This is a genomic window from Flavisericum labens, assembly GCF_045446075.1.
Classification (GTDB): Bacteria; Bacteroidota; Bacteroidia; order Flavobacteriales; family Flavobacteriaceae; genus Flavisericum; species Flavisericum labens.
The window spans coordinates 173,014-230,684 of record NZ_JBJJBQ010000004.1; the positions used below are offsets into that span (position 1 = coordinate 173,014).

The window sequence follows — 57,671 nt, forward strand, 5'->3', positions numbered from 1 at the left end:
ATGAGAAACCACTAAAAACTTTGGATTCACAACACTTCTTGGGGTTGTTTTTGGAATGATATCATCAATTAAAACACCATTATAAATAGTCATTAATTTTGGTCTTAAAAAGCTCCCAAAATCATTTAATATCGCACGACTGGTATAATCTGAAACCCCTACAAATTGATCTGTATGTTTTGAATACAATATGCCTTTTACCATTTTCTTTAATCGTTTTTTAAAAGAATACCCATGTAATGGTCTTGGGTTGTGATCTACGGCAATAATTTTAGCCTTTTGGTGTTTTTTAATAGCTGAAAAAAAAGAGGTACACAATTCAATAAAATGGGTCACGATATGTGAATATTGGATATTTGTACTTAAAATATAATCTGTAAAAGTGGCTTCTAAGCTTTTATTCCCCGAAGGAATGATATGAAATCTGTCATAATCACCATGGTTAGATATATTAGGGAAAAACCAATCAATTTTTATACCCTTACCTGAACAAGCTTTGTTAAACGCCCAGAAAAAATAATCCATACCCCCTATGCGTTCTTCAAGAAGTTTGTAATCACAAATAACAGCAATATGTTTATTTTTAATCATGTAATTCCGCAAGTGTACTTACTATTCTTTTACTGGTACCTAATAAAGGCTTACTTATCTGCAAATCAATCATAGCCTTCCTTTGAGCCGACTTTTCGTTAGGTTCTTTTAAAGAAAAGTTTATCATTTTTATTAATTCTTGTTCATTCTTGGCTATACTAACAGCCCCGCTATTTATAAGCACTTTTAAATGACCATAATTCAGAAAACGCTGATCGTTATACAAGCCATTATCAAGATTTCCAAAAACGGTATTAATAACGGGCTTATCAAACAGCATAAAATCCAAACTCATGGTAGATAGCATATTTATACTTAAATCCCCATATTCTAAAATACTTCTTAGGTCCTTAATATCCTCTTTACTCGGCACTCTTTGCGACCAACTCTCAGCATGATTCTGCCTAGTAAGATTCCATTTAGGGTGATTCCAAATTATTTCAGGAAACTCATTTTTTAAGAATTCAAATCGTTCCGGTCCTTCCGCAGGTGATGTTCTTACTAAAAACTGGACTGGAACCGTTATTAATCTATTACGAATCGCCGTTGCAATTGTTCTAATGATAAGTGGGTCATTTTTACCAATGGATGCATCAGCACAACTATAACAAATTATTTTAGTGTTTATATTTAGATTAAAATTTTCACAAAATGATTGTTTGCTAGAGGCATATTGAGGCATTACATAAGGTTCAAATTGCGGTGTCCCCACTACTTTTATATGTTCTTTTTTAACATTTGGATAAAACATCATAAGTTCTTCTTTCATTAAATGGCTCCAAACAAAAAAATATTCGAATGGCCCTAACATCCTCCCTTTTGACGTTAAATTATCCCAACTAAAAATAAAACTGCTTACTGTTATTTTCTGCTGAATTCCAGCATACAAAAAAGGTGCTAAAAAAGGGGGTCTTTGATGTGTAAAAAAAAGATGGGACGGCCGGTCTCCTTTTAGTAATTGAATGTATTCTCTTGTTACTTTATTATTTGCAAAAGTAAAAAATTGTAGTTTTTCTATAAAAAGTATACTTCTATTAGAATGTATTAAACGCGTAATAAAATAAATAATTCTTACCAGTATGGAACGAATCTTATAATTCTTTGGATAGCCCGAAGCTAAATTATAAGCAATTCCATAATACCTTTTTTTATATTGTTGCATATGTGCAACTTCTTTCCATTTTCTAAAAAACCAAGTCAGTTTTCCTTCTTTAAAAACCGTTAATTCTTTTACTTCAACGTTTTTAGGAAATGAATTAAAGACCGCTTTAGACAATCCTGAATAAATGAAAACAGAATCAAATTCCTGTGCAGCTTCATCAATAAAATTACTCATGATAAAATTCCTGTAGCCAACACCGTCTGTTATCACTATCCCCAGTTTCTTCATTTATTCTATAAATCTATCGATTAATCCCTCTGCTTTTTCCCAATCTTCAGGTGTATCGATATTAATATTAAATTCGGAAGACGACTCACTGAAAGTAATGGTTTCCCCATATAAGGAGTTTTGTTTTAATATAACCTCTGTTTTTGTAATATATATACTGCCATCCCTATGATATGCCTCTGGCAACTCTTGTCTTCTTGGTATAATACGTTTTTCTCCAGTTGCTATTTTTAAAGTTCCTGCACTATTCAATTCAAATGCCCAATGCGGATTAAATTGATGAGGCACCTTTTGTACTGAAATTAAAGAATCACATCCACTCTCAATGAATTTGGTAATAGATGCATCTAGAAAGTCAACGGTTCTAAATGGACAAGTAACCTGTAATAAACATACCGCATCAAAAAAAACAGACTGTTTTGCATACCACTTTAAAGCATGAATAATGACATTAATGGTAGGCGTGTCGTCTTGAGCTAAAACTGATGGTCTCACAAAAGGTACATGAACACCCAAATTTTCTGCAACGTTTATTATAGATTGGTCTTCACTAGATAAGATTATTTCTGATAAATATTTTGATTGAATTGCAACCTCAGATGTATAGGCTAATAGCGGTTTTCCATTCAATAATTTAATATTCTTATTTGGAACACCTTTAGAACCACCACGAGCAGGAATAATAGCTAAAATTCGCATCTTAATACATTATGGTTTTATGAAACTTTAGCGGTAATTCACTTAATAATTTAGCGATATGGTTTCCAGATGTGCCCTTACCATAAATAGAAGATGACACAAATCTCCCTTTTTGCAACATGTTTTTAATAGCTGATTCAATAGCCTTCTGATCGTAATCAACATCCATGGTATTTCCTCCTCGTTCCCTTTTATTTTGTCGAGAGCCAATATTAACAACTGGAACGCCCAAGTAGGCACACTCCCTTATCCCAACACTAGAATTACCAATTAAGCAATCACTATTAAGTAATAATTGTAAAAAATCTGTACTCTCCATATTCTTAAAAAAATGAACATTTGGCAATTTGTGCATTTCTCTAAAAGACCTAATACCTGTTGAAGTCCCATCTGCCCCGGCATCTACATTTGGCCAAAACCAAAGTGTAGGCTTCTTTAAATTGGAAATGGCATGAAGTGTACTCTCAATATGCTTTCTTGAGTTTTCATATTCAGTTGTTACCGGATGTTGCATCACCACCAAATACCCATTAGATAAATTTGGTTTGGCACCCACACCCCCATACTGCTCATAAGGATTAAACGCAAGTGGTTTAGAATCTATTATTTCTTTGGCTAAATCTATTGAAGGACAACCTGTATTAAAAACCATGGCAGAATCCTCTCCTAGTTTTATAACGCGTTCTTTAGCCTTTTCTGAAGCAACAAAATGATAGTCTGCTAATTTAGTAATGGCATGCCGTACTTTTTCATCAATATTACCTGTTACTTCACCACCCTGAATATGTGCTAACGGAATATTCATATAGGAAGCAGCAATGGCAGTCGCCATAGTTTCAAAACGGTCGGCAACAGTGATAACAATATCTGGCTTCAAGTTTTCAAAAACAGTGGAGAGTTCTAAAATACCTATTCCGGTAGTTTTAGCAGCCGCTGTTAAATTTTCACCTTCCAATACATTAAATACTTTAGCTGCAACATCAAATCCATCTTTTTCTATATAATTTACGGCAGACCCATAACGAGGCAACAGAGCAGAAGCGGCTACTACTAGCTGTAATTCTAAATCAGGATGGTTTTTAATCGCTGTTAAAGCTGTTTTTACACGGCTATAAGAGGGGCGAGCAGTTATGACAACAGCTATTTTTCTTTTTTTACTCATACTAAATCTTCTTCATTTAAAAAATCCCATTGAGCTTTATCAACTTTAAGTTTTCTTCCAATAACTTCCCTAAAATTAGCAGCAGAAATACCTTTATTTGCTGGTTTTTTCGACTCTAAATCTGAAAAACCCAATACATGTCCTGCTTTTAATGCTTTGTTTACTCCCAAGGATTTTTCAAAAATAACCTTTAGTTCTTTAAATTTTGAATTATCGCTCTTATCAAGTGGATTTTTTATGGCTTTTTTAATATTTCGAACGGCTACTGAAAGCATCTTTATCTCGTCAATAGTAAGAGACGATGTCGCATCGGGACCAAAATCACTTCTAGAAAAAACAGCATGGAACTCTAAAATATCAGCACCCAAAGTAACGGCAGCAATAGCTGTTCCTATATTTGCTGAATGATCCGAAAACCCAACAGGAACCTCATATCTTGATTTTAACTCTTGAATCACATTTAAACCATATTGCTCTGGTTTTGTTGGGTAAGACGTGGTACATTGTAATATAGAAAATTCGACTCCTTTGGATTTTAAAAATGCTACCGTTTTATCCAGTTCCTCAAAAGAACTCATTCCTGACGACAAAATAACAGGTTTGCCAGTTTGAACAATTCTCTCAAGCAATAAAAAATTATTAACTTCACCCGATCCTATTTTATAAGTTTTTATACCAACATCCTCCAATAAATCTACCGCTGCATTACTAAACGGAGAACTCATAAACTCTAAACCAACAGCATCACAATGCTCCTTTAAACCTTTCCACTCTTTTAAGGTAAACTCCATACGTTTCCAGTAGTCATATCGGGACTTGTCTTGTTCAGAAAATTTGATTCGGAAAGGTTCAAAAATACTACTTTCAGCTTCTGCAATATGCGTTTGAAATTTAATAGCATCAATGCCAGTAACCGAAAGGGCATCAATATAACGATGCGCCGTATCTAAACTGCCGTTATGCGCTTGTGCTATTTCGGCAATTATATAGGGTGTCGAATAAATTAAAGACATTCTTGATTTTTCGTTACTCAGACAAAAATAGGTATTATTTCTGGTTTGTCATATCATATTAATCAGAGGTCTTAAAAGCCAACTTAAATATAAAAATTGAATTATCACATTATAATATTCAGAAAAATTACATATAGCCAACAACCTGTTAATCAATTACTTTTAAAACCTTTATTAACAAATAACGCATCTGTTTTTGAAGCCAAACCTTCATTTGTATATAGCACATCATAAAACCGAATCAATTCAAATCTATTTTCTAAAAGAAAGTTATAAATATCTCCAAAAGAAGATTGTCCTATATAATTTTCATTAAAAAATATTTCAACAAATACAAACTGGATTCTATTTTCTTCCATCATAGATGAAGCTCCTTTCAAGACATTCAGTTCATAACCCTCCGTATCGGTTTTAAGAAAATTAATATGTTTTATATCATTAGAATTACAAAAAGCATCTATTGTTGAAACCTCAACAGAGTAGGTCTGATTAATTACCGCTGTCCCATAAGATCTTTTCAAAACAGAATTTAATGCACTCCAAGAATATTCATTAAATTCCAAACTACCGCAAACAGAACCCATTGCCAAATTATGAAGAAATACTTTATCGTTTCTAAATTCAGATTTTAAAAATTCAAAACACTTTTTACTCGGTTCAAAAGCAAAAATAGTAGCTTCCTTATAATTATTTATTACCTTCTTGATAGTTTGTCCCAAGTTTGCGCCAACATCAAAAAAGATGGGGTTATTTATTGATATGTTTTTTTTTACGGCAATAAAAGGATTATCATTTAACAACAATATGTTGCTTTTTTTAGTGATTTTATACCCAACAGACTCAATTAATTTTTTTAATATGTTTTTCATTTTTTGAGCTCTCTATTAAAATTTTATTCCTTTAATTTTATTCATTTTCCTTAATACTTTTGCGTCAATTGGGTCTCTATATTTCAAAATATTATAGCTATTTATAATAACTTCACAAACTACTTTGAAAAACAACTTAAAACAGAGGATGTCAGTCAAAGCATATTTTTTAAAATTATGCAAATACAATTTTGTGATTTTAAACAAAGGGTTTTTATAATAAACTAGGTAATAATAAGTTGTATGCCTTAACTGTCTTTCAAATCTATAATAATTGTTCCCAGATAGTTTTCGCGCTTCCTTATCCACCCTATGGTTTACTTTAATGGCATTGGTATATAAAATATCATAACCTTTAGAAAGCACCTCTATGGATAAACAAGATTCTTCACCATAAATGTCCATCCAAACAGGAAAACCATTTGTGGCTTCATAGACACTTTTTTTAATGGCAAATCCGCAACCAATAAATTCGTTGGTTAAATATACCATGGGTTGTGAATCCACACTTTTTAACGCATCCGCATCCGATTTAAAAATTCCTTTTATCTCTTCAAAAGCTATCACTCCAACGTTGGGATACTTTTTAAAAACAGAAATGGTTTGTATAATAAAATCTGAATATAATGGGTGTGCATCATCATCTAGCCCTATAAAATAAAAACCTTTGGCCTTTTTATAAAGTGCTGCTCTGGCTGGCGATGCCCCTATACTTTTAGCAGCCCCATACCATCTTACCCATGACATTTCTGACTTTAAATCATATGAATTATCCGAACACCCATCTAAAAACACCAAAACTTCATGCTTAGTGAAGTCAAGAAAGGGCTGTAAAATTAACAAGGATTTATTCAGTTCCTGCTTTCGGTTCTTAGACACAATAAGAATAGAAATTTCCATCAGAGAATTACCTAATAATGCTTTTAACTAATTTAAATGAATTCATAAAGGTAACCGATTTCACAACATGCCACCAAATCAATATATTGAACCTACTTACTCGGCTTCGTTTCCAATAATCTCGAATACGACGTGCTAGCTTATACCTGAACATTTCTTGGTCTTCAGGTTCTAATTCTACCTTAGCTATATTATAAATTTCATTAAATGCCTGAATTATCTTTTTTGATTGCTCAACAAACTCCTTTCTCCCTAAAGATAAATCACCATAATAAAAATTATAAACTTCCATCGCACCCATTCTAATCTCAAAATCTAACCAATACTTCGCAAGTATTTTTGAACGCTCATTAAGATGGTTTTCTCTATTTTCTGATGAGCGATGATTACTACTATCTAGAATTCTGTACTTCATCAAGAATTCTGGCAAATTAACTGCTTTACCATGTTTTATGACACGAATCCATAAATCCCAGTCTTCGCAAGTTTTAATAGTATCGTCATACCTTAAACCACTATGAATTAAAAAGGCACTCCTTATTATTACCGAAGAATGTCCAAAAGTAGCTCCAAATAAAAGGTTATATTTAATATATTTTGCACTTAAAGGATAAGTCCAACCTGATATAGGCTCTTGTTCTAAATCTTTTAACCAGTACCCTTGCGTACCACAAAGTACAACATCTTCACACCTTTCTAAACAATCCAGTTGTTTTTCAAACCGTTCAGGGTAAGCCCAGTCATCTGCATCCATACGGGCAATAAATCTGTAATGTGGCAGCAAATCATCCAACCCCCTATTTAAAGTTTTGGCAATACCCAAATTGTTATCATTCTTTACATAGTTAACACGGTCATCTGTATAATTTCGGACCAGTCCAGCTGTATGGTCTGTCGAACAATCATCATACACAAACAAGTCAAAATCCACAAAAGTTTGATTTAATATAGAATCAATACTTTCCTCAATATAAAGTGCTGCATTGTATGTGGGCAATAAAACGGCTAAGGTTTTCATAAATTACTCGTTGTACAATATAGCATCTAAACTGCGCTTAAAGTTATCATCACTAAAATAGTCGCCAAATGGATGAACTGGCTTCTTAGCTTCATTCCAATCACTTATTAAATTTTTCAGTTTTTGCTTGATGTCCTCTTTGTTATTAGAATCAGCTATATATTTTTCATCTTTAATAATACCCCTTAGCTCACTCCTATTTGGTGATATTGATAAAATAGGTTTTTCAATAGATGCCAAAAAAGGTGCTTTCCCAACTAAAACATTACTGTAATAAGGTCCATTCTCCAAAATAATATTAATGTCTGCTAAATGTGTTTGTTCATAAGAAGCATTTGAGAAATTTTGAGACTTTAAAACAATAATATTATCTGTTTCAGCATATTTTTTATTTAAGTAATTGATATCCGACATTTTTTTTAGACGCAAAATAAATTCTGTATGTTCCTTTATTGAATTATTTAAATCAACTAATTCTTTATAGGCATCTAAAAGGTCTATAATATTTCTACCAAATTGTATGGCACCATGGTAACAAATGGTTATTTTTTTGCTTTTCTTAAAAACCTTCGTGTGATTAGTTAAATCAAAAACAGTTTCGTCGTATTGATGAGGCAAAGTGTGAAACTTATTCGTAGTATTATAGAGCATACCCATATCATTGGTCAATGTTCTGGCCGGCGTTATACATTTTTTTGCTTGTAACACTACTTGCTGCATTTTTTTAAATCTAAATAGCTCCAAATTATCAAGTGGCCTATCATTTCCTGCGCACCAAAAAACAGGATATGGATCATGAAAATTAATAATGGCCTTCTTTAAAACAGGCAAGTCTTTAGCGGCTATAATAGCTTCATAATCCAATCCTGCACTTCTTATAAAAATAACATCATACACCTCGTAATCAATCTTGGCTATATACTTCGCATATTGTTTTTGAATGTAACGCTTGTTTAAGGATTCGTGATATAAACGCCAATATATTTTATTAATCCATTTGATATAAAAAGGAACTCTAAAATTGATAATCTCTTCTATTATATTATTAACTGGCAAGAGTTGAAGTTGATCTTCACTGGGATGAAACTTCAAATATTCAATATCTATTACAGATTTAGGATATACCGCCCTTAACTTAGCAATAAAAGATCTAGAAACCATCCCTTCACTAGTTCCAGATATTCTTAAATCTTGTGCGATGATTAAAAATTTCATTTAAACTTCTTTTTTATGGCATATAATCGCAATCGCAAGGGAAATGTTTTATAAAAAATATCCCATTTTAAAGAATTCCAAAAACTTAAATCAATGGTCTTCATAATATTTTTATAAAGCTTAAACTCATTAAAACCTAATGACAATTGTATGAAATATCGTAAAATCGAGTCCCTTAACAAAGATTTCGAGTGTAGATTCTTTACAACCAACAAAATAGCATCATTATAAGACTTTTTACTCTTTCTATTATCTGCATAAGATACAGCTGTTGTAGCATTGGGATGTTTGCGCCCATAAAACAAACATTTGTTTATTGAAATACCTTTAAAACCTGAAGATATTATTCTAGAATATACCTCCCACTCTTCTGCATAGGTTAAATACTCTACAAACTTACAGGTTTCAAAACACTCACGATTCCAAACTATTGACCCTGTTATACAAAATAATTCATTCTTTAAAATAGGTTCTAAATCTTTTGCATCTATAGAGAAAGTAGTGTAATATTTAGAATAATCAAAATCATACTCAAAATTGCCATAAAACTTTTCTCGTTCATACCTGCAAAACGAAACATTGGGTTTTGCCAATTCCAAAACGCACAATTCAAGATTTAGCGGGTGTAAAATATCATCATCATCAAAAAACAGCAAATAATCTCCTTTAGATAATTCAATACCATAATTCCTGCTAGCCGAAGGCCCCTTTAAAGTGCGATTTGGTCTTGAAACGAGATTAAATCTATCGTCTTTTTTTAAATATTCAGCAACAGTGGTTTGTGTATTATCTGTTGATCCATCATCAATTACAATACACTCCCAATGGCTATAGGTTTGTGCCAAAATACTATCCAAAGTTTCTCCTATAAGATAACCACGGTTATAAGTAGGTATAATTATTGAGATTTTTTTATCCATTACTTAAATCATTATAAATAATTCTCCATTTATCATCAATCATTTTTTGAGAATAATTCTCATTGACAAAAATAATGGCATTATCACCCATTTTGCTAATTAAATTACGATTACTATATAACAATTCAATTTTTTGAACCAAGGTAACAACATCTTGTTCTTTACATATAAAACCCGTAACCTCATCTTTAACCGTATACTTCACCCCACCAGAATCAAATACAATGGCAGGCAAACCACAAGCTTGGGCTTCTAAGGTGGCTAAGCCCTGCGTTTCTCTTCTACCGTCGGGCAAGGCCACAGATGTTAACAAATATACATGATGCTGCCATAACGCATCTCTCACCTGTTCTTGCGATTTTTTTCCAAGCAAAAAAACCTTATCTTCTAAACCATATGTTTTTATGAGCTTTTCTAAATTATTTCTTTCTGCTCCATCTCCAATAATTGTTAAAGTTAAATCAATGCCTTTATTTATTAAATCATGAACAGCTTTAATGGCGTACGAATGCCCTTTTACTTTATCTAAACGGCCTACGCTTATTAACCTCAAAGAGGTTTCTACTTTTCTTAATGTGTCCTTGGGATAAAAATAAGATGTATTGACTGCAACTGGAATAATTTTCAGTTTTTCTTTAAGACAGCCTAATTTTAGAATTTCATTTCCTAGGTAAGGCGTATTAGCCGTTATTAAATTACCGTACTTAAATAAATCATTATAATACCCATGATTGGGAATAAAACCATTGATTGGAAAAAAGGCATCATGACCATGAAAGGTAACGACAAGTTTCGGCTTAAAAAAACCTGTTTTTTTTAATAAATCCAATGGATCTTTATTAGTTCCATATTGCACATGTACTATAGCGGCATCATTAAACCGTTTATAAAAAACCCACTGATAAAACCAAGTTAAACTAAACCTAGCGTGTAGGTTGTAAAATCGTTTAATAAATTTTAAATGCTTGATATTGCAAGCTAATAACAACACCCCCTTTAATAATCGCCAGGACGTATTTTTGGGTATATTGTAATTTTCAATAATTACTTTATTAAGTAACTTATATTCCGTTAATAAACTAGGATGTATAGTTGCATCAAAACCCAAAGAGCTTTTTACAATAATCTTTACTTCATAATTTAATTTTATCGCCGTAACAATCTGATGGACAATAAACGTTTCAGACAAAAGAGGAAATTCACGTACTTTAAAAACAATTATTTTTTGTTTACTCATGTCTTCAATATCCTTTTCCCCATTTCTTTTCTCTTTCCTTTAAGGACATAAATCATATCTTGCAATGGTAATTTAAACAACGCTTTTAATCGCCATTTTTTTGTAATACCAATAGTGGTGTTTTTAAAATATAGTGAAAACAATAAGCTTCGTTTTATACGTTTGATGACTTCTTTAAATTCTTTTTGTGGATACACTTTTTTTATACTATTCAATAAAACTAATTCTTTTAGCCATTTAAAAAACAGCACAAACTCCTTTACTTCTATAGGTTTATTCAATAAAAATAGTTTTAATAACAAAACATCATCAAAATGGTTGCTATCATATCCAAGTTTTTTAAATAATCCTAATCTAATATCAACATCATCAATAACCTGTTGTGGCTTGTGCTTTATAGATGCTTGTTTTTCGTGAACTCTATACAATAATAGCACCTCTTGAATGTTATACAACTCTCCAAGCCAGGCAACCCTAGTCCAGAACTCATAATCTTCACCACTTCTTCTGGCTTCATCATAATAATACCCCCGTAAGGCCTTTCGCCTAAACATTGACGACCCCATGCATATCGAACACGAGACCAATAATTCTGTAATAATTTCGTTATGGTTTTCTTTGAAACGAATTACATTATTAGTCCCTCCTAAATACTTTACATGACTTCCACATATTAAAATATCTGGGTTTGATTCTAAAACGTCAACTTGTTTCTCAAAACGCTCTCTTACAGAAATATCATCACCGTCCATTCTAGCTATATATGTCCCTTTAGCTAATCTAAACCCTTCATTTGTAGCTTTAGAAACCCCCTGGTTTTTATCAAAAAAAACAAGGTTAATTCTTGAATCATCAAACCCATTTAGTACTTCTCTAGTGCTGTCGGTAGAACCATCGTCAATAATTATAAGCTCAAAATCTTGAAAGGTTTGGTTTAAAACACTATTTACCGCTTCTCCAACAAATGCGTCACAGTTGTAAACTGGCATAACAACTGAAACTAATGGCAAATGGCATTCTTCCTTCAAACTAATAGTATTACAAATTAATTAACAACTTTTCTTGAAAAAGTATATCCCTTATTAAAAAACAAATTCATGAACAGAGACATAACAAAATAACAAGCTTTTTTTAAGCCAAACTCTCTATAAATAGCCCTTAAAAAACTGAAATTAAATTCCTTGGGATAATTATAAAATTTAAAATATAAATTACAACAATGCTTTATTAAGTAATCTCTCGTTCGCTTTTCCAATAACACTCTAGTATCAAGATAGGTTTGCCAATGAGCAGTAAAAATACCTTTTAACAAAGCTTGTTTATCGTTGTTCAGTTTCCCTCTTATAGAAGCTTTATGGTAACGCCTTAGAGTTAAATAGGCATCAATAAAAACAGCATTAGTAGAAATCAGGGTAAGCTTACTAAAATAATTAAACTCCTGTCCCGACTGCAATATCTCATTAAATCTTATTCTTTTTGCAATACTCGATTTTACACCCAAATCATAAGTCAACCAGTTCACTTTTTGAGTGATATAATTATGGGCATTTATATCGTCAGGAGAAAAATTATAAAATTCGTCAACCAAATCTGTATTAAAATATTTGGTTTTAGAGATAACATAATCGGCATTAGTTCTTAATAAATGGAACACTTTTAAATCTATATGGTCTGGCGTCATTTTATCGTCACTATCAAAAAAAATCAGCATACCGCCTTTACTCACCTCAAACCCATAATTTCTGCAAGCATTAGCACCTTTCGGTTTATTTACTGGACGACGATGGTATTGAATACGTTTATCATTTTGGCAATAATTTTTTAAAACCTCAGCCGTATGATCCGTACTACCATCATCAACCACAATACATTCCCAGTTGGTATATGTTTGCGCTAATACGCTATCAAGCGTTTCGCCTATAAGATGGGCACGGTTGTATGTCGGGATGATGATAGAAACCAAAGGGGTATTGGTCATAGCACTAATTTATGGTTGTGCTAATATAGGAAAATTGTTGATGAATGGTAAAGTATAAGACCTGAGATGCGGAAACAAGTTCAGCATGACAAATCCACTTAATTTTGTCATTCCGAATTTCCATGTGCAGAACTTGAATCTGTCACCCTGAATTTATTTCAGGGTCTAACTCCAACCCTAACCTAGATGCTGAAACGAGTTCAACATGACAAAGATAGGCTTCAGCACGACATAAACACTATAAGTTCTATTGAACGCATGGAACGTCAGGTTTTGTATCGAGAACCTTTAGACCAACGCCCAAAACAAACTAAAACGAAGAATATCTTTAGGTTAATATAAAATATTGTACCACACCATAAAAGTACGTCTCGATACAGCTTTGTTCGTCCCTCACAAACCCACTCGACCTGACAACAATTAAACAACACCGTCAGTTCGAGTGATCCCGATTATTTCATCGGGATTGTATCGAGAACCTTGTGATAAGAACCTTTAGACCAACGCCCAAAACAAACTAAAACGAAGAATATCGTTAGGTTAATATAAAATTTTGCACCACAACATAAAAGAACGTCTCGATACAGCTTTGTTCGTCCCTCACAAACCCACTCGACCTGACAACAATTAAACAACACTATCAGTTCGAGTGATTCCGATTATTTTATCGGGATGGTATCGAGAACCTTTACAATTCCGAATTTACTTGTGCTGAACTTGAACTTGTCACCCTAAATTTACTTGTGCTGAACTCGTTTCAGTATTTCAGAGTCTTACTCCAACCCTAAGCTAGATGCTGAAACAATCCCGATAGCCCCTATAGCTATCGGGATCGGGACAGCATGACAAATCTAATCTAAAAACTAGCTCGCCTTTTTGCTATTTAATGTTTGCCACACATCTTCCCTATCCAACATAAAATATTTACAATATGATTTAACACTTATATAGCGCGTATGAGGTAAACCAAATTCCTCCCTAATATCTTTCATGATCTTTAGGGCCACCTTATCGCTTACCTCATTTAAACGTTCAATATGTTCTCTATGTAAATATAACCGCATATCTTAATATCAGCGACTTACAAAGATAGTCCTAAATTTAAGTACTTAAAAGTGAAGTTCTTATGAGTTTTAAACAATAAAGCCGTTAAAAAAAACAGCATAAAAACCTAATTAACAACTATATACGGATTAAACATGGATTTTACGTTAATTACGTAAATGATATTGTGATACTTAAAAAATCAATAACCAACCTATACTTTTCCGACACCAACCCTATAGAAACCCTATGGAAAGCCTATGTAAAAGCCTTTAAAAGTAAAATTAGCCTCAAGTCTATTTCAAATAAAGAGCTCTAAGCACAACATGTTAAATAACAGTCCACTACAAGCATAACACAGAACAAAAAGGAAGTATTCATCATGTAAACCGCCGCTAAAATGAAGCTTTCGGAATTAATACCAACTATACATTACCAAACCAGAACCTAACCAAAAACGATGGCAAAACAAACACTAAACTTGCCCTATCGAATTAAAAGATAGTTAATGGTAACGGCTTACAGGTGCACATGTAAAAGCTAAAACCAGATAGTATCTTTTAATCGAAAAATGAAGTTTAACCGTATAGCCCAAAAAATCAAGGTGCTATACATAATACCATATAATTATGGCAAAGTATAATTCAATTTTTAAGATAGAAGGTACCATTGGAGATGTTACTTTCTACAAAGGAGAAAACGGATACTACGCTCGTAACAAAGGCGGCGTAAGCAAAAACCGTATTTTAACCGATCCCCAATTCGCGAGAACACGTGAAAACCTCTCTGAGTTTGGCAGTACAGCAACTAGCGGCAAACAAATTAGGCACGCCATTAACAGCCTCTTGGCCGATGCTAAAGACAGTAGAGTAACCTCTAGACTCACCAAGGTGTTAAGCAAGGTAAAGAATGAAGACCTTACCTCGCCTCGTGGACAACGGAATGTAGCTACGGGATTGGCTACGGCTTTTGGTAAAAATTGGCTGAAAGGCTTTAATTTTAACAAAAACGCAACCTTGGATAGCGTACTGCAAACCAATTACAGTTTAGATACCGCCACGGGCGAAATTGTAATGACCGACCTCGTACCAAGCCAACAAATAAGTGCACCCGATGGGGCAACCCATGTAAGTTTTAGTGGCGCGTTTTTAAACTTGGACTTGGTTAACGATGTTAAGGATTTGCAGATGAGTTCGGTGGTAAGCGCACCTCTAAATGGAACGGCCACAACCGTAACCCTTACACCGGCAACTCCGGCAACGGGCACGGGATTCAACTTTTATTTTTTAAAAGTAGCCTTCTTTCAGGAAATTAATGGCATGCCGTATGCACTTAACAATGGTGCTTTTAATGCCTTACAGCTTATCGAGCTGCTCTAATCCTTTTAGGTACTTGTATAAAAACGGAAGCTCTGGCTTCCGTTTTATATTTTAAATGCCCCTTAACTTAAACCGTTCACCAAACCCCAAACTGGTTACCCTGAACGCAACTTGTCACCCTGAACTGGTTTTAGGGTCTAACTCAACCCTAACCTAAATGCTGAAACTATCTACATGTTGAGATGTTGAAACAAGTTCAGCAAGACATAAACCTTGTCAGTTCGAGTGATCCCGATTATTTTATCGGGATGGTATCGAGAACCTTGTGATAAGAGCCTTTGGACCAACGCCCAAAACAAACTAAAACGAAGAATATCTTTAGGTTAATATAAAATGTTGCACCACAACATAAAAGTACGTCTCGATACAGCTTTGTTCGTCCCTCACAAACCCACTCGACGTGACAACAATTAAACAACACCGTCAGTTCGAGTGATCCCGATTATTTCATCGGGATGGTATCGAGAACCTTTACAATTCCAAATTTAGTTATGCTAAACTTGAATCTGTCACCCTGAATTGATTTCAGGGTCTTACGCCAACCCTAACCTAGATGCTGAAACAAGTTCAGCATGACAAATCCACTCAATTCTGTCATTCCGAATTCATTTCGAAATCTTTTTCAACCATATAACATTTTAAAGCGTTGGCCCATGATGGCATTTGAAAACTCCTTAACCGCATATTCTCTTGCAGACTCACTCATTTTTTGATAACTATCTGGCATTTCCAAAATATTAATGACAGCTTGAGCTAAGGCATCCGTATCCTTTTCCTCTACTAAATAGCCCGTGATTTTATCACTAATTGTATAAGGGACACCTCCACTCTTAAAAGCCACCACCGGCAAACCCATCGCCTGTGCTTCGGCGGTTACAACACCCTGGGTTTCTTGTCTTCCTGTACTATCGGCAATCGAACTCATCACAAAAATATCATGGTTTTGCATTAATGCCTTCACCTGATTTTGAGTCTGCTTACCTAGCATAATTACATGAGCTTTCAAATCTAATGTTTCAATTAAAGATTTTAAATCCTTTTCTTCTTGGCCTTCTCCCGCAATAGTATATATAACATCATATCCCGCATCAACAACTTGCTTAACAGCATAAATAGAATACTTAAACCCTTTAAAAGATACCAAGCGCCCAACAGACAACAACTTGACTTTTTTATTAAAATGAAGTTTTCTGTCTTTTTCATTATAAAAAAAATTCACGTCAACACCCATAGGAATAATATGCAATTTAGCTTCTTCCACACCTATTTTTTTCACTATTGAAGCCAAATAAGTCGTATTAACAGTAATGGAACTAGACAGTTTCAATAATTCCTTATAGCGCTTTGTTAATTTATCTTGTTCGGTCTTATTTTTAAAATGAGCATCATAGCCATGAAATGTTGTTATGACCTCAGCATTTATAACCCCAATAGATTTCATTTTTGCCAGCTCCATACCAGCTTGTGCAAATTGTACATGAAAGACATCTACATCCTTAAACTGATCAAAAAACAACATTTGAAACGGAAGTGTAGAAAACCGTTTCCTGAACTGAACATGTAATACCTGATTCCAAGCGACAAAATGAGTTAATATATAACTCAAAGCTCTAATGCGTCGCTCAAATTTATTTTTAGGGATCTTATAACCAAGCTCAGTAACATTATCCATAAGACCTTCTTGCTCCAACAATTCCTGTTGCGACGAAGCCGATATAGGCAATATACGTTGTGTTAAAATCTTTATCGCATAACCTAGCTGCTTAGCTACCAAAATTTGGTTAACCACAAAGGTTTCTGATATTACAGGAAAAGCAGGAACAACAAAACAAATGGTTTTCATACTTATAATTATTATTGGTTTTTGTTTGTTAGCCAACTTTTAATAAACGCCTTACTAGCTTTATATTTAGAAAATTGAGTAACAATATAATACACGTTTCTATAATAAAACTTTACCAATTCCTTTTGTTCAAAAGTTCCAGTTATCAATAATTTAAATTGCTTTATTGGGTTCCTAGGAATATCTCTTCTTGCCAATTTTAAATGGGTTTTGAAATTTGTTTTGTCATCACACAATAAATCTAAATAAGGCCAAAGTATAAAATTAGAATAGGCCATGGCCTTTCTTAAACGCGACAAATAGCCCAAACTTAATCTTGGTTTGGTCATAAAATGTTTAAAATGCAAGCGCTCATCAAACCATATTTTATAACCCAACAGACGTAAAGCATAACTATACTCCGTATCACCACCAGAGCTTAAACTAGTTCCTTTTCTACAGGTTAATAAATGCTGAAATCCTAAGGTTTTTAATTCTTGCCAGTGCGATTTTCTAATTACCATGCCAGCACCATACAAACATCCTTTTTTATTGGTTATATCTCCACTAACAATTCCTTGTTTAGACACAGCATAAAACCTAGAATAGGTGTCAAACCAGTCTGGTTTTTCACTTTCAAATGCGGGATTACACCATCCACCCAAAGCACCAATGTTACTATTGGATTCCATAACTTCAAATGCTGTTTGCACATAGGTATCACATAACCAATTATCATCATCGCAAACTAGTAAATATTCATAATTTGCTTTTTTATACCCCAAATCTTGAGCATAAGACTTCCCTGGAACGGGTTGTGAAAAAGACCTATATAAAATATTTTTCGGGCCATTTTTTCGCCACCATGAGTCTGCAAACTCTTTAGTGCCATCAACAGAAGCGTTGTCTACCACAATAAGCTCACAAGGTATGTTATGTTTTTGAAAAGTCAAGTGTTTTAAGGTAGTCTTTAATCGGGATTCCCCATTATAAGTACAAAGTATTATTGAAACACCTTTTATCATTTTATTTTCCTGTTATCAGAATTCGAAACACCTTTTTCAAAAGATAGGCAGACCTTTTTAATCGACTCTGTTTTTTTGGCTTTATTGGTTCTTTTTGATCTATTGGTTTTCCATAATTATAGGCTATATTTTTTAATTGATGATAGCCTGAATCTTCCAAAGAAGTTTTATAATTATTAAAAACAGGAACTATATCTGCTCTATTTTTTAAATTAAAATTTTCATTATAACTAGCTATTATTGGTTCATTGCCCATTTTATAATGGCTGTAATGAAAAAATCTTAAGGGAGTAGTTTCATCATTAATATAAAAGTTCCCTTTTTTTTCTATAACTTCTCGTTCATGTAAATTCCAATTCGCCACGTTGTAACCAAGGTGCCTTAAAATGTAAACTTTGTCCAGAAAAGCGGGGGCGTATCCCAACCAAATCTGGTCGTAAAAATATCCTTTCTGCAAGTCATGATAGCCAAATGATTTTACACGTTTATCCCACCAATTAACAAAAGCTAACGTTTCTGGTGTACAATTCATGGCTAAAAACCCAAGATTATATATACCAGTGCGCATTAAATCTTTATCTAATGGATGGCCTACTTCTCCTGTTGGACTACAAATATGTGGTGTTAAAATAACATCGTAGGTGTTAAGTTTTTCAAAAACCTCTTTAAACTTAGAAAATACTTTAATGTCTGGATCTATATATAAAACAGAATCAAACCCTTTAGAGAAAAAATGTGAAAACAATTCTGGTTTTACAGCGGTACATAGTTCTGCTATGCCATATTTTTCTTTTAGTTTATCAATTAAATCTGGAAACAATTCATGTATCCAAATTACTTCATTTGCTCCTAGCTTATTATATTCAACATTTTTATTTGGCTTATCTAAAATAGCAATCACAAATACCGAATCTGGATGATATTTTTTATATGAACTTGCCAATACATTAGTATGAGCTAAATAATTATTGGCACAAATGGTAAAAGTTAAAGACATTAATTATAATTTATTTAAAATTCGTTTAGTGAATTTTTTAAACTTTAAGTAAAAAGATTTTTTTGAAATCGATTTTTGTTCTATGACAAGTGTTTTAATGCTGTTTTTCAATTTAGTGTTCTTGCTATCTAATGAATTTATAAAACTATTTACATAAAAGACGTCTTCAGGCTTTTTACATATTTTTAAATAAAATCCACAAGAGCGTAAACAATAATTTTCAATTATTAGCCTTACGTCTTCATTAAAAAAATCAGAATTTAGCATCGGCGCGAATTGTCCTATGGTCATTTTATATTTTTCTAATATACTTTTTTTTGAAAAAATTCCATTTTCATGAACTCTATAACAAAACGTATTTATATCCAAATATTTTATTAATCCAAAAGTAGATGTTCGCATATGTAATGGCCAATCACCTATTGTAACTTTATACAAATATTCCGGAATTCCTTTTTCCTTTATCCAGTTTTTAAAAACAACCCCTGCTGTATGTAAATAATTTCCATTGGCCAAGTCTGTAATACTCGTAATAGAATTAGGTGTTTTAAAATTCGAATATGGTTTATCACTATCTAAGGAATCACAATAAATTAAATGATTGTTATCTAATTTATTTTCATAATTCACCTCGCCATTTGTAAATGTAATGGCATAATAAGGATTCGCCTCCAAAAAATCAACCTGTTTTTGCAGTTTTAAGGGGTCGGTCCAATAATCATCTCCTTCGCAAAGGGCAATGTATTTGCCTTTACTGGCTTTTAAGTTTTCAACCATATTATAACGCCCCGTTGGGTTACCATTTATAAAAATAACATCTTTTCTGGAGCGTAAAAACAACCTGATTCTATCTGAATGCTTTTCGGTATATTCTATACAAATATCGCGTGTACCGTCACTGCTTTCGTCTTCCCCTAAAATAACCTCAAACGGAAACGTGGTTTGCTGCATCAAAATACCATCCAAACATGATTTGATGTAATTTACATGTTGGTAGGTTTGCACACAAACTGAGACTAATGGTACTGAATTCATTTTTGTTTTAAAATTATTTCTTATGCTTAAAATTATTTTTTACTGTAAAAAACCAATGATTTGAGAACCAACTTTAGTTCATCTTTAATGCTTAATTTGTATTTCAGATTCCTTTTAACTATATAATATTGTGTAATTATTTTAGGGTAAAATTGATTTCTTTTCAAAAAGTATCTATCAACTATGATTTTATCTAACTGCATTATAAAGTTTTTGAAACCGATAGGTTCAAAAAAATTTTCTGTATTAGAAGCCAATAATTTCATTTGAATTTTTTTAATGACATTAAAATCCTTAAAACCTATACCAATTCCATTATTTAAAATCTTCATAAAAACAGACTCCTCCATTGGAGACAGAACAAACTTTAAATTACTAAAAAGTTTTCGTTTTATTTCACAAGCCATCTGATTTTGAACTGCTCTTTGCTTTTTTGACAATTGATTGTTATGGGTTCTATAAAGCATTAAAACTTCTTGTAAATTATAAAGCTTTCCATACTTAACTAACCGAACATACAAATCATAATCTTCTGATGGTTCTTTAGAAGAATCATAAATAACAGGAAAAAAACCTAATGCATCTTTTCTTATCATTACTGAAGAATGTGCTATACAGTTTCCATTTAATAGAACTACTTTTATAACCTCATCATGCTCAGGGCATTTGATTATCCTATCCGAATCCAATATCCCAAACCATGATCCGCAGAGTATATAATCTTGATTAGCCTCTAAAAACATGACCTGTTTTGCTAATCTTTCTGGTAAGCTAATATCATCCGAATCTAAAACCGCAATATACTTGCCTTTTGCATGAAATATACCCAAGTTTCTTGCTTTACTTTGCTTTGCATTTTCTTGATAAAAACTTTTAATTCTTTTATCCTGACTAATGTTTTTTGCTATTATATTTGCTGTTTCATCAGTTGACCCATCATCTACAATTATAAGCTCCCAATTAGAATGAGTTTGATTTATTATAGAATCAATAGCTTCTTGAATGTAACTAGAGGCATTGTAAGCAGCCATAACAACACTTACTAAATTTTCAGCTCCTTTTACATTCATTCTTATAAAATTTAATCAAAATCCTTTTAATTAAAATTAAGTTCTTTTTTAATTTCAAAAATCTAATACTATCAATCACTAAATAAAAATAATTTAAGGACCAAAATTTAGGATATAGTTCAATGGAATTAACCAAAAAATGATTTCTTAAAGTAATTATATTTAACGTGTTACAGTTCGGTATTCTGTTAACAATTTCCTTTAGATTTAAATAACTAGTATATTTTTGCTTATATTTAGACAAACCAGAGTAAACGCCCTTGTCGTGTATACGATAAACTGCGGAATAAAAATCTAAAATCATACCCTTCCCTTTATTTAAGCAAATTGCATACAAAGTATTATCTTTAAAATACTTTAGACTTCTAATCAATTTATCATTATAAGAATCACGCTTAAACATCACTGTTAAAGTATAAGTACTGTAAGGCACAAAAATATTATTTAAATCTATTTTATATGGCATTTTGTTATTTAGGTCACTAATCCAATCAGGCTCTTTCTCTTTGTTTTTATAACTTATCTTGTATTTTGTCCAGCAAATAGAATAATAATTATTAGTCTCTAAAAAGTCCACTTGCTTTTGCAGTTTTAAAGGGTCGGTCCAATAGTCATCCCCTTCACAAATGGCTATATATTTACCTTGACATGCCTTTAAATTCTCCATAAAATTATAACGCCCTGTTGGATTGCCATTAATATAAATCACATCCTTTCTGGAGCGTAAAAACAACCTAATTTTATCCGGATACTTTTCGGCATATTCTATACAAATATCCCGAGTACAATCACTACTTTCATCTTCTCCCAATATAATCTCAAACGGAAAGGTGGTTTGTTGCATTAAAATGCCCTCTAAGCATTGTTTGATGTAATCTTTGTGATTATAAGTGACAACGGAAACACTTACTAATGGAGTTGCTTTACTCATCTAAAAATTTTTCTAAATCCGTTCCAGCTAAATCGTTTTCAATTTTTTTAATTATCTCGTTAGGCAGATTCCCCTTCCACTTGTCATCTTTTTGATTTAATCTAAAAACAGAGTAAGCATGTGTCGATAAATCTTTTTTTTGTCCTTTTCTAATAAAATCTAAAGTTTGAAAACCTAAATCTAAATTACAGAATGAAAACATTTTATTTACTTCTTCCTCTGTGTCTCTCAATAAAACTCCATAATCTAATAGGTAAAATCTATTTGGATATTTTTTTTGAAGTTTCAAAAAATTTAATGCGACTTCTTTCCATTTTTCAAAACCATAAAATTCTTCTATGGCTCCTTTATTTTTTTTAGTAGCTTTTTCCCATTCTTTTAAAATATCCCATTCCTCTTTTTTAAACTCTTTAGGAGCGTTAACCCATGAATAAATAATACTTTTTGGATTTCTTACAATGCCTACAACTTTAACTTCATCATCGCTTTCTAACATGTTTTTTAAAATATGATGATATCTAGCCTCTTTATATACAACATGAGTAATATCATCCTTTTCAAAAATTGGTATCAATCCTTTTTCTTTTTCATTCTTTTGAGTAATAAACTCATCATTACTTAATGCTATTTTTTCAAAAAAAACATTAATATCATCTTTAGAAGATGATGCATTTAAAAAAGATTTAAAGGCATATGAAAATAAGGGTTGATTTTTATAAATAACATGCTCTGAAGAATCAAAAATTGCACCTAGCCAAGTAGTTCCAGATCTTGGCACTCCGTGTATAGCAATCTTGAATAACTTCATTTTTTCTTAATTAAGACATCAAAACAGTGATCAGAATTAATTTGATAATCAGGTTGTTCTATGATTTCAAATATTGTATCAGGAAAACAGCTATTCATTGCTTTAAAAAAATCTTTTTGAAACCAATATCCTATTTTAGGTGTAAAATCAACAACCCTTTTAAAATAATCAATTTGGTATTCAGGCTTATTAATATAATGCCATTTTTTATCTAAATCTGGAACATCACCTATTAACATGACACCTTTCTTTTTTAAGGCCTTAATACATTTGCTAATAAGCAAAAAAGTATCTCGTTCATTAAAATGTTGTACTGAAAAATATAAAATAATTGAATTATAAGTTGTTTCCGCTATTTTATAATCTAAAACATCTTGATTTATTAAATTTAAATTATCTGACTTAAATACCTCAGCAAATTGAGATAATAAGAGTGATGAATAATCAACCCCTACAGCATACTTACATAAAGGAGCTAACTCCCCCAATATCAATCCATTACCGCAACATAATTCTAAAATACTTGATTCTTTATTAATAGTAAGTTTATTTACAATGTAATTTAATGTTTTATTCCAAATTGCCTTACTTACTACCTCTCCAGATTTAGTTCTTGCAATATTGCGCTGCAAATCATTACTAACTCCAACAACACTTTTATCATTAAAGTTCCTTTTCCAATAATAATCTATTAAATTGTCTCCCTTACTCATAAAATTCCTCTATTTTGTTAATCAACAACAACAAATCTTGCTTTTCAATATCTTGATGAATAGGTAGATTTAATATATTATTTGATAAGTTTTGCATTCTCTTATACTCATTTGCATTTAAAGGTTCAATTAAGCGGTAATACAATGCAATAAGCGTCATGTCTTTTTCAATTAACCAAAAATACAATTTCTCTCTTAAATTACCTTTTACGACAATAGGGTAATTATGTGGAATATCTCCTTTACTTAACTTTTTTAAAGGTACAATTCCACTTATATTTGAAACCAAGGATTCTAAAAATTCAAAATTCTCTATTCGTTTTTTTGCAATGGAACAAGTATTGTATGCTGCTAATATTTCGGGGTAATTATTTTCTGTTTCAATAAAAGAATTGTCAAAATCTGAATAATCACCATTATTCTGAACCAATAAACCTCCGTCTTTTAAAGGGAAATTTTTATGAAGTGAATAAAAGGCATAATCTCCAAATGTACCTGCATCAGATAGATGAAACATATTATAATTATACAAATGCGCACAATCTTCAACTATCATAATATTATGTTTCCTGCACAAATTAATTATATCTGCTATATTTTGAATTTTAAATCCAAAATAGTGCACCAATAACATTAAACTATATTTTTTATGTTTGATTTTGTTTTCAATTTCTGAAAGGGATATGGACAAATCACTGTTTAATGGATAAAATTCGTGTTTTAAACCAGATTCAATAACAGGGTCATAAATACCAGAACCTTCTCTGTCTGTGACTCCTATATAAGATGGCAACAAAACTACTGAGTCAGGCTCTAAACTTTTCAATATCAATCCCCAACATTCTCTAGCGGAGTATGTGAATTTAATGTTACGTCTAAATTTATCTGTATTTAAGGGTGCCTTACTTATCATTTATAAATTGGTAATATGCACTTTATTTATCATTTTTTGTATTTCTTCTTTATCACAGAACATCATAACATCAATCACAGATAAATACCCAACAAAACCTTGAATAGGTTGTTTGTATGGCTCCACTGATATTTCTAAAAACTTCAAATCAATTCCAGCTTTTTTATACTTTTCATTGTCGAAAAAAGTACGCCCTCCCGGTGGATTAAAATAGCTTTTAGCATTTAAGCCTTTACTAATATTAAGTGCCCATTCATCAGGAGCACTAACGGGTTCAATCTCTAAATTCATTTCAGACCAAATAGAAATAGGTGTTTTTATATCTAAATAGTCACAAATAATCAATAATGTCTTATGATTTAATTCTACTATGCTTTTGTAGTCATTCTTAAAAATAGTTTCCAACAGTGCAATCACATGGTTGTAATATGGCGCCCGTTTTTTATAATGTCCTAATTGTGCGAAAATTTTAGATTTCCAATTAATATTATTATTTATCTCAATTTTATTTATTGGGGTTTCTCTATGATGTTTTTCCAATGGAACTTTAATATACATGGAATCTCCATCCTGTTTTAAAATACGATTACGTTCTATCCAACCATGCCTTATATATTGTGGGGTATCAAATAGAATAAATTGATCCACGTGGTTTATCAAGGCAAAATAGCCCAAATAAGGCATAAAATAAGGTTGCATGATGGCCAATTTCATAAACTTGTTTTTATAAGTTTACATATAGCTTCCACTTCATTTAAAGACAAACTATCATACAAAGGCAAACACAATATTTTTCTTGAGATCGATTCAGAAACTGGCATACTGTCATATTTCAAATATGGTAATTTATTTAAACTTGGATAAAAATAACGTCTAGGATACACTTTTATTTTTTCCAAAGCTTCCTTAACACTAAGCAAAACTTCTTCAGAGCTAAATATAACAGGGTAATAGGAATAATTCCACTGGGTATCCACTCTGAGTTTTAATGTTTTCAAATTGGTTTCTTTCAGAGCATTATTATAATGCGTTACAACTTGTTTTCGTTGTCGCAAAATAGTCTTCATATAGGGCAATACAGCCAATCCCATGGCGGCTTGTGGCTCACTCATTTTGGCATTAATACCAACACCATCAAATGATTCTTTCCCTTGATGCCCAAAGTTATGATGGGAAAATATTGTTTTAAAATGTTGTGGTTTGCAAAATAGCGTACCACCTTCTCCTGTATGGAATAATTTAGTGGCATGAAAACTACAAGTACTTACGTCCCCATAATTAAAAATAGATTGTCCTTTATAAGTTATCCCAAAACAATGGGCGGCATCATAAATGACTTTTAAGCTATGTTTGTTGGCTATTTGTTCTATGGCTTCCACATGGCACGGATTCCCAAACACATGGGTCGCCAGTATTGCCGAAGTTCTAGAGGTTATTGCAGCTTCAATTTTAGTTTCATCAATCGTTAGATACTCTGGGTGAATATCGACAAATACAGGTGTGCAACCTTCCCAAACAATGCTACTGGTAGTAGCCACATAACTAAAAGGAGTCGTTATAATCTCGCCTTTTAATTTCAAGGCTTTTATAGCAATTTGTAATGGCAAGGTGCCATTAGTCATAGTTAGCATGTTACTGACGCCTAAATATGCTTTTAAATGAGTTTCAAGTTCTTGCACCAAAACGCCACGATTGGTCATCCAGCCAGTGTCCCAAGCCCGTTTTAAAATAGCTTGGTACTCTTCTTGTGGTGGTAAAAATGTTTTGGTTACGTTTATCATAATTATATTTGAGAATAATTTTTGTCTAACACACCTTCTTTTTTGATAAACACAAATTCACACAACCAAAGCACTTTATTTTCAAAAGGTCTATTTATATCTGTAATTTCAAACAATTTAAAACCTTTCCCATTGAGATAATTTAATATATTTAATGCTGTGTTTTCCATTCTATGATTCACTATAGCAACTTCCACCATTATAATTTCTACATCTTGAAGGACCCCTTCTGCTCCTTTTAACACTTTTAAATCTAACCCTTCTGCATCTATTTTAAGAATATTCGGCAATTTTAATTTATTGTCTTTTGCAAAAGAATCCAACCGAACTATTGGCAATTCAATTTGTTTAAATCCTCTTGTTTTCGCTTCTTCTTCTGAAAAAGAATAAGAACAACTATCATCTCTATCATGGATTGTAAACTTAAATACATCATTTACTTCTCCGAGTCCTACAGAAAATAAATGGACATTTTTATAATCTTTTAAAAGTGCGTTAATATCATCTTTAAGGTCAATTTGAGGTTCAAACAAATAGTAGCTAGCATTAGGGAAATATTTAAGGCATTCGGAAGTCCAAGTGCCTTTATTAGCTCCAATGTCGTAAATTGTTTCTGGATGATAATTCTGATTTATCAATATAGAAAAAAAATTATCCAACAAATTCTTTTTAGAAAAAGTATTTATCTTGACGTTTTTATTAATAATTGCCTTATTAAATGCTTCAGTTTTTGAAATTTCATAACCTAAATTATTAACTGTTTTTTTAATTATGTTTTTAAATAACTTTTTCATCAATAATAATTTGTGTCAATTAACTTTGAGTCCATTAAAAAAGGTGTCCAAATTTGCTTATCATGCTCAATTTGGATTGTTATAGCTTTATGTATTTTATAAAAAACATTAAAACCTGAATCTTCTGAAGCGGTGAATGTAATATTATAAATCCCTTTTGATAAATAAATATTTTTTAACTGAAAAGAAAAAGTAATCTTCTCTTTGTTTTTAATCACTTTTAATTCTTGATTTACTGGTAATACTTCTGCTATACCTCTTTGCTCTTTATCGTATATTGCCAAAGAAATATAAGGGATTTTTGATAACTTGTTATTTTTAATAGTAAAATTTAAATTTACAGTATTACCCCAGGGAATATCATAGGAATTATTTGTTTTATTTACACCTTCAATCCATGCTTTTTTTAATTCGATAGAATTATCTGTAAAAACCACCTGTGAATCTTCGTTTGTTATAAATTTATGATAATATAAATCAATCCCACGAGACACATTTTCACCTTGAAAATTAGCTAACCCATTTTCCATTAAAATAATTTGATTACAAATGCGTGACACCATGGGCATATTGTGTGATACAAATACTATGGCGGTGTTTGGCAAAATAGTGTCAATGGTTTTAAAACATTTTAAAACAAAGCCTAAATCGCCTACTGCCAAGACCTCATCTATAATCAATACATCGGGTTCCATTTGTGCCGCCACGGCAAAGCCCAAACGCACTTTCATACCAGAACTATAGTTTTGTACGGGCATATCGATAAACTCACGTATTTCGGCAAAGTCTATAATAGCCTCTACTTTGGCGTCTATCTCCTTTTTGGTAAAACCTAAAACGGCGCCGTTATTATAAATATTTTCGCGACCGCTTAAAATGGGGTTAAAGCCTGCGCCCAATTCAATCAATGCGCCCACGCGACCACGAATGGTTACTTTACCGGCATCGGGGTTTATTAGGCCGTTTAATATTTTAAGCAGTGTAGATTTTCCCGCGCCATTATGCCCTATCAACCCCAAACACTCGCCACGACGTAGTTCAAAATTAATATCTTTTACTGCCCAAAACTCTTTATCGCGTAGTTCTCGAATGGTTTTATTGCCTCGAATGTTAGCCACCAAGTCCTTCACCCCATACCACAGACTGGTTTTTAAGTCTTTACAGAACTTTTTGGAGACACCTTCTACTTTTACAAGTACCTCTTTATTTGATGGTATGTTTTTTTCTTCTATCATTTTTTTTGTCGTGAAACGGTTTTTCGTGAAACGATTTTCGTGAATCGTGAGACGGTTTTCGTGAGACGATTCACGATTCACGCTTTTGACGATTCATGCTATTCACGATTGACGGCTCTAAGCACTCATACGTTCTAAAAATATAGGAATCGATATTCGATAAAAAATCAAGCCCAAAAGAAACAATGGGATACACGCTAATAAAATCCAAATATAATAATATAAAAAAGTTGGGTCTGTACCTACTATAAAATCTCTAGAGGTTACAACCAATGCAGAAAAAGGATTTAACTCCATAACGGTTTTTAAAAATCCAGTTTTCGGAATAACATATACCACTGGGGTTATATACATCATTAAACTTAAACCCATAGACACCACCCGCATTACATCTGTATACAACATGCCTATAGGCGTAATAAACAAACCAATGGTAATACCTACCAAAATGGCTCCTAAAATAGCTAGTGGCAATAATAGTAAGGACATATTAAAACCTACCCCAAAAATAAACACAAAGGCTAAAAGTAACGCTATCTTGATACTACTGTCGAACAGCAGTCTATAAACACCCGAAACAATGAGGGCTTCTTTTGGAAAATTTATTTTAGCCATGATACCTTTAGCAGCATTGGTGCTTCTAAGTGGTGTATTTATAGCACTTTTAATAATAGACCAAATAAGAGTGCCTGAAAAAGCAAACACGGGATACGGAATGCCCGTATCAGTAAGTTTTATAGTGCCAGTATAATTTAGAAAGATCCAAACAAAAGCGGTGGTTAAGGGTGCCACAAAGGCCCAGATAATTCCAAAATACGATTGCCTATATTGTGCTTTTATATCCCTTACGGTTAACTGCCTTGCCAGATATAAGGAACGCCTTGTGTCACTGAGGGTTTCCTTTAGCAAATTAAGTAGGCTTATTTTATTCTCTTTTTGGTATATTTTGGTCTCCAATGGCATAGATTCTTTGGGCAATTTACTGTCTGTCTTGCAATTTAGGTTAGGATTTTTTTTAATGAGTAAATATAATCAGGTAAATGCTTGGAAAAAAATCAATTGAAGTAAAAAAGTTAATTTATTGTGGGTATGAACAACTTTGTCAGTTCGAGTGATCCCGATTATTTTATCGGGATTGTATCGAGAACCATGTCAGTTCGAGTGAAACCCAAGGAACGCCGGGTTTTGTATCGAGAACCATGTCAGTTCGAGTGAAACCCAAGGAACGCCGGGTTTTGTATCGAGAACCATGTGTTAAGAACCCCTATACAATAGCTAAAAAAACTAAAACGAAGGAGCTATTTTGAGTTAATAAAAAGTGTGGCAGCATTACAAAAATACGTCTCGATACAAATTTGTTCGTCCCTCACAAATCCACTCGACGTGACAACACTTCAACAAACACTGTCAGTTCGAGTGATTTTTGAAGCATGAGAAAATCGTATCGAGAACCATGTGTTAAGAACCTCTATACCATAGCTCAAAACAAATTAAAACGAATAATCCATTTGCTATTAAAAAGCATTGCAGCTCTACAAAAATACGTCTCGATACAAATTTGTTCGTCCCTCACAAATCCACTCGACGTGACAACACTTCAACAAACACTGTCAGTTCGAGTGGTTTTTGAAGCATGAGAAAATCGTATCGAGAACCATTTAACCTAAAACTTTTTTTTAGACAAATTTGGCAATTTATCAAACTCATTATTAATCAAAGCTTCCTTTTTAACCTTAGACCATTTTTTTATTTGCTTTTCAGCTTGAATTGCTAGATTTGGATCGGTAAATTCAGCATAAAAAACTAATTCAACAGGGCGTCTGGTAGAGGTATAACTGTCTTTGTGTTTCCCCATTTGATGTTCTACAAACCTATTTTCAAGATTAGATGTGAATCCCGTATAATAGCTCCCATCTGAACATTTTAAAATATAGACATAGTAAATCTTCATGTTATAAAAATAAAACTTAAAAATACGTCTCGATACAAATTTGTTCGTCCCTCACAAATCCACTCGACGTGACACCCCTTCAACAAACACTGTCAGTTCGAGTGATTTTCAAAGCATGAGAAAACTGTATCGAGAACCTTGTGTTAAGAACCTCTATACCATAACTCAAAACAAATTAAAACGAATAATCCATTTGCTATTAAAAAGCATTGCAGCTCTACAAAAATACGTCTCGATACAAATTTGTTCGTCCCTCACAAATCCACTCGACGTGACAACACTTCAACAAACTTGTCAGTTCGAGTGAAACCCAAGGAACGCCGGGTTTTGTATCGAGAATCCTGTCAGTTCGAGTGGTTTTTGAAGCATGAGAAAACTGTATCGAGAACCAAGTTTAGCAAGACCAAAACAACAACCTACAACCGCCTCTTCAAAACCTCCAAAATCTTGGCAACTGCTTCCTGCGGACTTTCTTTCATGGTTTGAATTTCAATCGTAGGATTGACCGGAACCTCAAAAGGTGAACTGATACCCGTAAAATTTTTAATCTCGCCTGCTCTTGCTTTTTTATACAAACCTTTTTCATCTCGTTCTTCACATACTTCTAAAGGCGTGTTTACAAAAACTTCAATGTAATAATCTTTTCCCACAATGGTTTCGATATCTTCTCGTATTTTGTTATATGGCGTTATAAAAGCTGCAATAACCACCAAACCGGCATCTATAAACAATCTGGCTACTTCGGCAGTGCGTCTTAAATTTTCAACACGACCTTCTTTTGTAAACTTTAAATCTTTATTAAGGCCGCGTCTTAAATTATCACCATCCAAGGTATAGGTGTGGATTTGCTGTTTGTACAATTCTTTTTCCAACAAATTGGCAATAGTGGATTTACCTGACCCCGACAGACCCGTAAACCAAATTAAACAGGGCTTGTGTTTTTTAGTTCGTGACCGATCATCTTTGTTTATAGTGTAATCTTGTTTTTTAATGTGTTCCATCATTTTACTGTACAATAAAATAGGGGTTCAATAGATTCTCCTTATTATAACTTAACTCTTCACGTTTATTTATTTGCATCACTTTTAAACCCACGGCATTACAAATGGCATGACCGGCGGCAGTATCCCATTCCATGGTAGGTGCCATTCTAGGGTAGATATCGGCATCGCCTTCGGCTACGGTACAAAATTTTAAGGAACTTCCTTTGGATACCAAACTAATCGTTTTGCCCTGTGCTTCCAAATCTTCAATGAATGCATCGGTTTCCTTACTTTTATGGGAACGGCTACCCACTATTTTAATATGATTGGAAGTATTTTTATGATACACTATCTCGGTACTTTTTTGAAAAACAGCCTCTGTAAATTCATGACTTACTAACTCACTTTTGTAGGCTCTATGATCTGAAACCACAGCATAATACACTGTTTTTGAAACTGGTACATAAATTACCCCTAAAACGGGCTTGCCATTTTCAATGAGCGCTATATTTACGGTAAACTCACCGTTTCGCTTTACAAACTCCTTGGTACCATCCAACGGATCGACCATCCAGCAAGTATCCCATTTTTTTCTAATAGCAAATGGCACTTGTTTGTTTTCTTCACTAATGATAGGAATACCCGTTGTTTCCAAATGCGCATTGATGACTGCATTTGCTTTGGTATCGGCAGTAGTTAGTGGTGAATCATCAGGTTTTAGGGCTACTTCGAAACCATCAGCATAAATTTTCATGATTTCAGCTCCGGCAGTTATGGCAGCTTTCACGGCTAATGTAAGTAAGGTATTCATGATTAGCGTACGTGTTTACTTCTTTTTAAAAACGCTTTTTATTTTATACCACAGGCCTCTTTTATGGTTGCTGTCATCATGGTAGCCATTGGCATAATTACCATAGCCATAACCATAGCCGTAACCATAGCCATAACCATAACCGTATTTGGCTTTTTGGTCGTAACCATTATACACCACACTAATGTTTTTAACCTGTTTGGTGCGGTGTTTCTCGTTTATAAAATTAAGCATCTCGCGTTTGGTATAGTCTTGGCGAATGACATATAAGGTGGCATCTACATGCTCAATCAACTCCAAGGCATCGGCAACCAAACCAATGGGCGGTGTATCTAAAACAATATACTCATAAGTGGTTTTTAATTGCTCGATAAGTTCTTTAAGCTTATCTGTAATCAATAATTCAGAAGGGTTTGGCGGAATAGGTCCCGAAGTAATCACATCCAAATGATCTATCTCGGTGGTTTGAATAACATTTTTAAGAGATTGATCACCGATCAGGTAGTTTACCACGCCCCTATCATTATCAATCCCAAAATCACCAAAAATCTTTGGCTTTCTTAAATCCAGTCCCAATAAAATGGTTTTCTTTCCACTTAAAGCTAATACCGTGGCCACGTTAATAGAACAAAAAGTTTTGCCCTCTCCACTTACAGACGAGGTGACCAATACCGTTTTGGCACCTTCAATTTTATGGGTTTTATAGAAATATTGCAAGCCAGTGCGAATAGCACGAAATGATTCGGCTGCTGCCGATTTCGGACTTCTGTGCACCACCAAATTATTGTCCAGTTTATTTTTGCCCACAACCCCAAGTATAGGGATACTGGTCAATTGCTCCACATCTAAAGGGCTATGAATATAATGGTCGGTAAGGGTCACAATAAAGGCTATGAGCAACGGAATGAGCAATGCTAAAAAAGCTGCCATGATATAGCGAACATTTAAATTTCTACCTAAGACCATGGCTCCTGTATTTTTAGCGGAATCAATGATCAAAATATCAGACACATTAGACGCTTTGATAATCTCGGCTTCCCCGCGTTTGGCTAAAAAAACATTGTAGGTTTGCTGGCTTAAGGTATATTGACGCTGCATACTTAAAAGTTCCTGCTGATCTTCTGGCAATTTGCTAAACTCTAATTCCAACAAACTTAAATCTTTATTAACCTGGTCTTGTTCACGTTTTAAACCACTGGTAACCGAACTGATATTTTCCAACAGCACATTTTTCAAACCTTCTATTTGCCTATTTAAATCGTTAAATATACTGGTATCGCTTCTTACGGAATATTGTAATTTTGATTTCTCTACCGATAGATTATTGATTTTACTCACATTAGCAACAATATTGGGGTCGCCTATACCGGCAATGGAAGGTGCTGGTATATCGGTAAACGTATTACTGGTTAACAAGTAGTTTCTCAGGTTTGCATAATAATCCAACTGCCTAATGATGCTTTCTTTATTGTTATCTAGTTTAGTAAACTTTTCGTTAAGCAGTTTACTTTCGTCATCCAGACTGTACATTTTATTTTTCTTTCTATAATCATTTAAGGCACTGGCATTATCTGACAGTTCATCCTTAACTCTAGAAATTTGGTCATCAATAAATGTAATGGCGTTACTAGCATAGAGGTTTTTGCGTTCCAATTGATCGTCACTCAAAACATCGACCATCGCATTTAAATAATCGACTATTTTTTGGGTATTCTTATCGATTAGGCCGATATCCAAAATGGGAGAACCACCAATATTGATAACACTCGTCCTTCCCTTATAACTGGCCACAACACCATCAAAGTGTCCAAATTGAATAAACAAGGGACTCCCTATGTTAAGCTTACGGCCAGCTTCCAACTTAAGAACTCCTTTTAAAAAAGGAAGTTCTACTTTTTCGTTTACTTGAAACTGTTTTTTAAAGACGCCCACTGGCACATCAATCCGCGATATGGCTTTGGTCATATAATTTTGTGCAGGAACACGAGCATTTTCAAAATTAACTTCCAGCTCGTAGGTGGTGTCATCTATAAAGGTGATTTTTATGGGATTATTGATAAGTTGTGGGGCATTGTAATCATGATCAAACCGAAAAGGTGCCGCTTTGTAAATATCTTGTTTTGTAAAACGACCTTGTTTTAAATAGCTTTTATAAAACTCCAAACGCTCAACCACCTTTTCATGATGGGTTCGTGATTCTAAGGTTACAATAATGGTTTGGACTTTAGAAGTCACCCCGCCCCAATTAAAGGTTAAACTGGCATTGGAGGTAAATAATGGATTGCTATCATCTTCTATCGCTATTTTAGTACTTAATTTATACGAAAACTCTTCACGGATATTTAGCTGATAAACCACATAGGTACTGATGGCCAATAATAGTAAAAACCACTTCCAATAGCTTAAAGCCCTAAATAAAAACTTCTTGATATCGAATGCTGAGTTAGATTCTGAAACTTCAAATTCATCAATCATACGATTATAATTACAGGTTTTTAGTTAAGAAATACGTGGATACAACCACAGAAAACAGCGAAGCAATGATGGTTAAATTTTGAATTGCCGTTTGGCCAGCACCCAATGCTTTACGTTTTAAAGGCTTCACTAAAATAATATCGTTGGGCTGAATGTAATAATACGGCGACTGTGTAGCTGCAAAATCCGTTAAATCAATATGGTGAATTTTTTGTCCATCAGGATACTGCCTAATAATCAAAACATCTCTTCTATCGCCTGTTTGCCTGATATCCCCCGCATTTGCCAAGGCTTCAATAATGTTCACGCGGTCTTGGAATAGGGTATGGACCCCCGTACCAACTTCACCTATCGTGGTGTAGCGCAAACCCGCCAATTTAACGGTTACAAACAATTCGGCCGTTTCCTTAAAATATTGCTTTAGCAGTTCGCTTTTAACTTTTTTTTCTATTTCATCAATGGTAAAGCCCAAAACATTGATCTCTCCCAATACCGGGAATTCAATTTGGCCATGCAAATCGACTGTAAATCCATTGAAATAAAGTTGGCCTCCACTGCCCGACTGGCCATTATTATTGCTTTGAACAGGATTAAAAATACTTACCAGTTCCGCATCAAGTGCTTTAACATTAATACTCAAAATATCATTGACTTGAACCCTGTATGGTTTTGAGAGTTCTTTAATTAATAAAGAATCATAAACAACAGTCCCTTTATCTTGCAAATAAACAACCTCTTTATTGGTAATACATGAAGAACATAAAATACTGATTGTTATGCAAATAAACAATAATGCTTGTTTCATCCTTGGGGAAATTGATTTATCACAAATATAACTTTTAGGTTTGAACAATAAAACTAATACCTTATTTTTTGGATATTTGTTCGTTCTTTGTAAAAAATATAAATATTGAATTACTTAACAGTAGAAAACATATCAAAATCTTACGGCGAGCTTAGCCTTTTTGAAGACATTTCGTTCAGCGTTCATAAAGACCAAAAAATAGCTTTTGTCGCTAAAAACGGTACAGGAAAGACTTCTATTTTAAATATTCTTTCTGGTGATGACCAAGCCGACTCGGGCAATGTTATTTACCGAAAAGATATTAAAGTGGCGTTCCTGTCGCAAGACCCTAAATTCGATAACGACTTAACCGTTGAAGAAACCATTTTTGAAAGCGATAATCCCATTTTAAAAATCATATCCAACTATGAAAAGGCCCTTTTAAATCCTGAAGACACTGAAGCTTACCAAAAAGCATTTGATGCCATGGAGCGCCATCAGGCATGGGATTTTGAAACCTTATACAAACAAATACTTTTTAAATTTAAACTTGATAATCTAGACCAAAAAGTAAGCACTCTTTCTGGCGGACAAAAAAAACGTCTCGCTTTGGCCAATGCTTTAATCAACAAGCCCGATTTATTAGTTCTGGATGAACCCACCAACCACTTGGATTTAGAAATGATTGAGTGGCTTGAAACCTTTTTTGCTAAAGAAAACCTGACCCTTTTTATGGTGACGCACGACCGTTACTTTTTAGAGCGCGTTTGTAATGAAATTATTGAACTAGATCAAGGCCAACTTTACAGTTACAAAGGAAATTACTCGTATTATTTAGAAAAACGCGAAGCCCGTATTGAGCGGGAAGCCGTCGAAACCGGAAAAGCCAAACAACTATTTAAAAAAGAACTGGATTGGATGCGTCGCCAGCCCAAAGCCCGTACCACAAAATCGAAATCCAGAATTGATGATTTTAACGACATAAAACACCGGGCCCACCAACGCCGGAGTGACCACCAAGTACAGCTGGAACTTAACATGGAACGCTTAGGGAGTAAAATTTTAGAGTTCCACAAAGTATCGAAAGCATTTAAGGATAAAACGATTTTAAACGGATATGATTACACGTTTAAAAAAGGAGAACGCGTGGGCATAATTGGTAAAAATGGCACAGGAAAAACGACTTTCCTAAACATTTTAACCCAAACAGCTAAACCTGATTCTGGCAAGGTAGTTAAAGGAGATACCGTAAAATTTGGTTATTACACACAAAGCGGAATAAAAATAAAACCAGAGCAAAAGGTTATTGATGTAATTCGTGAGTTTGGTGATTATATTCCGTTAAAAAAGGGGCGACAAATTAGCGCCCAACAACTACTAGAGCGCTTTTTGTTTAGCAGAAAAAAACAGTATGATTTTGTTGAAAAATTAAGTGGCGGTGAGCGAAAGCGGCTTTATTTATGTACCGTTTTAATCCAAAACCCTAATTTTTTAATTCTTGATGAGCCAACAAACGATTTGGATATCGTCACCTTAAACGTTTTGGAAAGTTTTCTTTTGGATTTTCCAGGATGCATCATCGTGGTATCGCACGATCGCTATTTTATGGACAAAGTGGTCGACCATCTTTTTGTTTTTAAAGGTGAAGGCATTATTGAAGATTTCCCCGGAAATTATACCGATTACAGGGTTTATGAGGATAGCCAAACCGTAATAACCTCAAATACTACTGAAGACAAAAAAGACAAACAATCTTGGAAACAAAACGAAGCTTCCAAGTTATCGTTTAATGAAGAAAAAGAGCTAAAAAACATTGAGAGTAAGCTCAACTCCTTAAACTTTGATAAAAAGGAATTGGAAAGCAAGTTCAACAACCCCGACTTAACGCAAGATGAGATCAACGAACTTTCAGAAAAGTTACAAGAGATAATAGATAACATTGAAGCCAAAGAAGAACGTTGGTTTGAGTTATCGGCCAAACTAGAGGAGTGATTTATGCTTTATCAAAGTATTGAATTTCTAAAATTCTTATTGCGCTCTACCAACCAACATGGGGTGCACTCCCCTTTTGTTTACGATTTGGTAACCCAGTGTTTTTACGACAAAAAAAAGCACGAAGCCTATTCTGCGATTTTAAACTATAAAAAGTCGCTTAAAACAAATCACTCCAAAATAATGACTACCGATTTGGGTGCGGGTTCGCGCATTTCAACGAAAAAAGCACGAAAGGTTTCTGAAATAGCCAAAAATGCTGGTACCACCAATCAGCGAGCAAAACTATTATATCGAATTGTTAATTACTTTAAACCCTTGTCGGTTTTAGAGTTGGGCACGTCTCTTGGTATTGCCACACACGCTATGGCGTTGGGAAATCCAAAAGCTAAAATCAGCTCTATTGAAGGCTGTCCAAATATTTCTGAATTCACAAAAGACTATTTCAAAAAACATGGCCTAAAAAATACCACGGTAATAACAGGTGACATTCAAAATGAAATAGAAAGGCGTACTTCAAACCAATACGATTTGGTGTTTTTCGACGGTAATCACCAAAAAGAGGCCACATTAAATTATTTTGAAACTTTGCTGCAAACCGCACATAACGATACGGTGTTTATCTTTGATGATATTTATTGGAGCAAAGCGATGACCGAAGCTTGGGAAATCATTAAACAGCACCCAAAAGTAACAGTTACTATCGATACTTTTTTCTGGGGTTTTGTTTTTTTTAGAAAAGAACAGGCAAAGGAACATTTTACCATACGTATTTAATGGTAAAAAAAATCCCGAAGCTAAAACTTCGGGATTTTAATTTTCATTAAAAAATGATTTTTCTATTTCACCAAATTGATTTCAACACGTCTGTTTAAAGCACGTCCTGCCTTTGTTGAATTGGTTGCTATGGGCTTATCTTCGCCATAACCTTTTGATGACAATCTGTTTGATGCCACACCATTTTGAATTAAGAAAAGCATCACAGAGCTTGCTCTTTCTTCCGATAAGTTTTGGTTCAAGCTATTGCTTCCAACACTATCAGTGTGTCCTTCTATGGCAAATTTCGCAGAAGGATACTCTTGTAAAATAGCCACAATTTCTTTCAATACGCTATTTGATTCTTCTTTAATTGAAGATTTTCCAGAGTTAAACAAAATAGTTTTTGCGTATTCATTTAATGTTTTTTGAACTTCTACGGTAACCTCTGGTTCTGGCTCTGGCTCTGGGCACCCATTATTTGCCACGGTTCCAGGGACGTCAATACACTGGTCGTCTTTATCTAAAACAGTATCTCCATCGGTATCTGGCCAAGGGCAACCTTTATTTTCAACTTCTCCTGCCACATCAACACATTCATCAACGTTGTCTAGAACAGCATCTCCATCGGCATCACCCCATGGACAGCCATTATTTTCAACAGGACCTTTTTCATCTGGACACTCATCAACATTATCTAAAACCGTGTCGCCATCTTTGTCTCCCCAAGGACACCCATTGTTCTCAACAGGGCCTGCTTCTTTTGGGCAGGCATCTAATTTGTCTATAACGCCATCCTTATCTTTATCTCTTGCTTTACCTTGATACACTGGTATTTTTAGACCCGCATACACATCTGCTCCTTTTGTGTTATCACTGGTTAACGCTGAAAGCACCGAGCCAGAACCTAGGTATAATGGTCCTGCTCTTAAACCAGCTCCAGCTTGAAAACCATTATACTGAACCACACTAAGCGGTAAATAGAAACTAAACCATCTGCTTTCAAATCGTGGAGTTAAAGAAACAATATTAGGAATGCTACTCGCTTTTACTTTTCCTTTTTTTGTTAACGACAAATCGGTATTTAAGTTTAAATAAAATTTACCTCTAAAATTCCAGTCTGCATTAAAGTGAAGTGCCGTAGGCAAACTGGTTTTGTAACTACCACTTGAACTCGTTAAGGAATAAAAGTTATTTAGAAAATCTTCTACGTCTTCGGCGTCATCAAAATCGTCCTCGCTAACACCACCAGTGTTCGTTGTTATGTCGTAAACATCCTCTGCGCCTTCCTTATACTTTATGGAACCCAAATCGGTTATTGATAGCCCCAATTTTAATTTGTATTTATTTTTATGCTTCAGCGTATAAGTATCGCCCTTTGTGTTTGTTTTCGTATAATCAGCATAGTTAGGACGCCATTCGTAAACAAAACCTATATCGACACCAAAACCATTGGCATCCGGCAGTTCGTAATCGTAATTATCATTATCAAATTCAGCAAAGCGACCATAAGTGATTTCTCCCGTAGAATCAAAACTTCCTGTAGTTTCTCCTCCACCTAAATCTGTTCCATCGGCATCATAATCCACAGTAACATTTCTACCATAAATATAACCGCTGCCTAAACCTTGCAAATATTTTAAGGAAAGCCCTCCTTTTAAAAAATGCTCTTCTTTATTCATGAAGACTCTGGCATAGGTTAATCCTACTTCTGCCCAAGCTTGACCAAAGGCACCAAAATCACCTTCATTCACAACAAAATCGTCCGTATCCTCGTCATCTATGGCATCAATAGTATTTCCATTAATTTCATTGATATTAATCACAGAACGGGCTCTGGTAAAAATGGCTATTGAACTTTTCTTATTCAAATTAAACATAAAAGACGGCCCAAGAATATCTTCATAGGTTCCAAAATTGTTGTTATTAGACGGTGATTTGGTTGCATTAAGATCAAAATCGTAATCGTCCTTTAAAGCATCCATAACATTTACACCGTAATAATCGTTTCCGGCAAGAAAACTTGCACCAACCAGATTGATATCTGTTTTAAAACGGGAGTCGACAATATTGGCAGGGTTTGAAACCACGCTGTTCACTCCACTATAATTATCCGTTAGGAACCCAATAAAAGATTGAGCATGTAGACTAATTGTACCAAGTAGGAACAACATTAATAAAGTAGTTTTTTTCATAAAATTAAATTTGGTTTTTCTTTAAAATAAGCGTCGAAAATACACATTTATGTTAAATTATGTTAAACTAAACAGAAAAATCTGATTTTTAAAGACAACATTTAGCAAGTTTGCTTTTTCAAACTATATTTAGAACATGAAAATTTATACTAAAACAGGAGACAGCGGTACCACGGCCTTATTTGGCGGTACGCGTGTGCCTAAGCACCATCTTCGAATTGAAAGCTATGGAACCGTAGATGAACTCAACTCACATTTGGGGCTTATTCGCGATCAAAAAATTGCAGAGCATTATAAAGGTTTAATCATTGAAATTCAAAATAAACTGTTTACCCTTGGTGCTATTTTAGCCACCGACCCTAATAAAGCTGTTTTAAAAAACGGTAAGGAGCGATTGGATATTGAGAAAATTAGCCTTCAAGATATCGAACTGTTGGAAAAAGAAATAGATATTATGAATGATGCCTTGCCTCCAATGACCCATTTTGTCTTACCCGGTGGGCACCAAAGCGTGTCATTCTGTCATATTGCTCGCTGTGTTTGTCGCAGAGCAGAACGCTTAGCATCAGCCCTTAACGAATTAGAGCCTTTTGACAACCGCGTTTTAACTTACTTAAACCGACTTTCTGACTACCTTTTTGTATTGGCACGAAAGTTGTCTTTTGACTTACAAGCAGATGAAATTAAATGGATTCCTGAGAAAAAGTAAAGATTTATTCAATTTAAGAAGACCATCTTCGAAAGTTTTCAAGTAAGTAGATTCATTTGAATATCACAAAATTTTAACTGGCAAAAAATAAATTTGCATGAGTTTAAATTGCAAAAGAATACGTTCTTAAAATTAATGATTAAATAATTCATTTTTTCCTTGTGTGTTTAAACTAAAAATTTATTTTTGCAAAAAAATAAAAAGCACAAAACATGTATTGGACTTTAGAATTAGCATCTTATTTAAGTGATGCACCATGGCCAGCAACAAAAGACGAATTGATAGATTACGCTATTAGAACCGGTGCGCCTTTAGAAGTTGTTGAAAATTTACAGTCAATTGAAGATGAAGGAGATTCGTATGATTCTATTGAAGAAATTTGGTCAGATTATCCTACCGATGAAGATTATCTTTGGAATGAAGATGAATATTAAATAAAAGCATAAAGAATATAAAAAAAGTCTCGATTTGAGACTTTTTTTTTGTTCTAATCTTTATAAAACTAATAACATAATGTATCTTTGAGTGCTTTTAAAAGAGCATCAAAATACTTCAAAAAATAACGTGTAACCGAATGTAGTACTCAACAATGTAGAAGTATTGATTCTGGTTCACATAATATAAAACAACATACACATGAGTTTTTTAGATTCTGTACTAAAGATGTTTGTTGGCGATAAATCGAAACAAGACGTAAAAGCCATAACACCTATAGTTGATAAAATCAAAACATTTGAAGCCACATTAGAGGCTTTATCACACGACCAACTTAGAGCAAAAACCAGTGAATTTAAAGCTAAAATTGCCGAAGCGAACAAAGAGATTGACGGGCAAATCGCTAAGCTTTTAGTAGAAGCCGAAAACACTGAAGATATCGACCTTCGAGAAGATATCTATGAACAAATAGATAAACTTAAAGACGATGCCTATAAAATTACCGAAGACGTTTTAAACGACATCTTGCCCGAAGCTTTTGCCGTGGTTAAAGAAACAGCAAAACGCTTTGTTAACAATACCTCCATTACAGTTACGGCCAATGAGTTTGATCGAACATTATCTGGTGAAAAAGATTATGTAGTTTTAGAGGATGATCAAGCCGTTTGGGCCAACTCTTGGGATGCCGCCGGAAAACCCATTACTTGGGACATGGTGCATTACGATGTTCAATTAATTGGAGGTGTTGCCATGCACCAAGGTAAAATTGCCGAAATGCAAACCGGTGAGGGTAAAACCTTAGTGGCAACCCTACCTGTTTATCTTAATGCATTAGCTGGAAAAGGCGTGCACTTGGTTACTGTAAACGACTATCTGGCAAAACGTGATAGCGCATGGATGGCTCCTATTTTTGAGTTCCACGGATTAAGTGTTGACTGTATAGATTACCACAAACCCAACTCGGCTGCAAGAAGGAAAGCTTACAATGCCGATATCACCTACGGAACCAACAACGAATTTGGTTTCGACTATCTGCGTGATAATATGTCGCATGCACCAGAAGATTTGGTACAGCGTCCACACCATTATGCCATTGTCGATGAGGTCGATTCCGTTTTGGTTGATGATGCTCGTACACCTTTAATTATCTCTGGTCCCATTCCTAAAGGCGACCGCCATGAATTTAACGAACTGAAACCTAAAGTGGAGGATATCGTTAGCGTTCAGCGTAAATATTTAACGGGAGTTTTGGCTGAAGCCAAGAAGTTAATTGCTTCTGGCGATGCTAAAGAAGGGGGTTTCCAATTGTTGCGCGTGTATCGCGGTATACCAAAAAACAAAGCCTTAATTAAATTTTTAAGTGAAGAAGGCGTTAAGCAACTGCTTCAAAAAACCGAAAACTTTTACATGCAGGACAACAACCGCGAAATGCCAAAGGTTGATGCCGAATTGTACTATGTTATTGAAGAAAAAAACAATCAAATTGAATTGACCGATAAGGGTGTAGATTATATCTCCGGAAAAGACAACCCAGATTTTTTCGTCATGCCCGAAATCGGAATTGAAATCGCTAAAATTGAAGAGCAAGGTCACGAACCCGAAAAAGAAGCTATACTTAAAGAAGAACTGTTCAAGGATTTTGGCGTAAAATCAGAGCGCATCCATACTTTGAACCAATTACTAAAGGCTTATGCTCTATTTGAAAAAGACACGCAATATGTGGTCATGGAGAATAAGGTGATGATTGTTGATGAGCAAACGGGGCGTATTATGGATGGACGTCGTTATTCAGACGGACTTCACCAAGCTATTGAGGCCAAAGAAAATGTAAAAATTGAAGATGCCACGCAAACCTTTGCTACGGTAACACTTCAAAACTACTTCAGAATGTACCGCAAACTTTCAGGTATGACAGGTACGGCGGTTACTGAAGCTGGCGAGTTCTGGGAAATCTATGAATTGGACGTGGTTGAAATACCAACCAACAGACCCATTGCCCGTGATGATAAAGAAGATTTGGTTTACAAGACCAAACGCGAAAAATACAATGCGGTTATTGATGAAGTGACTAACCTATCTCAAGCTGGTCGCCCAGTATTGATTGGTACGACTTCAGTTGAAATTTCAGAATTGCTTGGTAAGATGTTAAGCATTCGTAAAATTCCGCATAACGTATTAAATGCGAAGCAACATAAAAAAGAAGCTGATATCGTTGCCGAAGCTGGTAATGCCGGCCAGGTAACCATTGCCACCAATATGGCGGGTCGTGGTACCGATATTAAATTGAGCGACGAAGTTAAAAAAGCGGGCGGTTTGGCCATTGTAGGTACCGAACGCCATGATTCGCGTCGTGTGGACAGGCAATTGCGTGGACGTGCAGGTAGACAAGGAGACCCAGGAAGCTCTCAATTTTATGTATCCCTAGAAGACAATTTAATGCGTCTATTTGGTAGTGAACGTATTGCCAAAATGATGGACCGAATGGGATTGAAAGAAGGTGAAGTCATTCAACATTCCATGATTTCAAAGTCCATTGAGCGTGCCCAGAAAAAAGTTGAAGAAAACAATTTTGGTGTTCGTAAGCGATTATTGGAATATGATGATGTTATGAACGCACAACGTGAAGTCGTTTACAAACGTCGTAAGCACGCATTACATGGCGAAAGACTTCGTGTAGATTTGGCCAATATGATTTTTGATACTTCGGAAGGTATTTCCGAAACTAACAAAGAGGCTAATGACTTCAAAAATTTTGAATTTGAATTGATTCGTTATTTTTCGATGAGTTCGCCTGTATCTGAAGCTGAATTCGGAAAATTATCAGCTCAAGAAATCACTTCGAAAATATACAAAGCCGCTTTTGCCCATTACAGAGAAAAAATGGAGCGCAATGCAGAAATTGCCTTTCCTGTAATTAAAAATGTCTATGAAAACCAAGGTGATAAATTTAAACGTATTGTGGTTCCATTTACAGATGGTACCAAAAGCTTAAATGTAGTAACCGATCTTGAAAAAGCATATGAGTCTAAAGGTAAACAGTTAATTACCGATTTTGAAAAGAACATTACACTAGCCATTATTGATGATGCTTGGAAAACCCATTTACGTAAAATGGATGAACTAAAACAATCAGTACAATTAGCGGTTCACGAACAAAAAGACCCATTACTTATCTATAAGTTTGAAGCTTTTGAACTGTTTAAGGGCATGATTGATCAAGTGAATAAAGATGTTATTTCATTCTTATTTAAAGGTGAATTACCACAAGAAACACAAGAGACCATTCAAGAAGCTAGAGCAAGAAAGCAGGAAAAAGTTCAAACAACCAAGGAAGAAATTCCTAATTTAGATGAACGTTCTGCCCAAAGTCGCGCTGCTGGAAACACGCAACGCAAGCAAGAAGTTGTTGAAACCATTGTTCGCGACAGGCCTAAAATAGGTCGTAACGATCGTGTTACTATAAAACATGTTATAAATGGTGAAAATAAAACCTTAAAATACAAACAAGCCGAACCTTTAATTACCAAAGGCGATTGGGTTTTGGTTGAAGATTAAAAACTATACTAGTACAGCACAATAAAACCGATAGAGATTTCTATCGGTTTTTTTAATACTAGACATTTTTTTTGATAGTCCTTCTCATATCATAACATCTTGTTTTGTCATGCCGAACTTGTTTCGGCATCTCATAATATTTGTAATCTATAATTTTATGATGAGATCTTGAAATAAATTCAAGGTTACGAGCAACTTTACGTATAATTAAGGGTATTCAAATTTTCCTTATTTTTTCTTAAACACATAAGTGTATAACCACATAAGTGTAAAAGTGGGTATAACGTCCAAACCGGGAAGCGCTTCTTCTACAAAAGCAACGACCCCTGCTATTTTTCCGGGCTTCCCTTTATAGAGTTTGGTCATAAGCCAACCTGAAACAGGCGCCCAAACGATATCCGAAAATTCGCCCACACCGGGTATAAAAAAAGAAACATATCCCAAGGCATCTAAAACAATGCCGATTATTAGTTTTTTGTATTTATTCATTAAGCAATATTTGTTTCTTAAGGCAGAACAAGAAATATACCAAAATTACTTTCCAATAAGTTTCAAAAATTCATTACGGGTTTCAATCTTTTCAAACTGTCCTCTAAATCCAGATGTCGTTGTTACCGAGTTTTGTTTTTGCACGCCGCGCATCATCATACACATGTGAGACGCTTCAATAACCACGGCTACACCTTGGGGTTTTAATGTATCGTTGATGCAATCTAAAATCTGTTCTGTTAATCGTTCTTGTACCTGCAACCGTCGTGCAAACACATCAACAATCCTAGGCAACTTACTTAAGCCCACAATTTGCCCATTGGGTATGTAAGCGATATGAGCCTTACCGAAAAAAGGCAGAATATGATGCTCGCAAAGCGAATACAATTCAATATCCTTTACTATTACCATTTCATCGTAGGTTTCCTTAAACATAGCTCCTTCAAGTATTTCAACTGGGTCTTGATGGTAACCTTGGGTTAAAAACTGCATGGCTTTGGCTGCCCGTTCCGGTGTTTTTAATAAGCCATCGCGCGTGGCATCTTCGCCTAAATCCTTAATAATATTTTCATATCTAGCTTTGACATCGTCGGTAACTTGCATATTGTATTCTTCAAAACTTTTATAAGGCATGACCTCCTAAATTTAATTTTCAAATAAATATAGCCTTTAAAACGGATACAACAATAAAAAGGTATTTGAAATTGTACAGGAAAACATAAAATAGTAATTTCACCACTGATATTTTCAACAGATGATTCAAGCTAAAAACATTCATAAATATTACGACGACTTACATGTTTTAAAAGGTGTTGACCTTCATATTGAAAAAGGGCAAATTATTTCGATTGTTGGTGCTTCGGGAGCTGGAAAAACAACATTACTACAGATATTAGGTACTTTAGACAAAGCATCTTCTAAAAATAGTTTTACGCTTGACATTAATGGTACAGACGTTAGTAGACTAAAGGATAAATCCCTGGCAAGGTTTAGAAACGAACATATTGGATTTATCTTTCAATTCCATCAATTGTTACCAGAATTTACAGCCGTTGAAAATGTTTGCTTACCTGCTTTTATAAAAGGCACCAATAAAGCAGATGCTGAAAATCGAGCAAAAGAGCTATTGGATTTTTTAGGATTATCGCATCGTTATGATCATAAACCTAATGAATTATCTGGAGGGGAACAACAACGTGTTGCAGTAGCCAGAGCATTAATAAACAATCCTAATTTAATTTTTGCCGATGAGCCTTCAGGAAATTTGGATAGCGAAAGTGCCGAGAATTTACACAATCTCTTTTTTAAACTTCGCGATGAGTTTGGGCAAACTTTTGTAATTGTTACGCATAACGAAGAACTTGCCGATATGGCTGACAGAAAATTGACCATGGTCGATGGGAAGATTATAACCAACCAGTAAATATAATTTGAAAAATAAATTCGCATAAAAAAAGAGACTGCCGAAACAGTCTCTTTTTTTTATGGCTTTTGAAACAATTAACTACTAAATGGATAAATTTGTCCAAAAATGGTAATTGTGTTATTTGTATAATTTATTTTTATATCGCTTATGTCAGCAATATCCACATCAAGAATACCAGATTCAATACCTCTTGGCAATAAGATGAAATGCAGCGACTCTTCCACAGTTAAACTATACTCAATTCCGTTGGCACTTACCCCAGATTGATTTCCATTAAGCAAATATTCGTCGTCCCAAATGTTAAATGGCGTATCAGAACCTTCAATCCACGTCCGTGTCGTATTTTCAGTATAATACACAACAGCACCTGTTGGAGCTGTAACTTTTCCGTTTTCAATAACAACACTGTACTCTAAATTAGAGTCTTGATTCATTCCTAAATTCTTAACAACATGAGTGCCTTCAACTTTAAAATTTTCATGATAATAATTATCAAAAGTAGCTGTGTGTTGGCTATCTTCAATTCGGTACCAATTGGTTGAAACAATGGTAACAATCCCTTTCCGGGTTATACCATCTTGGCATAATACACCCGTACCATAATCTATGGTAATGGTTTTCGGGAAGGTAGTAAAATCAAGTGGCTCAACCGTAATGGAAGGTCCGTCCAATTCACTTTTACTTGCTGATTTTCCAGAAGTCGAACTTTCAGAACTTAAAACAGCATCACCACCATTATTACCAACATCCTGGAAAATTTTATTCACGATAGTGTACTCAACCAAGGCTGTTAAAGCATCCTGTTGGACATTATCATTGTTCACTTCTTCTTTGTCTTGGCAACTCACTAGAAGTATTGCCAAAATAGGAATTATTAGTTTTCTCATAATATGAAATTTAGTTATCCAAATAACGTAATAAATGTTAATTTTCGTATGCTTTTAAGACATGATTTTGCTGTTTACATGATATTTTTACCGTTTATCGGTATTTTTGATATTAATTTAAAATTAAGTGATGGAACGCTATCTTCGTTTTTATGAGCGCAGCAAACATATAAAAGTTGTATTTTTGAAGTTGAATGAATACAAAAAATAACTCATTTCTTTGAACTTAACCCAGACCGAACTAAAAGACTTTCTCGACACCAAAGCAGAGGCTTATAACAAACCTGATTTTATTGATAGCGACCCGATTCAAATTCCACATCAATTTTCAAAAATGGAAGACATTGAAATCGCAGGTTTTTTAACGGCTACCATTGCCTGGGGCAATCGAAAAAGCATTATCAACAATGCAAAAAAGCTAATGGTTCTAATGGACAATGCGCCTTACGACTTTGTGATAAATCACCAAGAAACCGATTTAGAAAAACTGTTGCCATTTGTGCACCGCACATTCAATGGTCAGGATTGTATTCAATTTATAGCGTCTCTAAAACACGTTTACAATAAGCACGATGGTTTGGAAGCTGTATTTTCAAAGTATGCCGAAACCGATTCATTACAACCTGCCATCTCTAAATTCAAATCTATTTTTTTTGAAATTGAGCATTTACAACGAACAAGAAAGCATGTAAGCGATCCGTTAAAAAAATCGGCAGCCAAACGTATCAATATGTTTTTACGTTGGATGGTACGACCTAACAATACAGGTGTAGATTTCGGTATTTGGAAAACTCTATCGCCCGCACAGTTGTCTTGTCCATTAGATGTACATTCCGGCAATGTAGCCCGTAAATTGGGGCTATTAAAACGAAAACAAAATGACGCCAAAGCTCTTGATGAGTTGGACAAAAATCTACGTAGATTAGACTCTGTTGACCCGGTGAAGTATGATTTTGCCTTATTTGGATTGGGTGTATTTGAAGGGTTTTAGGTCTACTCTATTTAAACAGTAAAGTGATTTTTATGGGTAAATGCACTAAAATTTATGATTATCTTTTTTGTTACCTACAATTATTTCTTCTATAACTTGCTTTTTCCAAACTATTCCTAATTGAGCATCAAAATCATCTTTTCCTACTATTCTGCCAGAATAAATACCTACAAAGCCTTCAATAGTTCCTATAATAGCACCTTTTGGAATTATTCTTCCATGCGCTCCATGGATACCAGTCCTCCTGTAAATAACTGGTGCCCCAGACATACCTCGTTTACTTGCAGTGTCAACAAATATTTTTGGCAATTTATCCATATCAAGGTCTGGTTCTGTAGCCACACTTCCTCTTTTCCAAATTGGAAACTTGCCTCCCCCATCTAAATTGTATGGATAACCTAAAATAAAAATATCATCTGCTATTTCTAAATCAAAATCATTGAACTCAATTTTGTTTATTGGTGTTAGGATTGCATTTAAATTTTCACCTATATCAAGTTCAATTGCTACAACATCTACTTTCTCTCCAAACTCAGGGTGAATTAGCCAGTCGGATTCATCATTATTGTCATACAGATATATAGAAAAATTACTCCAACTCAAATAGGGCTTTTTTTTAATTAGTAAGGACAAAACCAAAACATTAGGAACACCACCATGAATACTAATAGGTTCTCTTGTTAATGGATTTAAGCCTGTAACATTATGCCAATTTGTTATTAAATAATATTTATTACCATATTCATAAATAAATGCTGTTGCAGAAGCAAGTTTTTGTTTAGTTTCCTCTAGATACATTGAAATGGAAACCGTACAATAAGAAACCTTATTTATATTTACTTTTCGTGGATTTTTAGATTTGCTCATAAAAAAATGGAATGCTGATTAATACCTACTCATCTGCCTTACCCAATGCTTGACTTGGTACATGTTTTCGATAATTTTTTTAGCCGCTGATGGACTACTGGCACTAGTTGAAACGTCTATTGCGGTGCCAACACCTTCTATTCTTATTTTATCTTTATATATAAATAAACCAGATTTTTGAATTATTTTACTTTAATTCGTACATACTTGAATAAATAGAATATGACTAGCCATAGCCCAGTCATAATTCCAAGAGTAATAATTCCTTCATATAAAAATATGTGATTCAGTTGAAATGCCAGTTTTTCACCAAAAGTCATTGGATATTTATCAACATATATGTTTTGTTCAAATAAATAATCAAACTGATATACATAAAGGCTATATTCGGTTGTATCATATTTTCCAAATTGCATAGCTAATAGTATAATTACCAAAGAAATCATAACTGACTTTGCCAATGTTTTCAAGAAGAATTTACTAATTGTTAGGTTGAGAGTTTTAGCCATTGTATAATATATATGATAGATTTTCACAATTTATGAAATATTTTGTTTTTGACATATACAGATTTGACCAATTATTCTTAGAAACACTGCCATATAATCAGTACTAAAACCAATGGGTATTATGGTCTACCTAGTTGGCGCCATAAATCCGAATAAAGTTGATTGTCAATTATACAATATCCATTAATTATAGCATTTAATAAGGAGTTTTCAACTTGTTCTGGTGCCAAAAATTGAGGGTTCTTATTTGGCAAACAATTGTTATGAAATTCAATTACATCCTGTGCTGTAACTAGATAAGATAAATTATGCAAAATTTTATTTCTTACTATTCTTGTTTCATTCATTACATCAAATTGTGACTGAGTGATTCTCCCATCTTTTAATATCGTATCCAAATTATTTTTATGATTATTTCTTGTATTCAAGTTTTCATTATATGCTTGAGCGATAAATTCATAGTAAGTATTTATAACAGAAGTCATTATATATAAATTATTTAATGATTTGGTATTAGCTTCATCTTCAATAAATCTTCTAAAATTCATTAGTTTATTATCTAGTTGATTCATCTTGTTTGGATTTAAAATTATATCTATATAATATAAATCATAATATCATGTAAGCAAAACTAAATAACATTGGAATTATAATGTAAAAAATCTGCATTGTTGGTTGTAACGGTAAAGTAGACCCAGCTCTTTTCGGTGAAGGTCATGCTAAATATGGACGTTTTGAAAATGAATACCCAAATTTCTTAGAGCAAGGCGAAAAGTTTAATGAATATTTTGATAGATTTTTTAATCAACATAAAATGCCTGTACGTGTAGCCAAAGACGAGCTAAAAATATTTAATTAATTTATTGCCGTATTATTTATACTTAAAAACATATCTATAACCTGGACTAATTAGGTTTTATCACATCATAATTTGACATCTGTAATTTTATCTAATGTGGTGGTGTTTCATTCTATTTTTTTAGCCCACCTTTCATTAGCTTCAAATCCCCACTGAACCTGATAAGTAGTTCCTTTAAATGTATCCAAAAGAATAAATGTCCAATTGTTTGTAGTGGGTTGAAGCACAAACCTTCCAATGGGTCTTTCATAGTCATTCCAGGAAAAATCAATTCCCTCCCTATCTAATAAATCTAGATATGCAGTATTAATGTAACCGTATTCAAATCTTTTTTTTGAATCGAGACTCCATTGAACTATTGTTATTTCTCCACTTGAAGTATCTAATTTGATAAAATTATACATATTATTAGTAGGGTATAATTTAAATTTCCCGAAATTCTTTTTATCCTTAACTCCTTGTTTTGCTTTTTCCTTTTTTATTGAATCGCTTTTCTTCTTATATAATTCAAATTTTAATGAATCTTTCTTTTTTGCTAAAAGTATTGATTCTCTTTGATTAACAAGCGTAGAATCCTTATCCTTCCCTAATTCTTGTGAGTATATAGTTATTGTTGTTAGGAAAGCTATGACGAAAAGTTGCTTTTTCATTTATGTTAATTTTGAATTAGCTTAAAAGTAATAAGATTTTTCTAAATATTGGCTAATAGCAGAACCTTCATATCGTATTATGAAATCTGAAATAGTAGTGTAAGGAACAAATAATTACATCGTATTAATTATACAAATTAACATGTTTTTACGTTGGATGGTACGACCTAACAATACAGGTGTAGATTTCGGTATTTGGAAAACTCTATTGCCCGCACAGTTGTCTTGTCCATTAGATGTACATTCCGGCAATGTAGCCCGTAAATTGGGGCTATTAAAACGAAAACAAAATGACGCCAAAGCCTTACTGGAATTAGACACCTCATTAAGGAAATTCGATGCTTCAGACCCTGTTAAATACGATTTTGCCCTGTTTGGCTTGGGAGTTTTCGAAAAATTTTAAATAGATTGATTTTAAATAGCACACTTAAATTTACATAGTTAACTTTCAATTAACCAAACCTTCATTTAAAGCCAAACTTAAGCTAACCTTTTGGAAACCATTTGCACATAATTTTGGGGTATTAATATTTAACTAATCCTAAAATTTCAAAAATGAAAAAATCAATTTTACTAAGTCTTTTTACATGTGCAGCATTAACATCATGTGATATAAAAGACTTTGTTGAGCCAGGTAACAATAATGGAAAGAAGTCTATTGTTCTAAAAGACCATTCTGTTACCCCTAACCTTTTAGAATTAAAGCCTGAATTTAAAAACTTAAAAGTAACTACCCTTTTATCTTCAGAAGACCAATTATCAGATACTCCAGATTTTGTTTACGGAAGTATGGCCGATGGAGCTGGTTTATTAAAGAATAATAATGGTACTTATACTTTAATTAATAACATCGAAGCCGATTATTCTATAGCTAGAATAACATTGGACGAAACTTTTAAACCTATAGCTGGCGAGTATATTCTAAATGCTGAAGCTACAGCGCGCACGGCACAGTGTTCTGGTTCTTTAATTACACCCGAAGAGCATGGTTTTGGTCCATTATACCTATCTGGTGGTGAGTGGGGCGGTGCTTCAAAAGCTGTTTTCGTAACAGACCCTTACAAAGATGCTGCTGATGCTTCAATAGCAGAAACACTACCAGCACTAGGGCAATGGTCTGTTGAGAACGCCGTGGTTATGCACAAAAATGCATTCCAAGGAAAAACTATTGCTCTTATTGGAGATGATACGAGCGATAACAATTTACCTTCTGGTCAACTAGCCATGTACGTTGGTAACCAAGGTGATTTACACGGCGGAAATCTTTACGGCTTAAAAGTATTAACCGATGGCATCAATTATGAAATGGATATGCAAGAAGATGTGTCTTACGATATCACTTTTGAAGAATACAACGAAAGAACTTTAAATGAGCTCGAGGCAGAATCTAGAGCAAAAGGCATTATGGGCTTCTCAAGAGTTGAAGATATTGACTGGAGAAGAGGTTCTGCCAAAAATAACAGAGAGTTTTTCTTTGCCGTAACCGGAAGAAAAAAAGATGCTTTATTAGGAAAAGGAACTTTTTACGGAAGGATTTACCATGTAGTTCTTGATCAAAACAATCCACTTAACGGAACCATAACTTGTATTTTAGATGGTGATATTTTAAACGGAAAAGCGAAAGCATTCCATAGTCCAGACAATATTGTTGTAACCGAAAATTACGTGTATATTCAAGAAGACCCTAATGGATACCCCGATACTCCAGAAAAGAGTCACTTCGCTCAATTGTACCAATACGACATCAAATCTAAAAGCCTTAAAACCGTTTTAGAATGTAACCAGGAATACGCTGAATCTTTAGGATATGGCACCACAAGCAGAAACTGGGAGATTACTGGTATGATTGATATTTCTGAAATTACTGATGTAAACCGTACTTTCTTATTAATCACACAAAACCATGGTTGGAACAACCCATTGTTTACCGATCCTTTAGCCAACCCTTCAACAGACAGAAACGAAGGCAGTATGCTATATGTTGTAAAAGGTTTAAAGAGATAATTACGTATGAATATTACAACTATAAAAGGGGCTTATGTTTTCATGGGCCTCTTTTCACTGTTATTGAGTTCTTGTTTACAGGAAAAACAAACTTCATATCAAGCTAAATCTGAAAGTAAAAATGAAAGGCTCAAGGAACTATTTTCTAATGAACTTACGGAATGTATTACATATTTGGATAGTATTTCAAAAACAAACCAAAAAGAAGATTATAAAAGGTATTATTTAGGTGCTCGTTTACATTTTAAAAAGGCCGAACCCGTATTGGCTTTTATAGATTCTGAAAACTATAAGTTTTTAAATCAGCCCAATATTTTAAAGGTTGAAGAGGAAGATGCTACCGATATAAAAAGAAAACACCCTACTGGTTTTCAGGTTTTGGAGGAAGAAATATTTTCTGAAAACCCAGATATACAAAGTATAAAAGAGCACGCTCAAAAGACATCAAAGCGGCTTCAACTTATCAAAAAGAACCTCAACTTTAACTACATCAAACCATATCATGTTTTATGGATGGTTAGGGATCAAATTATCCGTACGGCACTAACTGGAATTACGGGTTTTGATTCACCTGCTTTAGAACAATCGCTTAGAGAAGCCCATTACACATATCAGGCTTTGGAGAACTATTTGCATATTTATAAATCGGTATTTACTAACCAAGCACTTTTTAAAGCATGGACCGATGCCATTAACAAAGCAAAAGAAGACCTAAATGCCAATTTTAACGAGTTGAATCGCTATGCGTTTATTAAAAACCACACCCATAAAAACTTAAAGCTTTGGAACCAAACAGTTATCGATTGGAACGTTACATTTCCCTTTTCAAAAGCGATAAACAACGAGACCACTTCGTTATTTTCAAATAGCACATTTAACCTTATCCATTTTTCTGGTTATAACGATAGCCTTACCGAAGCTAAAGTAAATCTTGGAAAAATGTTGTTTTTTGAGAAGGATTTATCAGCTTCAAAAAAAATAAGCTGTGCCACTTGCCACATTCCCGAAAAAGGATATACCGACGGATTAACCATTTCAAAAGGCGTTACCCGTAACAGCCCTACCCTTCTTTATGCAGGATTGCAACAAGGCTTCTTTTACGACAATCGGTCTGGCGGTCTTGAAGGCCAAATTGTGTCTGTTATAAAAAATGAAAATGAATTCCATAGTGATTTGAATGCCTTTGAAAAAGCGATAAAGGGCAACCCGAAATACACTGAAGCATTTAAAGCCGTTTTTGAAGATTCAATAAAACAAGATGATATTAGGCATGCCATTGCCAGTTTTATACGAAGTTTATCTCCATTTGATTCAAAATTCGACAGGAATATCAATAACCTAGAAAACACTTTAACGCAATCTGAGATTAATGGTTTTAATTTGTTTAACGGGAAAGCCAAATGCGCCACATGCCATTTTGCCCCATTATTTAACGGTACTGTTCCCACAAGCTTTAAAGAATCGGAAATGGAGCTTATTGGAGTACCAGAAACCACAGATACTATAAATGCAATAATTGATGATGATTTAGGGCGTTATGATTTGTATAAAACCGAAGAAAGAAAGCATTTCTTTAAAACACCAACGGTTAGAAATATTGAACTTACATCCCCTTACATGCACAACGGTGTTTACCAAACTCTTGATGAGGTTCTTCATTTTTACAACCTTGGTGGCGCTGCAGGATTGGGCATCGAAATGGAATACCAAACGCTACCTCCGGCCCCTTTAAATCTTACTGAAGAAGAAAAACAAGATATTATAGCCTTTTTAAAAGCGCTAACCGATAAACCGACTGAAGACTTAATTTACTGAACAAACAGTTTTATTGAATACAAAACAAAAAGCCTGATTTTATTCAAATCAGGCTCTAGTTAATCTTAACTATCTTTTTAAGTGTTTACCCTTTTAACCAAGCTTTTCTTAATGCCTTTTGATTTTCTGTGGCGTTAGGGTTTTCAATAATTCTTTCGCCTTCGGTATAGCCTTGGGTTGTGGTAGTTTTTATGAGTACTTCCTCGCCATCGCGTTCTAATTTTACTTCAATATCACGACCAGGTTTCCACATAAAAACTTGTTGTAACACTTGGTTGGCGTTTTGCATTGTTACTTCAGTGCCATCAATACTTTTTATAATGTCGTTAGGTTGTGCCCCTTGTTCTTTCCAAAAACTATTTTTCAAAACTTTATCTGTAAAAAAAATGATACCTTTTTGGCCATCTCCACTAACAATAGGTGCACCATTCATCACTATGTAATTGGCTTCAACCTTGCCTTCTCCTACTTCTAAACCAACCTTTTCAAAGAAATCATTGTAATTTATAGGAATATCGCCAGCAACATAGCTGTTTAAAAATTCTCCGACTGAAGGATAAGTCATCTCAGTAATTTCGCTTATCAATTTATCATCCTCAAAGGGTTTGTTTTTTCCATATTTATTGGAAAGTTCTTTCATCAGTGATAAAATACCCCGTTGTCCATTGCTTTCCTCTCGCATTATAATATCGATGCACATTCCTATTAATGCCCCTTTTTGGTAAACATTTAGATATTGGTCTTTGTATGGCTCTTTTAAAACATTTTCGCTCATTATGGTAAAACTCATCGCATCATTCAATTGCTTTGAAGCCTGTATTTTACTATAAATTTCATGATAAAACTTTTCTTCTGTAACTAAACCTTGATCTATTTGGAACAAGGTTGAAAAGTATTCGGTTACCCCTTCGTACATCCATAGGTGTTTTGAAAACGTAGGATTGTTATAATCAAAATAATGCACGTCTTCAGAATGAACGCTTAACGGCGTAACGATATGGAAAAACTCGTGTGACACAACATCAATCATAGCATCCGCCAATTCTTGCTCATCCATCAATTCTGGTAAAACTACTACGGTTGATGTGTGGTGTTCCAATGCGCCATATCCTTTGGGAGAATCGTCTTGGCCATCAGACAAATACAAATAAATATCATATCGAGGTGTTGCGTTGATATCGCCCAAATATGCTTTTTGAGCTTGCATCATCTTATAAATCGTTTCTTTTAAAGACGCCGCTGTATGCATTTGGTTAGGCGAATACACACTTAAAACAATTTTAATATCGCCAACCTGAAATTCTTCGACATCTAAGTTGCCGTACATCATGGGGTTATCGGTAATATCGAAATAACGAGGCGCTATATAAGTTGACGTTATCCATTTTCCGTCTTCGCTGGTTTTAGAGTTAGTATTCTGTAATGCCGAAGTACGCGCAAAATCAGCATCTGCAGTAACATTCAATTTATATTGATTGCTTTTTAGCGAATCAAAATACCCGACAAAACCATGTAAATTCAAAACATAGTTTTTAGGTTCAATATTCGTTCCTGCCGGCGAAAACGGTTGCTCTTTACCTATACCACCTTCTTCTTCAATATCGTATGTATCGTTGACAAAATAGGTCACTTTATCAAGCTTCTTGGCGTTTTCAATAACCCATGAGTTATCATCTATTTTAGAAACTTCCATTTGGTTACCTGAATAATCATAAGCTTTAAATTCATCCACATATTTACCAAAATTGCTTACCGAGTAGGTTCCTTGAATCACTCTTGGCAACCGATATGTCACAGTTTTTACAGTAAACCGGCCAGGATTAATGGTTACTGGTGCTTTATCGTTAGTAATATTTGACAAGTTTATGGTCGCTTCTATTGGCAAACTGGTTGCCAAATCGTTTCCTGTTCTATTCGCAGAGCCACAACTCGCCAATAAAATACCCGTCATTAAAGCCATTAATGTTTTAGAATTCATTTATGATGATT

Annotated in this window: 52 protein-coding genes and 1 pseudogene (1 of these 53 running past the window's edge); 12 read left to right on the plus strand and 41 right to left on the minus strand. The window is 34.0% G+C overall.

The features are described from left to right. The 13 genes from ACIEHO_RS08920 to ACIEHO_RS08980 form a co-directional block, all read right to left on the minus strand. Positions 1 to 591: the 5' portion of a glycosyltransferase family 4 protein gene (locus ACIEHO_RS08920; RefSeq protein ID WP_406970808.1), read on the minus strand. The gene continues 492 nt to the left of window position 1, outside the view; the window shows 591 of its 1,083 coding nt (coding positions 1–591); it begins with the start codon at positions 589 to 591; the stop codon falls past the left edge of the window. Further along, positions 584 to 1,927: a hypothetical protein gene (locus ACIEHO_RS08925; protein ID WP_406970810.1), complete on the minus strand. Its 1,344-nt coding sequence runs from the start codon at positions 1,925 to 1,927 to the stop codon at positions 584 to 586. The genes ACIEHO_RS08920 and ACIEHO_RS08925 overlap by 8 nt, the downstream gene beginning before the upstream one ends. 54 nt (positions 1,928 to 1,981) lie before the next feature. Beyond that, entirely contained in the window at positions 1,982 to 2,680 is a 699-nt protein-coding gene (locus tag ACIEHO_RS08930) for an acylneuraminate cytidylyltransferase family protein (RefSeq protein ID WP_406970812.1), read from the minus strand. 1 nt (position 2,681) lies between these two features. Further along, the gene (neuC, locus tag ACIEHO_RS08935) at positions 2,682 to 3,842 is read right to left on the minus strand and encodes a UDP-N-acetylglucosamine 2-epimerase (protein WP_406970814.1); all 1,161 of its coding nucleotides are present in this window, start codon (positions 3,840 to 3,842) and stop codon (positions 2,682 to 2,684) included. Next, positions 3,839 to 4,855, minus strand: coding sequence for an N-acetylneuraminate synthase family protein (locus ACIEHO_RS08940; protein WP_406970816.1), 1,017 nt, complete (start codon positions 4,853 to 4,855; stop codon positions 3,839 to 3,841). Before ACIEHO_RS08940 ends, neuC begins: the two co-directional genes overlap by 4 nt. A gap of 152 nt (positions 4,856 to 5,007) precedes the next feature. Next, positions 5,008 to 5,724, minus strand: coding sequence for an FkbM family methyltransferase (locus ACIEHO_RS08945; protein WP_406970818.1), 717 nt, complete (start codon positions 5,722 to 5,724; stop codon positions 5,008 to 5,010). Between the two features lie 15 nt (positions 5,725 to 5,739). Beyond that, positions 5,740 to 6,624 (minus strand): glycosyltransferase family 2 protein, encoded by an 885-nt coding sequence (locus tag ACIEHO_RS08950; RefSeq protein WP_406970820.1) that lies wholly within the window; start codon positions 6,622 to 6,624, stop codon positions 5,740 to 5,742. Positions 6,625 to 6,631: 7 nt separating this feature from the next. Continuing rightward, entirely contained in the window at positions 6,632 to 7,642 is a 1,011-nt protein-coding gene (locus ACIEHO_RS08955) for a glycosyltransferase family 2 protein (RefSeq protein ID WP_406970822.1), read from the minus strand. 3 nt (positions 7,643 to 7,645) lie between these two features. Continuing rightward, positions 7,646 to 8,857, minus strand: a complete 1,212-nt coding sequence (locus ACIEHO_RS08960) for a glycosyltransferase family protein (protein WP_406970824.1) — start codon at positions 8,855 to 8,857, stop codon at positions 7,646 to 7,648. Beyond that, positions 8,854 to 9,777 carry a glycosyltransferase family 2 protein gene (locus ACIEHO_RS08965; RefSeq protein WP_406970826.1) on the minus strand — a complete coding sequence of 308 codons (924 nt, stop codon included), beginning with the start codon at positions 9,775 to 9,777 and terminating at the stop codon, positions 8,854 to 8,856. Before ACIEHO_RS08965 ends, ACIEHO_RS08960 begins: the two co-directional genes overlap by 4 nt. Further along, a complete protein-coding gene (locus ACIEHO_RS08970) occupies positions 9,770 to 10,885 on the minus strand; it encodes a glycosyltransferase family 4 protein (RefSeq protein ID WP_406970828.1) in 1,116 nt (371 codons plus the stop codon). The genes ACIEHO_RS08965 and ACIEHO_RS08970 overlap by 8 nt, the downstream gene beginning before the upstream one ends. 125 nt (positions 10,886 to 11,010) lie before the next feature. Beyond that, positions 11,011 to 12,042, minus strand: coding sequence for a glycosyltransferase family 2 protein (locus ACIEHO_RS08975; RefSeq protein ID WP_406970830.1), 1,032 nt, complete (start codon positions 12,040 to 12,042; stop codon positions 11,011 to 11,013). A 17-nt stretch (positions 12,043 to 12,059) separates the two neighbouring features. Then, a complete protein-coding gene (locus tag ACIEHO_RS08980; protein WP_406970832.1) occupies positions 12,060 to 12,992 on the minus strand; it encodes a glycosyltransferase family 2 protein in 933 nt (310 codons plus the stop codon). 186 nt (positions 12,993 to 13,178) lie between these two features. Here ACIEHO_RS08980 and ACIEHO_RS08985 point away from each other — a divergent pair, with 186 nt between their 5' ends. Next, positions 13,179 to 13,334 (plus strand): hypothetical protein, encoded by a 156-nt coding sequence (locus ACIEHO_RS08985; RefSeq protein ID WP_406970834.1) that lies wholly within the window; start codon positions 13,179 to 13,181, stop codon positions 13,332 to 13,334. Between the two features lie 521 nt (positions 13,335 to 13,855). Here ACIEHO_RS08985 and ACIEHO_RS08990 read toward each other — a convergent pair. Then, positions 13,856 to 14,056, minus strand: a complete 201-nt coding sequence (locus ACIEHO_RS08990; RefSeq protein WP_406970836.1) for a hypothetical protein — start codon at positions 14,054 to 14,056, stop codon at positions 13,856 to 13,858. Positions 14,057 to 14,665: 609 nt separating this feature from the next. On the opposite strand from ACIEHO_RS08990, the gene ACIEHO_RS08995 reads away from it, so the two are divergent. Next, positions 14,666 to 15,415, plus strand: coding sequence for a hypothetical protein (locus ACIEHO_RS08995; protein ID WP_406970838.1), 750 nt, complete (start codon positions 14,666 to 14,668; stop codon positions 15,413 to 15,415). A 622-nt stretch (positions 15,416 to 16,037) separates the two neighbouring features. On the opposite strand, the gene ACIEHO_RS09000 is transcribed toward ACIEHO_RS08995, so the two are convergent. The 19 genes from ACIEHO_RS09000 to ACIEHO_RS09090 form a co-directional block, all read right to left on the minus strand. After that, complete coding sequence (locus ACIEHO_RS09000) at positions 16,038 to 17,258, minus strand: glycosyltransferase (protein ID WP_406970840.1); 1,221 nt, start codon at positions 17,256 to 17,258, stop codon at positions 16,038 to 16,040. A gap of 11 nt (positions 17,259 to 17,269) precedes the next feature. After that, the gene (locus tag ACIEHO_RS09005; RefSeq protein ID WP_406970842.1) at positions 17,270 to 18,262 is read right to left on the minus strand and encodes a glycosyltransferase; all 993 of its coding nucleotides are present in this window, start codon (positions 18,260 to 18,262) and stop codon (positions 17,270 to 17,272) included. Between the two features lies 1 nt (position 18,263). Beyond that, positions 18,264 to 19,259 (minus strand): hypothetical protein, encoded by a 996-nt coding sequence (locus tag ACIEHO_RS09010; protein WP_406970844.1) that lies wholly within the window; start codon positions 19,257 to 19,259, stop codon positions 18,264 to 18,266. A 3-nt stretch (positions 19,260 to 19,262) separates the two neighbouring features. Continuing rightward, the gene (locus ACIEHO_RS09015) at positions 19,263 to 20,294 is read right to left on the minus strand and encodes a glycosyltransferase family 2 protein (RefSeq protein ID WP_406970846.1); all 1,032 of its coding nucleotides are present in this window, start codon (positions 20,292 to 20,294) and stop codon (positions 19,263 to 19,265) included. Positions 20,295 to 20,326: 32 nt separating this feature from the next. Then, on the minus strand, positions 20,327 to 21,364 hold the full coding sequence (locus ACIEHO_RS09020; protein WP_406970848.1) for a glycosyltransferase family 2 protein: 1,038 nt from the start codon (positions 21,362 to 21,364) through the stop codon (positions 20,327 to 20,329). After that, positions 21,345 to 22,295: a glycosyltransferase family 2 protein gene (locus ACIEHO_RS09025; RefSeq protein WP_406970850.1), complete on the minus strand. Its 951-nt coding sequence runs from the start codon at positions 22,293 to 22,295 to the stop codon at positions 21,345 to 21,347. The genes ACIEHO_RS09020 and ACIEHO_RS09025 overlap by 20 nt, the downstream gene beginning before the upstream one ends. Next, positions 22,288 to 23,103: a sulfotransferase domain-containing protein gene (locus tag ACIEHO_RS09030; protein ID WP_406970852.1), complete on the minus strand. Its 816-nt coding sequence runs from the start codon at positions 23,101 to 23,103 to the stop codon at positions 22,288 to 22,290. The genes ACIEHO_RS09025 and ACIEHO_RS09030 overlap by 8 nt, the downstream gene beginning before the upstream one ends. Then, positions 23,100 to 23,816, minus strand: coding sequence for a class I SAM-dependent methyltransferase (locus ACIEHO_RS09035; RefSeq protein ID WP_406970854.1), 717 nt, complete (start codon positions 23,814 to 23,816; stop codon positions 23,100 to 23,102). The genes ACIEHO_RS09030 and ACIEHO_RS09035 overlap by 4 nt, the downstream gene beginning before the upstream one ends. Then, a complete protein-coding gene (locus ACIEHO_RS09040) occupies positions 23,809 to 24,729 on the minus strand; it encodes a DegT/DnrJ/EryC1/StrS family aminotransferase (RefSeq protein WP_406970856.1) in 921 nt (306 codons plus the stop codon). Before ACIEHO_RS09040 ends, ACIEHO_RS09035 begins: the two co-directional genes overlap by 8 nt. Beyond that, positions 24,730 to 25,443 carry a WbqC family protein gene (locus ACIEHO_RS09045; protein ID WP_406970858.1) on the minus strand — a complete coding sequence of 238 codons (714 nt, stop codon included), beginning with the start codon at positions 25,441 to 25,443 and terminating at the stop codon, positions 24,730 to 24,732. Further along, positions 25,440 to 26,510, minus strand: coding sequence for a DegT/DnrJ/EryC1/StrS family aminotransferase (locus tag ACIEHO_RS09050; RefSeq protein WP_406970860.1), 1,071 nt, complete (start codon positions 26,508 to 26,510; stop codon positions 25,440 to 25,442). Before ACIEHO_RS09050 ends, ACIEHO_RS09045 begins: the two co-directional genes overlap by 4 nt. 2 nt (positions 26,511 to 26,512) lie before the next feature. Beyond that, positions 26,513 to 27,304 carry an FkbM family methyltransferase gene (locus tag ACIEHO_RS09055; RefSeq protein ID WP_406970862.1) on the minus strand — a complete coding sequence of 264 codons (792 nt, stop codon included), beginning with the start codon at positions 27,302 to 27,304 and terminating at the stop codon, positions 26,513 to 26,515. After that, positions 27,304 to 28,539 (minus strand): ABC transporter ATP-binding protein, encoded by a 1,236-nt coding sequence (locus ACIEHO_RS09060; protein WP_406970864.1) that lies wholly within the window; start codon positions 28,537 to 28,539, stop codon positions 27,304 to 27,306. The genes ACIEHO_RS09055 and ACIEHO_RS09060 overlap by 1 nt, the downstream gene beginning before the upstream one ends. Before the next feature lie 117 nt (positions 28,540 to 28,656). Beyond that, complete coding sequence (locus tag ACIEHO_RS09065) at positions 28,657 to 29,517, minus strand: ABC transporter permease (protein ID WP_406970866.1); 861 nt, start codon at positions 29,515 to 29,517, stop codon at positions 28,657 to 28,659. Between the two features lie 685 nt (positions 29,518 to 30,202). Beyond that, entirely contained in the window at positions 30,203 to 30,490 is a 288-nt protein-coding gene (locus ACIEHO_RS09070) for a GIY-YIG nuclease family protein (RefSeq protein ID WP_406970868.1), read from the minus strand. A gap of 416 nt (positions 30,491 to 30,906) precedes the next feature. Beyond that, entirely contained in the window at positions 30,907 to 31,491 is a 585-nt protein-coding gene (gene cysC, locus ACIEHO_RS09075; RefSeq protein WP_406970870.1) for an adenylyl-sulfate kinase, read from the minus strand. 4 nt (positions 31,492 to 31,495) lie between these two features. Next, positions 31,496 to 32,284, minus strand: coding sequence for a 3'(2'),5'-bisphosphate nucleotidase CysQ (gene cysQ, locus ACIEHO_RS09080; protein ID WP_406970872.1), 789 nt, complete (start codon positions 32,282 to 32,284; stop codon positions 31,496 to 31,498). A gap of 15 nt (positions 32,285 to 32,299) precedes the next feature. Next, complete coding sequence (locus tag ACIEHO_RS09085; protein WP_406970874.1) at positions 32,300 to 34,759, minus strand: exopolysaccharide transport family protein; 2,460 nt, start codon at positions 34,757 to 34,759, stop codon at positions 32,300 to 32,302. A gap of 10 nt (positions 34,760 to 34,769) precedes the next feature. Further along, positions 34,770 to 35,564 (minus strand): polysaccharide biosynthesis/export family protein, encoded by a 795-nt coding sequence (locus ACIEHO_RS09090; protein ID WP_406970876.1) that lies wholly within the window; start codon positions 35,562 to 35,564, stop codon positions 34,770 to 34,772. 105 nt (positions 35,565 to 35,669) lie between these two features. On the opposite strand from ACIEHO_RS09090, the gene ACIEHO_RS09095 reads away from it, so the two are divergent. Continuing rightward, on the plus strand, positions 35,670 to 37,535 hold the full coding sequence (locus ACIEHO_RS09095) for an ABC-F family ATP-binding cassette domain-containing protein (RefSeq protein WP_406970878.1): 1,866 nt from the start codon (positions 35,670 to 35,672) through the stop codon (positions 37,533 to 37,535). A 3-nt stretch (positions 37,536 to 37,538) separates the two neighbouring features. Continuing rightward, positions 37,539 to 38,312, plus strand: a complete 774-nt coding sequence (locus tag ACIEHO_RS09100) for an O-methyltransferase (RefSeq protein WP_406970880.1) — start codon at positions 37,539 to 37,541, stop codon at positions 38,310 to 38,312. Positions 38,313 to 38,374: 62 nt separating this feature from the next. On the opposite strand, the gene ACIEHO_RS09105 is transcribed toward ACIEHO_RS09100, so the two are convergent. Then, the gene (locus ACIEHO_RS09105) at positions 38,375 to 40,486 is read right to left on the minus strand and encodes a DUF5723 family protein (RefSeq protein WP_406970882.1); all 2,112 of its coding nucleotides are present in this window, start codon (positions 40,484 to 40,486) and stop codon (positions 38,375 to 38,377) included. A gap of 136 nt (positions 40,487 to 40,622) precedes the next feature. On the opposite strand from ACIEHO_RS09105, the gene ACIEHO_RS09110 reads away from it, so the two are divergent. The 3 genes from ACIEHO_RS09110 (at position 40,623) to secA (ending at position 45,185) form a co-directional block, all read left to right on the plus strand. Beyond that, complete coding sequence (locus ACIEHO_RS09110; RefSeq protein WP_406970884.1) at positions 40,623 to 41,195, plus strand: cob(I)yrinic acid a,c-diamide adenosyltransferase; 573 nt, start codon at positions 40,623 to 40,625, stop codon at positions 41,193 to 41,195. Positions 41,196 to 41,407: 212 nt separating this feature from the next. Further along, on the plus strand, positions 41,408 to 41,629 hold the full coding sequence (locus ACIEHO_RS09115) for a DUF2795 domain-containing protein (protein ID WP_019387375.1): 222 nt from the start codon (positions 41,408 to 41,410) through the stop codon (positions 41,627 to 41,629). 202 nt (positions 41,630 to 41,831) lie between these two features. Beyond that, on the plus strand, positions 41,832 to 45,185 hold the full coding sequence (gene secA / locus ACIEHO_RS09120) for a preprotein translocase subunit SecA (RefSeq protein WP_406970888.1): 3,354 nt from the start codon (positions 41,832 to 41,834) through the stop codon (positions 45,183 to 45,185). A gap of 228 nt (positions 45,186 to 45,413) precedes the next feature. Here the strand turns inward: secA and ACIEHO_RS09125 are convergent, their stop codons facing one another. Both ACIEHO_RS09125 and folE read right to left on the minus strand, forming a co-directional pair. Continuing rightward, entirely contained in the window at positions 45,414 to 45,674 is a 261-nt protein-coding gene (locus ACIEHO_RS09125) for a hypothetical protein (RefSeq protein ID WP_406970890.1), read from the minus strand. Positions 45,675 to 45,719: 45 nt separating this feature from the next. Beyond that, a complete protein-coding gene (folE, locus tag ACIEHO_RS09130; protein WP_406970892.1) occupies positions 45,720 to 46,307 on the minus strand; it encodes a GTP cyclohydrolase I FolE in 588 nt (195 codons plus the stop codon). Positions 46,308 to 46,428: 121 nt separating this feature from the next. Between folE and ACIEHO_RS09135 the strand changes: the two genes are divergently transcribed. Further along, positions 46,429 to 47,097, plus strand: a complete 669-nt coding sequence (locus tag ACIEHO_RS09135; protein ID WP_406970894.1) for an ABC transporter ATP-binding protein — start codon at positions 46,429 to 46,431, stop codon at positions 47,095 to 47,097. A 77-nt stretch (positions 47,098 to 47,174) separates the two neighbouring features. Here ACIEHO_RS09135 and ACIEHO_RS09140 read toward each other — a convergent pair whose 3' ends face one another. Continuing rightward, positions 47,175 to 47,987, minus strand: a complete 813-nt coding sequence (locus tag ACIEHO_RS09140) for a hypothetical protein (RefSeq protein ID WP_406970896.1) — start codon at positions 47,985 to 47,987, stop codon at positions 47,175 to 47,177. A gap of 214 nt (positions 47,988 to 48,201) precedes the next feature. Here ACIEHO_RS09140 and ACIEHO_RS09145 point away from each other — a divergent pair, with 214 nt between their 5' ends. After that, positions 48,202 to 48,978, plus strand: coding sequence for a TIGR02757 family protein (locus ACIEHO_RS09145; protein WP_406971084.1), 777 nt, complete (start codon positions 48,202 to 48,204; stop codon positions 48,976 to 48,978). A gap of 45 nt (positions 48,979 to 49,023) precedes the next feature. On the opposite strand, the gene ACIEHO_RS09150 is transcribed toward ACIEHO_RS09145, so the two are convergent. The 3 genes from ACIEHO_RS09150 to ACIEHO_RS09160 all read right to left on the minus strand — a co-directional run bounded on the left by ACIEHO_RS09150 (position 49,024) and on the right by ACIEHO_RS09160 (position 51,863). Further along, the gene (locus ACIEHO_RS09150) at positions 49,024 to 49,845 is read right to left on the minus strand and encodes a serine protease family protein (protein WP_406970898.1); all 822 of its coding nucleotides are present in this window, start codon (positions 49,843 to 49,845) and stop codon (positions 49,024 to 49,026) included. 628 nt (positions 49,846 to 50,473) lie between these two features. After that, positions 50,474 to 50,926 (minus strand): hypothetical protein, encoded by a 453-nt coding sequence (locus tag ACIEHO_RS09155; RefSeq protein ID WP_406970900.1) that lies wholly within the window; start codon positions 50,924 to 50,926, stop codon positions 50,474 to 50,476. A gap of 394 nt (positions 50,927 to 51,320) precedes the next feature. Further along, a complete protein-coding gene (locus tag ACIEHO_RS09160) occupies positions 51,321 to 51,863 on the minus strand; it encodes a hypothetical protein (protein WP_406970902.1) in 543 nt (180 codons plus the stop codon). Positions 51,864 to 51,996: 133 nt separating this feature from the next. On the opposite strand from ACIEHO_RS09160, the pseudogene ACIEHO_RS09165 reads away from it, so the two are divergent. The 3 genes and pseudogenes from ACIEHO_RS09165 to ACIEHO_RS09175 form a co-directional block, all read left to right on the plus strand. Continuing rightward, positions 51,997 to 52,266, plus strand: a pseudogene (locus ACIEHO_RS09165) (DUF2400 family protein); the annotation flags it as partial. Between the two features lie 152 nt (positions 52,267 to 52,418). Beyond that, positions 52,419 to 53,867, plus strand: a complete 1,449-nt coding sequence (locus ACIEHO_RS09170) for a PhoX family protein (protein WP_406970904.1) — start codon at positions 52,419 to 52,421, stop codon at positions 53,865 to 53,867. Positions 53,868 to 53,909: 42 nt separating this feature from the next. Continuing rightward, complete coding sequence (locus ACIEHO_RS09175; RefSeq protein WP_406970906.1) at positions 53,910 to 55,682, plus strand: cytochrome-c peroxidase; 1,773 nt, start codon at positions 53,910 to 53,912, stop codon at positions 55,680 to 55,682. Positions 55,683 to 55,767: 85 nt separating this feature from the next. Here the strand turns inward: ACIEHO_RS09175 and ACIEHO_RS09180 are convergent, their stop codons facing one another. After that, a complete protein-coding gene (locus tag ACIEHO_RS09180) occupies positions 55,768 to 57,660 on the minus strand; it encodes a M61 family metallopeptidase (protein ID WP_406970908.1) in 1,893 nt (630 codons plus the stop codon). Positions 57,661 to 57,671: the final 11 nt, after the last annotated feature.

What these genes read in the sequence shown, in the direction of transcription:
- ACIEHO_RS09140 (WP_406970896.1), bottom strand. Translation starts at nt 47,987, where the DNA reads ATGAGAAAACTAATAATTCCTATTTTGGCAATACTTCTAGTGAGTTGC.
- ACIEHO_RS08930 (WP_406970812.1), bottom strand. Translation starts at nt 2,680, where the DNA reads ATGCGAATTTTAGCTATTATTCCTGCTCGTGGTGGTTCTAAAGGTGTT.
- ACIEHO_RS08960 (WP_406970824.1), bottom strand. Translation starts at nt 8,857, where the DNA reads ATGAAATTTTTAATCATCGCACAAGATTTAAGAATATCTGGAACTAGT.
- ACIEHO_RS08925 (WP_406970810.1), bottom strand. Translation starts at nt 1,927, where the DNA reads ATGAGTAATTTTATTGATGAAGCTGCACAGGAATTTGATTCTGTTTTC.
- folE (WP_406970892.1), bottom strand. Translation starts at nt 46,307, where the DNA reads ATGCCTTATAAAAGTTTTGAAGAATACAATATGCAAGTTACCGACGAT.
- ACIEHO_RS09025 (WP_406970850.1), bottom strand. Translation starts at nt 22,295, where the DNA reads ATGAGTAAAGCAACTCCATTAGTAAGTGTTTCCGTTGTCACTTATAAT.
- ACIEHO_RS09005 (WP_406970842.1), bottom strand. Translation starts at nt 18,262, where the DNA reads ATGATAAAAGGTGTTTCAATAATACTTTGTACTTATAATGGGGAATCC.
- ACIEHO_RS08940 (WP_406970816.1), bottom strand. Translation starts at nt 4,855, where the DNA reads ATGTCTTTAATTTATTCGACACCCTATATAATTGCCGAAATAGCACAA.
- ACIEHO_RS09125 (WP_406970890.1), bottom strand. Translation starts at nt 45,674, where the DNA reads ATGAATAAATACAAAAAACTAATAATCGGCATTGTTTTAGATGCCTTG.
- ACIEHO_RS09110 (WP_406970884.1), top strand. Translation starts at nt 40,623, where the DNA reads ATGAAAATTTATACTAAAACAGGAGACAGCGGTACCACGGCCTTATTT.
- ACIEHO_RS09035 (WP_406970854.1), bottom strand. Translation starts at nt 23,816, where the DNA reads ATGAGTAAGGGAGACAATTTAATAGATTATTATTGGAAAAGGAACTTT.
- cysQ (WP_406970872.1), bottom strand. Translation starts at nt 32,284, where the DNA reads ATGAATACCTTACTTACATTAGCCGTGAAAGCTGCCATAACTGCCGGA.
- neuC (WP_406970814.1), bottom strand. Translation starts at nt 3,842, where the DNA reads ATGAGTAAAAAAAGAAAAATAGCTGTTGTCATAACTGCTCGCCCCTCT.
- ACIEHO_RS09105 (WP_406970882.1), bottom strand. Translation starts at nt 40,486, where the DNA reads ATGAAAAAAACTACTTTATTAATGTTGTTCCTACTTGGTACAATTAGT.
- ACIEHO_RS08955 (WP_406970822.1), bottom strand. Translation starts at nt 7,642, where the DNA reads ATGAAAACCTTAGCCGTTTTATTGCCCACATACAATGCAGCACTTTAT.
- ACIEHO_RS08980 (WP_406970832.1), bottom strand. Translation starts at nt 12,992, where the DNA reads ATGACCAATACCCCTTTGGTTTCTATCATCATCCCGACATACAACCGT.
- ACIEHO_RS09150 (WP_406970898.1), bottom strand. Translation starts at nt 49,845, where the DNA reads ATGAGCAAATCTAAAAATCCACGAAAAGTAAATATAAATAAGGTTTCT.
- ACIEHO_RS09115 (WP_019387375.1), top strand. Translation starts at nt 41,408, where the DNA reads ATGTATTGGACTTTAGAATTAGCATCTTATTTAAGTGATGCACCATGG.
- ACIEHO_RS09170 (WP_406970904.1), top strand. Translation starts at nt 52,419, where the DNA reads ATGAAAAAATCAATTTTACTAAGTCTTTTTACATGTGCAGCATTAACA.
- secA (WP_406970888.1), top strand. Translation starts at nt 41,832, where the DNA reads ATGAGTTTTTTAGATTCTGTACTAAAGATGTTTGTTGGCGATAAATCG.
- ACIEHO_RS08995 (WP_406970838.1), top strand. Translation starts at nt 14,666, where the DNA reads ATGGCAAAGTATAATTCAATTTTTAAGATAGAAGGTACCATTGGAGAT.
- ACIEHO_RS09135 (WP_406970894.1), top strand. Translation starts at nt 46,429, where the DNA reads ATGATTCAAGCTAAAAACATTCATAAATATTACGACGACTTACATGTT.
- ACIEHO_RS09050 (WP_406970860.1), bottom strand. Translation starts at nt 26,510, where the DNA reads ATGATAAACGTAACCAAAACATTTTTACCACCACAAGAAGAGTACCAA.
- ACIEHO_RS09060 (WP_406970864.1), bottom strand. Translation starts at nt 28,539, where the DNA reads ATGATAGAAGAAAAAAACATACCATCAAATAAAGAGGTACTTGTAAAA.
- ACIEHO_RS09155 (WP_406970900.1), bottom strand. Translation starts at nt 50,926, where the DNA reads ATGAATCAACTAGATAATAAACTAATGAATTTTAGAAGATTTATTGAA.
- ACIEHO_RS09030 (WP_406970852.1), bottom strand. Translation starts at nt 23,103, where the DNA reads ATGAAGTTATTCAAGATTGCTATACACGGAGTGCCAAGATCTGGAACT.
- ACIEHO_RS09045 (WP_406970858.1), bottom strand. Translation starts at nt 25,443, where the DNA reads ATGAAATTGGCCATCATGCAACCTTATTTTATGCCTTATTTGGGCTAT.
- ACIEHO_RS09000 (WP_406970840.1), bottom strand. Translation starts at nt 17,258, where the DNA reads ATGAAAACCATTTGTTTTGTTGTTCCTGCTTTTCCTGTAATATCAGAA.
- ACIEHO_RS08965 (WP_406970826.1), bottom strand. Translation starts at nt 9,777, where the DNA reads ATGGATAAAAAAATCTCAATAATTATACCTACTTATAACCGTGGTTAT.
- ACIEHO_RS09040 (WP_406970856.1), bottom strand. Translation starts at nt 24,729, where the DNA reads ATGATAAGTAAGGCACCCTTAAATACAGATAAATTTAGACGTAACATT.
- ACIEHO_RS08950 (WP_406970820.1), bottom strand. Translation starts at nt 6,624, where the DNA reads ATGGAAATTTCTATTCTTATTGTGTCTAAGAACCGAAAGCAGGAACTG.
- ACIEHO_RS08990 (WP_406970836.1), bottom strand. Translation starts at nt 14,056, where the DNA reads ATGCGGTTATATTTACATAGAGAACATATTGAACGTTTAAATGAGGTA.
- cysC (WP_406970870.1), bottom strand. Translation starts at nt 31,491, where the DNA reads ATGGAACACATTAAAAAACAAGATTACACTATAAACAAAGATGATCGG.
- ACIEHO_RS09160 (WP_406970902.1), bottom strand. Translation starts at nt 51,863, where the DNA reads ATGAAAAAGCAACTTTTCGTCATAGCTTTCCTAACAACAATAACTATA.
- ACIEHO_RS09010 (WP_406970844.1), bottom strand. Translation starts at nt 19,259, where the DNA reads ATGTCTTTAACTTTTACCATTTGTGCCAATAATTATTTAGCTCATACT.
- ACIEHO_RS09070 (WP_406970868.1), bottom strand. Translation starts at nt 30,490, where the DNA reads ATGAAGATTTACTATGTCTATATTTTAAAATGTTCAGATGGGAGCTAT.
- ACIEHO_RS09180 (WP_406970908.1), bottom strand. Translation starts at nt 57,660, where the DNA reads ATGAATTCTAAAACATTAATGGCTTTAATGACGGGTATTTTATTGGCG.
- ACIEHO_RS08945 (WP_406970818.1), bottom strand. Translation starts at nt 5,724, where the DNA reads ATGAAAAACATATTAAAAAAATTAATTGAGTCTGTTGGGTATAAAATC.
- ACIEHO_RS09175 (WP_406970906.1), top strand. Translation starts at nt 53,910, where the DNA reads ATGGGCCTCTTTTCACTGTTATTGAGTTCTTGTTTACAGGAAAAACAA.
- ACIEHO_RS09055 (WP_406970862.1), bottom strand. Translation starts at nt 27,304, where the DNA reads ATGAAAAAGTTATTTAAAAACATAATTAAAAAAACAGTTAATAATTTA.
- ACIEHO_RS09100 (WP_406970880.1), top strand. Translation starts at nt 37,539, where the DNA reads ATGCTTTATCAAAGTATTGAATTTCTAAAATTCTTATTGCGCTCTACC.
- ACIEHO_RS09020 (WP_406970848.1), bottom strand. Translation starts at nt 21,364, where the DNA reads ATGAATGTAAAAGGAGCTGAAAATTTAGTAAGTGTTGTTATGGCTGCT.
- ACIEHO_RS08985 (WP_406970834.1), top strand. Translation starts at nt 13,179, where the DNA reads ATGCTGAAACGAGTTCAACATGACAAAGATAGGCTTCAGCACGACATA.
- ACIEHO_RS09090 (WP_406970876.1), bottom strand. Translation starts at nt 35,564, where the DNA reads ATGAAACAAGCATTATTGTTTATTTGCATAACAATCAGTATTTTATGT.
- ACIEHO_RS09015 (WP_406970846.1), bottom strand. Translation starts at nt 20,294, where the DNA reads ATGAATTCAGTACCATTAGTCTCAGTTTGTGTGCAAACCTACCAACAT.
- ACIEHO_RS09085 (WP_406970874.1), bottom strand. Translation starts at nt 34,759, where the DNA reads ATGATTGATGAATTTGAAGTTTCAGAATCTAACTCAGCATTCGATATC.